Source organism: Cupriavidus sp. L7L (genome assembly GCF_004353535.1).
Classification (GTDB): Bacteria; Pseudomonadota; Gammaproteobacteria; order Burkholderiales; family Burkholderiaceae; genus Cupriavidus; species Cupriavidus oxalaticus_A.
The window spans coordinates 1-40,570 of sequence record NZ_SMNY01000013.1 but is presented as its reverse complement, the minus strand read 5'-3'; the positions used below and the strand labels follow the sequence as shown (position 1 = coordinate 40,570).

Below are 40,570 nucleotides of genomic sequence, written 5' to 3'. Positions count from 1 at the left end.
CCAGTACGCGAGCGCGGAGTATCAGGCCTTGCTGGCACGCCATCAGATTGTTTGCAGCATGAGTCGAAAAGGCAATTGCTGGGATAACTCGGTGATGGAACGGTTCTTCCTGAACCTGAAGATGGAGCGCGTGTGGCAGCGTCAGTATGCCAACCACGCCGAGGCACGGCGCGACATCACCCAGTACATCGTTGGCTTTTATAACCCGGTGCGCTTGCACTCAACCCTCGGGTATCTGTCGCCCACTGCCTACGAGGTGAAATCGACAGTGAAACAACCTATCTGCCTGTCCGAAATTACTTGACCACTACAACGATCGCAGGTTCCCAGCGTGCATCCGAAGGGGGCCGGCCATCTCCAGCCGTTCGCCCTCAACGTCACCACGACACTCAAGGGGGCGGCCCCGGCTAGACAATGGCCCTTCGTACATCACACTCGTCGCGTCATTCGCTGTTTCAGCCGATTCGTACGCATTCATACCGTCATGCTTGTGCCCTCTGTGGATTGAACCTGCCAAGAGTAAACTCTCCCAGAACGTGCTCTGCGTTAGCCGAATAGAAAGATACGCGTCGATGTGGACGCCAATCCAAGGGACCGAGGCAATGGCCTTGCAGGTGAAAGGCCACCCAATGCAAGGAGGGCGAAATCATGAGCCGGTTATTTGCTGCGATGGGGTCACTTGCGGGCGTCGCCGACGCCCAACTTAACCTCAAGTCCACCGTCCTCAGCCTAATTGCGGCTTTCATGCTTGTCTTGCAAGGGTGCGCGACCGCGCCGGCACGCCTGCCGGCAGTTCCCCCCGACCTAACAACAAAGGCTGAAATACCCGGCATGCCCGGGGTACGCTACGTCGCAGGGATCGATTCTCCACAACTCACCGAAGCAGCTTTTGAGTCACTTAGGCGGGAACAGGCTTACCGCGCCCGGGAGGGGCACAAAGGGCCTATGCCTGCGGCGGTGTACGCCGCGATTTCGGGTGGCGGTGACAACGGTGCGTTTGCTGCCGGCCTTCTGAATGCATGGACGGAGACTGGGACACGACCGGTGTTCAAACTCGTCACCGGCATAAGCACTGGTGCGCTGATCGCGCCCTTCGCTTTTCTTGGGCCGAAGTACGATGCGACGCTGAAGGAGGTCTATACGACCCTTTCCCCAAAAGACGTTATGAAACCGCGCAGCTTTCTTGGGGGCGTGTTAAGCGACGGGATGGCCGACAACGCGCCACTGCTAAGGCTGACGCGAAAATCGGTGACCGAGGATCTGCTCAAGGAGATTGCCACGGAGTACGCTAAAGGCCGCATGCTTTTGGTGGCCACTGCTGACCTCGATGCGCGCCGCGGAATTATCTGGGACATGGGCAAGATCGCAAGCTATGGCGGGCCCAACGCATTGGACCTGTTTGTGAAAGTTATGGTCGCCTCCGCCTCGATTCCAGGTGGCTTTCCGCCGATGATGATTGACGTGGAAGTCGACGGCAAGCACTACCAGGAGATGCACGTCGACGGCGGTATCGTCGCGCAGGTATTTGCCTACCCGGCGGTGATCCGCGTCAAGGAGGACGCGGCTTCTGTTGGCGTTAGCCGCGAGCGCAAGCTCTATGTGATTCGCAACGCCCGACTCGACACGGAATGGGCGCAAGTCGAGCGCTCCACGATGAGCATTGCCGCTCGTGCGGTCACCTCGCTGATCCAAAGCCAGGGCATTGGGGACCTTTATCGTATCTATGCCACGGCGCAGCGCGATGGCGTTGATTTCAACCTTGGCTTCATCCCAGCGAGTTTCAACGCACCACACAAGGAGGAGTTCGACAACGAATACATGCGTGCCCTCTATGACACCGGTTATCAAATGGCGCTGAAGGGCTACCCGTGGGTTAAGGCACCCCCTGGATTTACATTGCCGAGCGCCGTGGCAGCGGAAAAATAGCGCGTGCAGCAAGCGCTGAACTTTCTTCTTGTCATCCTGAAAGACCTAACCGATGAGACATCCACCCCGCCTGAAGCTGCTTTGAATGGCGGACAGGAGGCGGCAAGCATCACGCGCCTTGCCGTGGAAGACAGCCGAGGCGACACGAATGTCCGTGAATCGGTGCCGTAAGGGTCCCTTGCCGCGATCCTACCGAATGGCAGAAACGGCTACAGCCTTCCAAGCGAGGACGGCGATCGTCGCTTCCTTGTCTACGGGGTCAGACACCCCGGCAATGTATCGCGCGCTCAGTCGCGCGCTTGGCGCTGGGCTGGGGTCACATGACGTGGGTCAATCCGAACGCCCATAGGGCAGCTAGTTTTATATCTATTGATTGGCCAATCGCCTTTACTTGATTCAGAAGGAAGGTGGGATGACCTCGGAAGGGCGCGCGGCCTGGGACAGGTCGCGTGGCACGCAAGGGCATCGCGGAAGGAGAGGCGCCGTGGGCAGAAACGTTTCTAAGGCCAACGTCTCCGACATGGAACGCCACCCGGACAACCAGCCGGTTGCGGGCGCGCGATGTTTGCGACCCTCGTCGACGAGCTGGGGGCCGCCGGCATCGCGCCGCGCCTTGGCGGCCGACCTACCGTGGCCGATGCAGTTGACGAATTCCAGCACGGGCCCGGCATTGCCGCCAGCCCGATGCCGGCAAAACGGCAATAAGGAAGGATGCACCATGGCCAAGGCAGACAAGACCCTTCGCAACGGCGAAAGCGCCCCCGCATCCGCCTACCTGACCGCCGACGAGCGTGCCGCCCGGGGCCGGGCCCTGCGCGACACGGTGCCGCGCTCTTCTCAATCTGGCTGGACGCCAGCCCCAGACCGTCGCGACCCGGTGACGATGCTGGAAGAGTCGAACGCCGGCCGGATGATGGAGCTGGTCCCCATCCGCTTCGGCCGCATGTCGGCCTCGCCTTTCGCCTTCTATCGGGGCGCGGCCGCAATCATGGCGGCCGACCTGGCAACCGCCCCGACCAGCGGCATCCGCGTACAGAGTTGCGGCGATGCGCACCTGATGAACTTCGGCGGCTTCGCCACGCCGGAGCGTAATGTCATCTTCGATATTAACGACCTCGATGAAACCCTTCCAGCTCCCTTCGAGTGGGACCTGAAGCGACTGGCGGCGAGCATCGTCATCGCGGCCGACCATTTGGCGCTACCCAGGAGCGATGCGGCACGCGTGGCGACTGACTCCGTACGCGAGTACCGGGAGCGGATGTATAACTACGCGGAGATGCGCGCACTTGATGTCTGGTACGACCGGATCGACCTGCAAAAGTACGAGGACCGTTCTGGCGATCCCAAAGTCGTCGAGGCGGCGCGCAAGCGGCTGGCTGAACGCATCGCGGCGGAACGGCGCAAGTCGACGCCCGACCATCTCTATCCCAAATTCGTCGCAGAGGAAGGCTTGCATCCGAGGATCAAAGACGAGCCGCCGCTGATCTTCCATCCCTCTGAAGAGCAGGCGCCCGGTCTGTCATCGGGCTACGAGGAGGCTATCGCACGGTACCGCGAGAGCCTGGCCGACCATACCCGGGTGCTGTTCGACCGCTTCCACTTTTTCGACATGGCCATCAAGGTGGTCGGTGTCGGCAGTGTCGGCACGATGTGCGCCGTGTGCCTTTTCATGGCAGCGGACAACGACCCCTTGTTCGTGCAGGTGAAGGAGGCCCGCGCGTCGGTGCTAGAGCCCTATGCTGGCAAGAGCGTGTACGACAATCACGGCCAGCGCATCATCGTCGGCCAGCGGCTGATGCAGTCCGCCAGCGATGTATTCCTGGGCTGGACCCGCGGCAAGAACGGGCGCGACTTCTACATCCGTCAGATGCGCGACATGAAGTTGTCTGCCCTCATCGAGGACTGGGATGCCGGCCTGCTGAGGCAGTACGGCCGGATGTGCGCCCACGCGCTGGCCCGTGCGCATGCAAGGGCGGGCGATGCCGCGATGATGGCGGGGTATATGGGCTCCGGCCAGACCTTTGACGACGCAATCTGCGAGTTCGCCACCGAATACGCGTCCCAGAACCGGAGCGATTTCCGGGCCTTCCTCGCGGCAATTCGGGAAGGACGTATCGAGGTGAAAATCGAGGAGAGCTAGGCGTCCGGCGGCGGCTTCAACGGTCCAGCCACTGGTACTGAAGCGCCAGCGTGATTGCCTTGTGGTCGCCCCCTGCGCGAGTTATCAGTCCCCTCGACGCCCCCAGCTTGGCAGACCAGCCATGGACGATCGGTACCGATAGCGTGATGCCGTAACGTGAGTTTTCCTGCCGATCGGCATTAGTCAGGCCGTTCACCGAGGTATTGCCGCCGGTATAGAAGCCAGCGTCGGCGGCAATCCAAAAGCCAGGCCGGATCTGGTAGCCGCCATGCAACTGTAGTACGCCGAGGGGAGATTGTGCTCGCCGGTTGCTGCCCAGGAAAGCCGTGTTGTCTCCGAACACCCACACACCCGCGGAGACTTCTGCAAACCAATTGCCAATGGGCCGCGACAGCCCGATTTCCGATTTCACAGCCCAGCGATGGGCACCAATATTGATCAAGCGGTTTGCATTGTATTGGCCCGTTGGGACAATGACGGTAACACTCCCGCCAAGCATGCCAGTCGGTGCCCGCTTTGCGAAATCGGCGGGACTCAGTGCTGGACCGCCGACGAAATTGACGGCCAGCCGCATTCGGACATCGCCAATTCCCGCGCGGTGAACGGAGTGCGGTGCGTCGAACACGTTTTCACTGACATCGCCAGTCGCGAAAGGTATGGCTACGCCGATCGAAGCCGTTCGCCCGGCAAGGTCGAATGCGCGCACATAGCCGACCCCATAGATGTTTATCCTGGCGTACACATCCGTGATGGGCAGTGATGGGTCGGTCAGGACGTCGCCGGTCAGCAACGTATAGGTAGCAGCGAGAAAGTTCGCGCCGACCGGTAAGGCGGAATAAGCACGAGGTTCCAGTTCCTGTGCGTGGGCAACCGTCAGGCCCGAGAGAGCGAGCCATACCCACCAGGTGACAATGGCCCGGCCAAATGCTGGCATGACGACGCCTTCGATCAATTTGCCCATGTAAGCGCATTATGGACGACGGTGGGCGGGGTAGTTCCCTGACGTACCAGAACTCAGAAGGGAAAATTTCGTCGGCTGGGCTGTTTCCATTCTGAAGCCCGGCGCGGTTCAGCCTTCCGCATCAAATGAGCAAGAATGGCACCCCCCACGTGGTGCATCGCATGTGAGCAATTCGGAAGGTCGTACAATACTCAGGCTTGACGGGTTCTCCGCGAACAGGGAGCCGACTCGCATGACCCACTCACCGGGGATGATGGCTTTAAGTCGTTTAGTCCTTGGGACGGAATGTGATCGTGATATTGGATGGAGCCTTGCCGCTCTCGTCGCGCGGCAGCGGATCAGATCGCTCGACCGCGCGCAGCACAGCGTTATCCCAGCCCGCGTCGCCACTGGACTTGGAGACGCGTGCCGACAGCAGCGAGCCGTCCGATGCCATCTGCACCGTCACCACGGCGGACGGGTTGCCTTCCACATCGGCGGCAAAAACGATGTTCGGTTGCACGCGGCGACGCACGCGGTCAGCGTAGCCAGCCGACGCTTTGCCGCCGTGTGCACCACCAGTCAGCGCCTGCAGGCGGGCGAGTTCGGAGCGACGATGCGTGCTGGTGGCGTCCGACCGCGTGCAGATGGTTTGCGCGATTTCCTCGCCAACTGTACAGGCTTGAACGCAATGAGGCTGCCTGAAGGCAGACTCTGGAGGCGTGCCAAGATATGGGAAGTCCGCTATCACAGGGGAAGACGGCCACATGGCGATCCGCGGTGGGAGCACGGATCTGTAGCGCGCTACCCAACCCGGTAAAACTCTTTACTCTGCCCCGCGTTGACCGCCCGCCGCAGCCAGTCGGGCATGTCGCCCTGCCCGTCCCAACTCTGCCCCGCGGCATTGCGGTAGCAGACCACCGGTGGTGGCGATGGTGCGGGCAGCGGTGACAAAAACCGCTAGGAGCCAGTCAGACCGCCCCCCGGCTCAAATGTCGCAGGTGTCGCGCCTGGCCGCGCTAGGCGTTCGACGTCCAATCGTCGTCGGTCGGCGCTAGGGCAATTTGATTGGCCGTCAGATAGGGGCCCAATTCGGGAAAGTCGAACAGCGGAGTTGGGGTACTTGCTGGCACCAGTTGTGCACGGTCATCGAAGATCGCGACGCTGGGCTCGCCCGCCAGGCGCGACTGAAAATACAAGCCATCGATCCGAGGAAATGCCGCATGCAAAGCCGAACTCCACAGGTTCGGGCCAAGGTAGTCGGTGACCGAAAACACTCGAGCGTCCATGCCAAGGGCGGTCAGCACACCGGTAAGATCCGCGAGCACGAGGCCGAGGATCGGCCAAGGTGAGCCTGCAAACACATCTCCTGCTCAGTTCATGCTCATCGAGCATTAACGGCAGACGTTGTCCCTGGAAGCGCTCCCGAATGACTGCTTCGGCCATGCACGCGGTAAAGCTCGGAGCCGCATAGACCGAACTCGCCGCCTGCCGCATCGAACCGGTAGTGGGTTACGCCCGGCGCGCGGCGATTGTAGTGAATAGGGTGCAGATGCGCGCGATGGATCCGCCAGAGCGCTATCTTCTCGAGATCGAGTGTTTTTGTAGCAAGCCGTCGCTCAGCCAGGTCGGCCGGCGGCAGCGGGCAACCCAATTCTTCTGCGCTAAAGGTCATGCGGCGCCCTGCTCGTCGCGGTACCGCGCCTCGACGAGCCGCACAACGACGTCTATCGGGACCACTGCGTCGGCGATCCAATCCGCCGGTGTGCGCCCCTCTAGGCTTTCTTGCGGGCGATGCAGAAAGTTATGGATGACCCAACTGCTCGCTCCCGCCGCCACGAACGGTGCAAGCACAGCGGCCAGCCGCTCGGAATCGACGTGGAACTGCCACGACGGATAGCGAAACCCTCGCTCGCGCCCCGGCAGCACGAGTGCGTAGAGCCGCCCCCCCTGGCGATCCTGATTGATAGCGCGGTCCGAACGTCCCGCATAAAGCGCGGCGTCCTTAAGGGACAGGTTCTCCGGCTGCTCCCACTCATGTGCGGCTGCCAGTCGACCACGTTCACGCGCCGCCTGCAGCGGATCGGAATGTGCCGCCTCCCCCGCATGTGCCACAGGCTCTCCGGCAGCAATAGAACGACGGTCGCGGAAAGGACGATTCGGCTTCGCAAAGATCCGAACAATCCTGCCCAGTGCGGCATCCAATTCGTGCTGGACCTCGACGGACAATGCGACTTCACGCGACGCGTCGTTGACGAGAGCTACAGCGGTCTCAACTAGCTCACGGGGCGTGGCGTGTTGCGACTCGCGTGCTGCCGCGGAGGATGTCGCCCGCCGAGCGCGGGCCCGGCTAATCGGAACCTGGGCAGATTCGAATCTGACAGGGGCGGCGGCGAAACGCGCGCGAAGTGAAATACGGCGGGGTATGGTCATGAACCTATTTTAGTTCATGAAGTTCATGACGACAACCTCTCTGGAGCCGGAGTGTGAGTCGGCTACTTAAAGTCGTGTCTAATGGCGCACAAATGTCGTTCACCCGGCGCACGCCCAGCGCGATGACCTTCCCTGTCGGCTTGGAGAGGGCTTGCCGCAGATCAGGCGTGGGACAGTGAGTCCTGCGCGAGGCTGCGCTCGTAGGCGACGATGATCTGGCGAGGCGGCAGCCTCGGCAACGTCGCGCATGCACTCAAGCGTGGTCGGCGATCAGGGTCAGGCCATCATCGCCGAGGCTCCTCTGAATCTCGGGGAACAGCAATCCGTCGCGGGACGCTTTGGTGAGTATGTCGGTCTCCTAGGCCGAATGCACCCCTTCACCGCCGGTTGGCCGGCGGCTTGTTGCCCCGCTTGTCCTTGTGGCTGAACAGGCGCGGTATGTCCGGCTGCTCGTCCTTGATGGAACCGGACATCACCGAGCCGTGCAATGGTTGCTCGACCCCGAAGGCGTCGCGATGCAGATCGACAAAGGCCTTCAGGACTTCAAACGGCGGTCGAGCTCCGCCTGGGCGAAAAACGCGCTTGCCAACTTCAGGATCTCGTTGGCGCGGCGCAGCTCCTTTACCTCGCGCTCCAGCGCCTTGAGGCGTTCACGCTCCGACGTGGTCACGCCATCGCGATCGCCGCTCTCCACCTGCTCTTGTTTGACCCACCCCAACAGTGTCTGGCTCGTGCAACCGATCATCGGTGCGATGGATTCGACTGCCGCCCACAGCGATGGATGCTCGCTGCGCTGCTCTCGAACCAGACGTACAGCTCGCTCTCGGACCTCGGGGGAAAACTTGGTCTGCTTGCTCATGGGCTCCATTCTCTCAAGAATTGGAGCCTCCACTAAACCCGGGGCGGTTCACTTAGCCCCGCTGCTCTCAGGCAGCGACGACGATGGCATCGTCCAGATGAAGGTCTTGACTCAGGCGCGGACCAAGAATCCGGCCTTGCCAAAGAGCTAAACAGCTCGTGCGATTCGAGACAAGGACTCAGATCGCATCCTGTTGACGGTCATTGACGGACCGTCGACGCTTCAAGCCCACCGATATCCTTCCGTCCTACCGCCGCCGTTGGGAAATCAAAACGAGCTCTGCGCTGATACAGGGTGAACTGATCTGGGCAGCCGCCATGGCCCCAGGCAAGCTGCCGGCAGCGCATGCGCGCCAAATTTCAGTTGGCGATCGTACAAAAACGACGGGGGCGTATTTGCCCCCGTGTGGTCAAAGCCCTGCCTAAGCTCTACACCGTCCGGTACCTCAGAAAGGACTTAACTGAACGGCATTACTTTTCAAGCGGGCACTTCGCCCTTTAGGGTGACCCGGTTCAAAAGGCGCTCGTGGTTGCCGTAGTCGTGGACCGCATAGTGCATGGTGCACCGGTTATCCCACATCAGCGCATCGCCGACGCGCCACATGTGGCGGTAGATGTTGTCCGGCTGCGTGCTGTGCTCATATAGGAAGTTCAGCAAGGGCCGGGCTTCGGCCTCCGTCATGCCCTCAATGCCCAGCACATTGTCCGGATGCCCGATGTAGAGCGCCTTGCGGCCGGTCTCCGGATGCGTGCGCACCATCGGATGCACGGCGGAGGGCACATCCGACTCGCACACGCCTTGGGAGCGGGCCAGCCGCACTGCGCGGAAATGGACGCGCAAGCCTTGCAGCATGCGTTGCATGACGGGAGTCAGCCTATCGTAGGCGAGATATTGGTTGCACCACATCGTGTCGCCACCCACCGGCACCACCTGCGCGCTGAGCATGGTGATCTTGGGCGGCACGGGCGTGTGCGGCGCATCGTAGTGCCAGGCCTCGGTCGAAATCAGCTCCTTCGGCGCCGTTCGGATCTGGACCACTTCGGGATACTCATCGAGCCGCAGCTTGGACAGCAAGGCCGGAACGACCGGCTCGCCCCAGTGACGGATGAAATCCAGCTGAGCCGCGGGCTTGAGCGGCTGCTCGCGGAACACCAGCACGCAGTGCTGCAGGAATGCCTTGCTCAGTTGCTCGAACCGTTCGTCGGTCAAGGGCTCCGAGAGCGAAACGCCTTCGACCGAGGCACCGATCGAGCCGGTGAGTGGTGTGATCCTTATGGTCATGCAAGCTCCTTCGTCGCAGTCTGCGACATGGTGATTGGCGCGGCGGCCGCCATCACACTCTTGTGGACGGCCAGGACGATTTTTCCGAAGTGCTGGTTGGTTGCCATGTAGGCGTGGGCCTGTGCGATGTCGTCGAGTGCGAACAGGCGGTCGACCGGCATCTTGAGGCGATTCTCGCGCAGCAGCGGCAGCACATCACGCGCGCACGCTTCGATCAAGGCGAGCCGTTCTTCCTCGGTACGGGTGCGGAAGGTGGTCCCGACAAGCTTCAGCCGATTGACCCACATATGCTTGATGTCGACCTGGGCGGTATCGACGCCGCTCATCCGCGCGATGATGACTAGCCGGCCGCGCACGGCCAGGCATTTCAGGTTGGTGTCGAACACCGCGCCGCCCAGCGAGTCGATGATCACGTCCACGCCGCGGCCGTCGGTGGCGTCCTTCACGGCCTGCACGGTGTCCGACTGCGAGGCATCGATGGTGTGGGTCGCGCCGTATTCACGCAGCCGCGCCAGCTTGGCCGCCGAACGCGAGGTGGCGATGACCTGGCTGGCGCCGAGTTGGGCGGCGAGTTGGACGGCGGCCAGTCCCATGCCGCCGGTGGCGGCATTTACCAGCACGGATTGGCCGGAATGGAACTCGCCGTTGGTGACGAGCGCGTCGTGCGCGCTGATGAACACGTTGGGGAATGCGGCCGCCTCGACCCAGGACAGCGTGGCCGGGATCGGGATCAGCGCGCGCGCCTCGGCCAGCACATACTCGGACTGGCCGCCCCAGCCGTGGCCGGTGACGCGGTCGCCTTCACGCACGCTGTGCACATCGGGTCCGACCTCGCTGACCATGCCGGCGAACTCGATGCCGGCCAGTATCGGGCCGCCGTTCTTCGCTTCCCCTACCCGGATCAGTTCGCCCCGGTTCAGGCCCGAGGCCATCACCTGCACCACCACTTGGCCGGGACCCGGCGTCGGGCGGGGAATCTCGCGGATTTCCAGGTGGCCGCCTTGCGGGCCCGGAATAATCATGGCTGCTTTCATCGCTGGATCATTTCCATCAAGGTTTTGTCAGGTCTTACTGCTTCAGGGTCAACTTGCGGTTCAGCGCGTCGAAGTGGTCGTAGTCCGACTGCAGGCGCTGCGCGAATTGCTGCGGCGATTCGGGCATGATTGGCTCGAATCTCAGCTTGGCGACCTGGTCGCGGAACGGCGCCAGACCCGCGATGCGGCGCGTGACGGCGTAGAGCTTTTCGACAACGGCTGTTGGCACCTTGGGAGATACCGCGATGCCCTGCCAGCTGCTGAAATCATTGAACTCCTGAAAACCCTGTTCAGCGAAGGTCGGAACCTGCGGCATGCCGGGATAGCGGGTGGTGCCCGCGATGGCCAGCGCTTTGATTTTGCCGCTCTGCAGATGCGGTCCCGAGGTCACGACGCTGTCCAGAGCCATCGTGACCTGATTGGACATCACCGCGAGCAGCGCGGGCGGAGTACCCGAATATGGCACGTGCTGCATGTTCACGCCGAGTTTGAGATTGAGCATCTCACCACCGCGCTGCGCGATCGTGCCGGGACTCGGGGAAGCAAAGCTGCTCTTGTCCGGCGCAGCCTTGAGTTGCCGCGCCATGCCGGCCAGGTCATTTGCGGGGTAGTCCTGCGCAACGACCAGCACGTAACGGTACTGGGTGAGCGCCGCCACCGGCCGCACGTCCCTCATCGGGTCATAGGGGGGCTTCATGACGTGCGGTATTTCGGTGAGCACGTTCGAGCTGGTGTACAGGATGACATGGCCGTCGGCAGGCGCGTTCAGCATCGCCTGCACGCCGATTGAGCCTCCGGCGCCCGCCTTGTTTTCAACGATGACAGGTTGGCCAACTTCCTTGGACAAATAGCTGGCAAAGAGGCGAGCCGGTGCGTCCATGTTTCCGCCGGCAGGCGCGGGGACGATGATCTTGATGGCCCGCTCGGGCCAGGCCTGGGCCAGCGATGAGCAGGCCAGCAACAACGCGCCGAGCGCGAAACGACAAGACGCAAGGCTAGCATTCATGGATATCTCCTCGGTTTTTTTCACACGACGCGGTGAACTGCGGACGATCTAACTCCAGGCATCGACGCGTGCAGCGCCAGCTCGCCGACCAGTGCGTTCGCTGCAGGCTGGCCAGTGGCCCGGTGCCTCGTGGCGCAGACCGGGAACCGGCAGCAGTGTCGGCGCTGCGGACCGTCGTGCGTCGCTTATCGCGCCACCTTGCGTTCGGCCAGCGCCGGCCTGACCGGACGGCGAGCGGTGGGATAACGCAACTCGGCGAGCGTCTGCTCGGTCGTCTGGTACTGCGTGCCGATCTTGAAGATGGCGCGTGCCTCCTGGGCCGACGCCACGCCCCGTCCCAGTTCGTGCGAGATGCGCACCAGTTGCTCGATCTGCTTCACGCTGGACATCGGCTCGCCGGTGGGGCCCCAGATCGTGTCCTCGATGCCGCAGCGCACGTGCAGGCCCATGGCGATCGCCATGGTGTTGACCGGCAGGGTGGCGCGCATCAGCGATTCCAGTGTGAGCGTCGACCCATCGGGGAGAAGGCGAATGAACTCCATCATGCTGTAGGGGTCCGGGTTGTCGAAGCCGCCGCTGAGCGCGACCCAATTCACATTGAGCGGCCCCTTGTAGAGGCCACGCCGGATCAGGCGCTCGAGGGTGACCAGGCCCGACTTCATAGTGATCTGAAAGTGCGGCTGGATGCCGTTGGCCGCCAGCTGGGCGAGGTGTTCGCGCAACCAGGCCGGCCCGGCCGGAACGATCATCTCTTCGTAGGCGTCATAGACCGCCTTGCGCTCGAACGAGGTGCCCGCGCAGTCCTCAGCGGTCATGATCTCAACCGTGTTCATCTGGCCGGTGTTGACTGCCACCGTGACCTGCTCGGGCGTCGGCTTCAGGCGCGCCAGCATGTGACGCGTCTCGTCACTCAGCCACTCGGCGGGCGCGCCCTCCTCGACCGGTGCGAACGAGATCGAGCCGCCGACCTGGATGATCATGTCGGGCACCGCCTGCTTCAGGCGCGACAGCAACTCGTTGAAGCGGTCGAGGTTCTTGCAGCCAGAACCATCGTCCTCGCGGGCATGGAAATGGAGCACGGTGGCACCGGCGTTGTAGCAGTCCACCGCCTTCTGCACCTGTTCCTCGATCGTGACCGGGATGTCGGAGGGAAAGTCGCCCGGCTCCCATTGCGGGCCATAAGGCGCGGCGGTGATGACAAGTTTTTCCTGATTTTCGGGCAGCAGGGCCCCGTCGAGGAAGTGCATGGTGTTCTCCTTGGTAGGCTGCGGTGTCTGCGAAGGCAGGCCGTGCGCGCTGGTAGCTATGATGCGGGTCGCCGCCTCGACAGAATTGATCCGTTGTCGCGTAGAATTGATTAGATGTAACGGGTCAAAAACTTTGGAAAATGTCCACCGACCAGCCCCACCTCATTCGAAGTGCCAGCCTGACGGGCTTCGCCGATCTGGCGCAGTCGGCTGGACTCGACCCCTTGGCGATGATGCGCAAGGCGGGCCTGCCACGCCGGTGTCTCGACGATAGCGAGACCCTGATCGTGGCGAGCATGACAGCGGCGTCGTTGAGGAGATCGACGGACGCACGGTGATCATTGATCGGGCGCCCCTGTACGAAGGCAATGTGCGCGTCGGCGCTTTCTTGACGCTCCATCAGCCTACACGCGTCGAGAAAGCCGTTAACAGGCTCCGAACGCATCGGTACACGCACTCGCAAACAGCAAGGTACAAGCTAGAAAGCGCCTTCACGGGCGCGCGGCGCAACGGCAAGGCCGGCCTGTTTGAAGCTGCCAACGAGGGAACCGGGTTGCTCGACGAGGTGGCGGAGATGCCGCCGATCTTGCAAACGCGATTGCTGCGGGTCTTGCAGGAGGGAGAGGTAACGCGAGTCGGGGGTACCGACACCTTGCAGGTCAATGTTCGCATCGTTGCCGCCACGCACCGGAACCATTGGGAGCGCGTGCGCGAGGGCGCCTTCCGGCAAGATCTTTTCTATCGCCTCAGTGTGCTTCGCCTGCAGGTGCCGCCACTGCGAGTGCGTCCTGAGGACCGCGACATCCTGACCACTGCGCTGATAAGCGCCGATGCGGCGCGTGCACCTTGCCGACTTGGTTAAGACGTCCTGCACGCCGCCCCTGCCCTGCCGGCAAGGCAGCTTGCGGCGTTTCTCAATTGCGGTCACGATCCCAACGGCCAACCTGCCGACACTCCAAAGGCGCCTGACACCACGCTTGCTGGGAGAGCGGTGGCCCTCTTCTCCGGCGATGGACGGATACCAGCGTTCAACGTAAGACCGGAGCTGGTTATTGAGCACCGCGGTCCGGATTTGCAGTAGGTTGTGCGCGTGCCGAGTACGGTTTCCCCGCCGTCCGACAGAAAGGTCACCGGCTGACTGGGTTGCACACCCTCACGAAGAAGGAAATTCCACATACGATCGGCCGGTCGGCGCTCCAGCTTGTGCACGTACGCAAAACTATGCCCGCCATCCTGATCGCGCAGGGACTTCCCGACGATCACTTCAAACCAGCATCCTGGCGGCGCCGGTGTCCGGCCCGTCGAAGGAAGCCGCCGTCAATGCCAACCGCGCGGACCGGACTGGGCTCGGGGATCTCGGGCGAGCGGACGCTCGCGGCCACCTCCGCTTGCTGCCGCGCGTCGGTGGCCTGCTCCGCTTCCAGCCGGCGACCGAGCGTGGTGACCTGACGCCGGATCGAGCTGGCTGCCAGTACATGATCGAGCGGCAATACCTCTTGCAGGACGTTGACGGTCAGACCATACGACATCAACGCCGCAAACTTGACCTCGAGATACTGCAGTTCTGGACTGTTCCGCTCAGGCAAGCAATTAGCGACCGGACTGAATGTGGGGGCGTCGCCCTGGCATTGCCGGCAGGGGTACAGCCGCGGACTGTCAATCGACAGCCGCCCGAACGCGCTACGGAAAACCAACTGATGGTGGCCCCGCACGTGGGACAAACGCTGGCCCTGGCAACTGCCTCGGCAACCTGCGCCGCGACCATCGTGCGCTGCAGCCGACCCAGCAGTGATTTTGCCTCCTGCAGATGCAGCCCCAGCGAGCCCACATCAAGGGCATCTCTCTCGAACTGGGCTATCTCGGTGACGGTGGCTGGCGCGCCTCCATCGTCCTGCACGACGAGTTGCAAGCTGATACGCATGGCCGCCCTCCTTCCTTGGAAGCTGCGGCGACCAGTCTACCCCTCGAGCTCTCGCAACCGATCATTGACGATCCGACGATCAAAGCGACGATCCAGCCAAATCAGCCACCTATCGACCTCCTCGCGCAGGTCTTCCAGCACGATTGGCCCTTCGCGCAGCGACTCGATCCAATCGACGAACTCATATTCACTGTGTTCGTCCCCGGCCTCCAGATACCTCTCGATTCCGCCAATGTCCTCGGGCGGGCACGGCCCGCAACCCGCCACGCAACGGGGCAACTGGCCAGGCTGTTGCCGCAGCATACGCCGCTCCATGCGTATCTCGTGGCGCCACCACGCGTTGAAGTCATACACATAAACGAAGCCTTCGTGTTCTCGGAGATGAAACGCGGTCAACGGAAGTTCGCTGGCGACTGTGCAGAACTGCAAGACGCCCTCCTGAGCTTCGCCGTAACGCCTGCCACGAATGCTGAACGTGTGCGGATGCTCGTCGGCCCAGCCCATGACGACCTGGATGACAGGGTGCAATTGTCCGAGCGTCAAGTGCTCGGGAACGAGGACGCGCCGCCAAACCGACGGGCTCAGGCCGCGCAGAGCAATTCGAAGTTGAAGGACGGAGATCGCCGGCCCAGGATCGGAAGCCATGCGCGCATTGTAGGTGCCTCATTGGCCTCTCAGTAGCTGTCCGGTCGTCAGCCCCCGCTTTGGTGCGGTCTCCCGCAAGGGCTTTCACATGAAGCTACAATGCCGCAGCCAGGTCGCGGTGGTGCGCGGTCAGCATGCAACTTACGGGACCGAAGCTGGCCGGCTACAAGGGGCCTGGAAGCATCGCGGATTCGTCCGGCGTTGGGCCGACAAGTTATTTCTTTCTTGGATCCTCCGCGGGATTCAAGTAGCTGATGCCCCAGGGACCGGTGCCATGAATCTGAATGATGGTTTCTTTGCTGGTGGTGTAGGCGAACATAGGCATTCCCGCGGGCATCATCGTGACGCCGCCAGCCGGATAAGCCCTGGCCTTGGCGCGATCGAACGTCTCGCCGATACCCAAATGGAGCGTCCCGGACAACACTGTGACTCGCTCAAACACGGGATGAGTGTGGGCTGGGATCTTGAAGTTGGGAGGAAGCTTGATTCGCATGGTGAACGGCGCGGCTTGCTTGAGATCACCTTCCAATACCGCCAGTTTGGCGCCAGGTCCGATAGATGGGGCCTCGGTCCACTTGACTTCGGACGGGACGATCGAAATGTGGCCTTCCATAGCGGGTTCCGCTGCCAGAGCGGGGGCCATAATGAGCGCACCCAGCGCGCATGCCGTCGAGGCTCCAATCATTCTTAAGTTGCGCATTCTCTACTCCTCTGCGCTCGCATTTCCCCGGTCAACCCAGCCACCGGTGCCGGCAGTCACCGGCCGGCCTGAGATCGCGCTAACCGGTTCGCGTAAGCGGTGAGATGCGCCGCCTGCCTGGAACCCAGCCTGAGCGCGGGCTGAGGCAAAGGACGGGTGTAACCCCACGGCAGCAATTTCAGCCTAGCGTGCCGGATAGCGGGAAGCAAGCAGCGCGGGTCCTGATTCGATGAAGATTCGGTCGCCCTTCCATTAGCAAGCCAAACGGGCAATCTTCATAGGACAGTGAATGCCGGCCGTAGTCGTGAAGGGGGCGATCTCGAGCGCCTACCAAGTGACGGGAAGGGTACGAATCCGGCACGCTGTGGTGGAACCTGAACACCGTCTACGGGTACCTGAGGAACAACGCGCGCACGCTGGTCAACTACGGCGCTCGGCATCGCAAGGGCCTCGGGGAACTCTCGCCCCGCCGCACCGCTTAGCGCCTCAGAGCGGACGCGCCTCATTGCGACGCCTGACTAACGGCTTCAGCCTGACATTGTTGACGGGACATGCCACAACGCTCCGCGGGTCTGAAGGATGCGCCGGAACTGGTTGCTGAACCAGAACAGCCGTGACCTGACGCTAGACGGCAACTGCAGTCTCGATGGCAAGACCGGCCGCCTTCCATTCGGGGAAGCCGTCTTCGAGACGCGCCGCCTTGAAGCCCTTGGCACGCAGCGCGGCGACAGCCTCGAAGGCCAGCACGCAGTAGGGCCCCCGGCAGTACGCGACAATCTGGGTGTTGACCGGCAACTCGCTCAGGCGATGTTCCAACTCGGCCAGCGGGATATTGCGTGCACTAGGCAGATGGCCCTCGGCAAATTCATCCTGTGGCCGGACATCCAATACAGTGACTCGGCCATCGGCAAGACGCCGAGCCAACTCTTCTCGAGATACTGCCTCCATCGAATCGCGAGAATGGAAGTAGTCGTTCAGCGTCCGGTTGACCTCTGCAACATTTCGCTCGCCGATCCGGCCTAGGGACTTCATCAAACTGACAATCTCATTGTCGCCAGCAAGGCGATATACGATGTGCTTGCCTCGTCTCTCAGTATCTACCAAGCGTACTCGCCGAAGGATTTGAAGATGGCGCGAGGTGTTGGCGAAGCTCATACCCGACAGCGCGGTCAGATCCTCAACGGACCGCTCGCGCTGGGCGAGGTGCTCCAATAACTCAAGACGGCCTGGATGGCCAAATGCCTGCGCTATTTCTGCGAGGCGCTCAAAGATCGCTTGCTTCGGTCCCACGCTTGACACTCCACCTTCGTTTGGTCAATCATTCGCGATATTGATTGAATGTTATCACCGCCCCTCGGTAAGGAGCAATGTGATGATCCTACGGCAATACCTCCATTCCAATCCCGTGGGGATTTCATACCTCCTTGGCTGCGGCGGCAAGGCGACAAGCGTTGTGATCGATCCGGTCGCCGAGCCCAGCTTGTATCTGCAAGCGGCTGAGGCCACGGGGATGAAAATCAACTACGTGATCGACACTCATGTGCACGCTGACCATGTGTCTACCGGCCGGGCCCTTGCGGACGCGGCAGGCGCTGTATATGTGCTTTCGGCGAATGCCGACATCGTAGTGCCCTTCAAGCGGGTTAAGGACGGCGACGAGATCCAACTCGGCAATGTAGTCCTCAAGGTGCTCGACACACCCGGTCATACACCCGAGCATATCTGTCTGCTTGTGACAGACCGCACGCGCGCTGATGAGCCATGGCTGCTCGTGACTGGTCACACGCTCATGATCGGCGACCTAGGCCGAACCGAACTCGCCGTGAGCGCGGTACAGGGTGCGAAGGACCTTTTCCGCAGCGTGCAAAGGCTCAGGGCGCTTCCTGATTACCTGGAGATCCTTCCCGGCGCCTACGCCGGCTCGGCCTGCGGGCGCAGCCTCAGCGCTAACCCGACCTCGACACTGGGCTTCGAAAAGCGGTACAACCGGGCGTTCCGCATCGAGAGCGAGGAGGAGTTCGTCCGCTTCATGCTCGACGATGTACCGCCGCCGCCGCCCGAAGCAGCCCGCATACGAGCAGTCAATTCCGGCCGCCGCGCACTTGGAGCGTAGCTGATGGGAGAGGCAGTAGTTGCGTCCGCTCGGCCTTCAATTCGACTAGGGCTCAAGGAAAACTGGCGGCAGTTTTCACTGCTTGTACTGATCAATGCCTTTGTGGGTGGTATGGTCGGCATTGAGCGGACGGTCGTGCCTCTGATTGGCGCAAAAGAATTCCACATCGAGTCCACGACGCTCATTACCTCCTTCATCATCAGCTTCGGGGTGATCAAGGCCCTCGCCAACCTTGTTTCGGGACAGCTCGCGGACACGTGGGGCCGCAAGCGTGTGTTAGTCGTCGGATGGCTGCTTGCGCTGCCAGTGCCTTTCATGATCATTGGCGCACCGCACTGGGAATGGGTGATCGCTGCCAATGTCCTGCTTGGCGCCAGCCAGGGCTTTGCATGGTCCATGACCGTGATCATGAAGGTAGACCTGATCGGCCCGAAAGGGCGAGGTCTGGCGGTGGGTCTTAACGAGTTTGCTGGCTATTTCGCGGTGGGCCTAACCGCGTTTCTCACTGGCTATCTGGCGAGCCGGTACGGTCTTCGGCCGATTCCAATCTACCTCGGCATCTTTTATGCGGCAGCCGGGCTAATTCTGTCGATCCTCGTGGTGCGTGATACACGCGAGTTTGTTCGTCTGGAAGCTGCTGGCAGATCTACGGAAGCATCATCTCTCTCTTTCCGCGATGTGTTTCTGCTGACCTCCATCAAGGACCGCAACCTGTTCGCAGCGTCGCAGGCCGGGCTGATCAATAACCTCAACGATGGCATGAGCTGGGGTATTTTCCCGCTGTTTTTCACGGGACTCGGACTCAGTGTCGAACGGATAGGGATTCTCAAGGCCGTTTATCCGATCGTATGGGGAGTTTGTCAGGTAGTCACCGGCCCATTGAGCGATAGGTGGGGTCGCAAGGGCCTCATCGTCCTCGGCATGTGGGTCCAGGCAGCCGGCCTCTTTCTGACAGCGTTCACCGCACAGTTTGAATGGTGGTTGTTTGCGAGCGTCCTGCTCGGAATAGGCACTGCAATGGTCTACCCAACCCTGATTGCGTCAGTATCGGACGCTTCGGAGCCGAGCTGGCGGGCTCGATCCCTGAGCGTGTATCGGTTCTGGCGAGACCTCGGTTACGCAATTGGCGCACTCTCGGCGGGCCTCATTGCTGATCGCTTTGGCTTTGCCTATGCCATTCTGGCAATCGCCGTCGTCACGTTCATTTCGGGGGGCATCGTCGCGATCGCCATGCGAGAACATCGTTGAAATACTCTGCGGCTCGTACACGCAGATGCCGCGTGAGGGCAGAAATAAGTATTCTCGACGGGAGCGGCTGATGACCGTTCCAGGTAGCATTTCAGTCATTCAAATAAGCCGATCCAGTGGCTCAGAAGGGTCGATCAGCGACCACTGGCGGAAGCGCAGACTGGTTTCCCTTCATTTGAAAGGAGACCGTCGTGGAAAACACCCCTCTCGACCAAACGCGTCACGTCCCATGGAACAAAGGGAGGCTGACGGGCCAGAAGCCTCCACTGAAGTTGAATGAGATATGGGCGATACGAACTCGGCTTCAGCTTACGACGAATGTTCGCGAATTGGCGATGTTCAACCTTGCCATCGACAGCAAGCTCCGAGCGTGCGACCTGACCCGTCTGCGCGTGCAGGACATCTGCATTGGCAGCCAGGTTGGCGCCCGGGCAACAGTCATGCAGCAGAAAACTCAGTGGCCAGTGCAGTTCGAGATCACGGAACAAACTCGCCAAAGCGTTCAGTGTTGGATTCATGCTCGTGGACTCAAGCTGGGCGACTATCTCTTTCCGAGTCGTTTACACGCCTCACCGCACCTGTCAACGCACACCAAGAATGTCGGCGGCGTCCTGCAACACGATGCCGCCTGATCGGATGTGCCAGGCACCTTCCTTCACAATCTCCGCCTTGATTGCCACTTCGGATAGATCCATGAAATCAAGCTGCGCATAAGTGCTGCTCGTATTGCCGATAGACATCATGGGCCTTGGTGCTGAGTATCGTTATTCGGCCCGGATGCTGCCTTGCTTGATGACCTTGGCCCATTTCGCGGTCTCGCCCTCGACGAACTTGCGGAAGTCCTCGGGCCGCGAGCCGGCCGGTTCGGCGCCGATGGCGGCGAGCCGCTTAGAAACCTCTGGAGAGTTGAGCACTTCGCGCGTCAGCGCGCTGAGCCGGTCGACAATCGCCTGTGGCGTACCGGCCGGGGCAAAGAGCCCGTTCCATTCGTAGACCTGATAGCCCGGCAAGCCGGATTCGGCAATCGTGGGCGTGTCCGGCAACGCGGCAGACCGCTTCGTTCCCGTCGTGGCCAGCACCTTGAGCTTCTTGCCCGCGACTAACGGGTATGACGCCGCCATATTGCTGAACATCATGTCGACCTGGCCACCCATCAGGTCGCTTAGCGCAGGCGCGCCGCCCTTATAGGGAACGTGCAGCAGATTCAGTCCCGACTGCTGCCGGAACAACTCCGCTGCCAGGTGCTGTGCCGTGCCCGGCCCCGCTGAAGCATAGGTCAGCTTGCCCGGCTTCGCCTTAGCGGCATTAACAATGTCCTTCGGCGACGTGAATGGAGAATTGGGCGGCACCACTAGCAGGTTCGGCACCAGCACCACCAGCGAGATGGGGGCGAAGTCCTTAACGGTGTCGTATGGCAAGCGCGCCTGCAAGCTTGGATTGACCGAATGCGCGGTGGCATCGAGCAGCAGCGTGTAACCATCGGGCGCGGCCTTTGCCACCGCGCCCGCGCCAATCACGCCGCTTGCACCGGGACGGTTGTCGACCACGATGGTCTGGCCTAGCTTGGCACCAAGCGGCGCGGCAAGAGTGCGCGCAACCGTGTCGGCGGCACCGCCCGCGGGATAGGGCACAACCAGCCGGATGGGCCGGTCCGGATAGGCTGCAGGTGCGGCGTGGGAGGCGTTCGGCGAAATGCCGAGGCCAAGCAATGCGAGCGAAAGCAGCCGGGCAGTGATGGGCTTGAACATGTCTCTACTCCAGATTCTTATGTGATGAAAAATCAAACGGTAGCGATGGGAGTTGCCGGGGATCCGACCGCGCCGGGCAAGCGCAGGGGCGGTGCGGTCAACAGGAAGCGGCTGCGCCGATGTGCCCGCAGCCACCGCGCCAACGGCGTCAGGTGCCACAGTTCGCCCAGATGAATGCCATTCTTGAACAGGCAATGCTCGTGCAGCGGCAGCCGGGGCCCACGGATCGGCGATGGCGTCAACGGCTTGGGCACGACAAGCTCTACGGCCGGGTTGTCTGCCAGCAGGCAGGCGAGCCGCACGTCGGTGATCCAGTTGAGCAGCTTCTTGTCGTGTCCGTCCAGCCCGGTCCCGGTTTCATGCAGCACGCGCAGGTCGGGCATCTTGTTCATCGACAGCAGCGTGTCCGCGAAGCCGGTATGCAGGCACACCATGTCGCCTGGTTCGACCGCTATCTTGTCGGCCTCGAGTATGCGCATCAGCGCGTCATAACCGACGGCGTTGCGCTTGCGGCCGATGTGGTGCTCGAGGTCAATCATGACGCCTCGCCCTTGCGCCCCATGCTCGGCCAGCACCGCAATGCTCAGCGCGCGAGCTTCGGGATTCTCGTAGCGCGCCCACGGTTCAGTGGCCTGCATTTCAGTGCCCGCGATGACATCCTCGCCGCCCCGGTAGCCGTTATAGAACACCGGCTCTTCCTTGCCATCGCCATCCGCGTCGAAATGGCTGCCGACATGCGCAAGACTGTCCCATTGCGTCGAGTACTGCAGACTCATCAACACCACGTCGTCGTTGACGACATCGGTCAGGTCGGGGTCTTCCGACTGATATGACCAGCAGAAGCCTTGCTGCCCGGCGCTCTTGCCGTCGCGCAGCACGGCAAAGCGGCGCGGTGGCTGACGGCGAACGTTCATCGTTTGCCCGCCCGGATAGTCGAGCGGCAGCGACAGGCAGAACGTGACGCCCTCGCGAACTTCCGCCACACCCTGCAGCACCTTAGCGCGGTCGACCAGGTTCATCCGGCCGCGTTGGTCATCCGGGCCGAATTCGCCCCAATGACTGCCTTCGGGCTGCCGCTTCCAGCGAAGTTGAGTTGACGCCATGCCCCGCTCCTTAGTGTTGCCCGCCGAGCACCGCCAGCGCGTTCGTCGCGGCCGCTACGCCCATGTTGACGTAGGCGTCGCTGGTCACGCCGCCGATATGGGGGCTCAGCACGAACTTCTGATGACGGAAGAACGGATGGTCCGGAGCAGGAGGCTCCTGTGCCAGCGAATCCAGGCCGGCTGCTGCAACCTTGCCGCTCTCCACCGCCGCAAGCAGTGCCGCCTCGTCGATCAGGCCGCCACGCGCGGTATTAACCACGATGACACCGTCCTTGCAAGCCGACAATGCGTCTGCACCCAGCAAGCCCTTGTTGTCGGCGGTAAGCGGGCAATGGAACGACACGACATCGGACTCGCGCCAGATCGTATCCAGGCTGACCGCACGGATATCGTCGGGTACCTCTGTAGCGAAGGGGTCATAACCCAGCACGTTCATGTCCATGGCGGTTGCCATGCGGGCAAAGCGGCGGCCGATCGCACCCAGGCCGATGAGGCCAAGCGTACGCCCCTTCAATTCGAGGCTCTGGTGCGTCGCCTTGTCCCAATGCCCCGTGCGCGTGCGCTGGTCCAGGTGCACCACGGATTTCGCACAGGCAAGCAGCAGCGCCATGGCTTGCTCGGCCACGGCCGCAGCATTGGCACCGGCGGCCGCCACCACCTTCACGCCACGCGCCTGCGCGGCTTTTTGGTCGATGTTGTCGATGCCGCTGCCGTGCTTGGACAACACGCGGATGGACGGCGCCGCGTCGAGCGCCATGGCACCCACCTTGCTGGTGCGCACGATGATCGCCACCGGTGCATGGCGGCGACACAGGTCGGCCGTTTCCTCTTCGCTGGCGGCCTTGCCGGCATAGATCAGTTCGTAATCGGATAGCAAGGCGACGGCTTGCGGGGCGAGATTTGCCGCAGTCACCACAATGACAGGCTTGCTGGCGGCGCTCACAGTGCCTCTCCCGCCTTCAGCACGCCCGCTGCGCGCAGCGCGTCATCCAGCCAGGCCGGACGCAAAGCCTTGCCCGATTTGATTCCGTCGATGCGCTTGCGCTCGCCGGCTACTTTCTCGGCCGCGGCGGCGATCAGCGAAGCCGCCTTATCGCGTTCGATGACCACGACCCCGTCGGCGTCCCCGATCACCAGGTCGCCCGGGCATACGCTGACGCCACCGCATTGGATCGGGTGGTTGACCCGGCCCGGCACGAACTTGGTCGGGCCATTGGGGTTGGTGCCAACGGAATACATCGGGAAGCCCGCATCCCGGATTTCATCGGCGTCCCGCGACGCGGCATCGAGCACGACGGCGGTCACGCCCAGCGCGATGCACTGCTGGACCATGATGATGCCCATCAGCGCGCTGTTCTGGTCGCCTTTGCCATCGACCACGATGACGTCGCCCGGGCGGGCCAGCGCCATGGCCGCATGGATCATCAGGTTGTCACCCGGTCGCACTTCCACCGTCAGCGCAGTGCCACAGAAGCGGCTGGTGGGGCTGAGCGGCGCAATGCGGCCGTGCATGCCGCCGCGGCGTCCGGCCACGTCAGCAAAAATGGATGAAGCGAACTCCGAAGCCTGCCGGACGATCTCGGCCGGTACTCGTTCAAAATCACGGATGACATCAGGGAGGGTCGGTTGCGCGGACATGGTTGCTCCTGAAAAAGTGCGAATGCATCCCACCGCCCGCCTGGTTACCCACGGCGGGAGGTTCTGCAGTGATGCGAAATAGTTGGGAAGTGCTTGGTGACGGAAGCGCGTCGGCGCTCAGTCGATGGTGGCGCCGGAGTCCTTGACCACCACGCGCCAGCGGGCCAGGTCTTTCTGCATCAACGATGCGAATTCCGTGCTGCTGCCGCCGAGGACACGACCGCCTTCGGCTTCGATCTTGTTTTTGACGTCAGGCGTCTTCAGGGCCCGGTTCAGTTCGGCATTGAGCTTTTCCAGGATCGGCGCAGGCGTGCCGGCGGGCGCGAGCAGGCCGAACCAGGTATCGGCTTCAAACTGCTTCACACCGGCCTCCGTGACGGTAGGCGTCGACGGAAGCTGGGCGGAGCGGTGGGTCGAGGTCACCGCCAGGCCGCGCAGCTTGCCGTTCTTGATCTGCCCCATGACGGTCGGCACGGAACCGATATAGATGGCAACCTGCCCGCTCAGCACGTCAGTCAGCGCCTGCGACGCGCCCTTGTAAGGGATATGCTGCAGCTTTACGCCGGCCTGCTTTTGCAACAGTTCCATGGCGAGATGAGCCACGGTGCCGTTGCCTGGCGTGCCAAAGGTGACGGTGCCCGGTTTTGCCCTGGCTGCTGCCAGCACTTCGCCGAGGTTGCGGTATGGGGAGTTGTCCGCCACCACGAGCGCCAGTGGCGCGGAGGCGATCAGCCCGATCGGAGCCAGGTCCTTGCCCGGGTCGTACGGGAGTTTCTTGTACAGCGAGGGATTGATGGCCAGGTTGCTGGTCTGGCCGAACACCAGCGTATAACCGTCTGGCGCCGCCTTCGCAGCGGCTTCAATGCCCAGATTGCCCCCGGCGCCGGGCTTGTTTTCGATGACTACCGTCCACTTAAGGTCGCGGCTCATCTGATTGCCGATGGCGCGCGAGAAAGCATCCGGCGCTCCGCCCGGCGGGAACGGCACAATCAGGCGAATAGGCTTGGTGGGATAGGTCTCGGCCACTGCGGACAGCGGCAGTAGGCCGAAAATGGCGCAGGCGGCCAGAATGCGGGTAGTCCGTTTCAAGGTTGTCTCCAGGTTTAGCCTTGTTCTATGCGCTAACTATAGGGAGTCGTTGCGAGGTGTACAATCGCGTTGTCTACTACGGAACGCATGCCATGGACCGGAACACTTCGCCCGCTTTGGAAGATGCCAAAGAAAGTGTCGATAAAGACACCATCATCGCAGTAACGCGGGCATTACAGATCCTGGAAGCGTTTTCGGCCGACGACACTGCGCTAACGCTCGCTGAACTCAGCCGTCGCGTCGGCATGGGCAAATCAACCGTCTTGCGCACCGCGAGGACGCTCGCTCAGTCCGAATATCTGGTGCAAAGGGACGATGGCCAATGGCGACTCGGCGCTGCGGCGGGATGGCTCGGCGCACGCTATCAGGCCGCCTTTCGCGTTAGCGAAACGGTCGAACCCGTGTTGCGACGCATCTCGTACGAGACTCGGGAGAGTGCCGCGTTTTACGTCAGGGAGGGCGACACGCGGGCCTGCCTGGTGCGTGTGGAAGGGCCCGGCGCGGTGCGACACCACGTGCGCGTAGGTGAAAGGCTGCCGTTGATTGGCGCCCCCGGCCGTGTTTTGCGGGCCTTTGCCGGTGAAATGGGCGAGCCCTACGAAACGATCCGCAAAGACGGCTATTTCATCTCTATGGGGGAACGCGAGCCAGAAGTTTCCAGCATTGCAGTTCCCGTGTTTGGCATTAACTGGACGCTAGCAGGCTCGCTTTGCATCTCTGGCCCGATCAGCCGCCTGACCCGCGACAAGCTGAGCGAATACGCCGAACTGATGCTGGCTGCGGGCCGCGAAATGTCGTATCTGATCTCCGGCTCCCGCGGGCAGACCGCGAAGCCATCCACTTGGCATCCTTGAGACAATTGTTCGGGAAAACTTCACTGATTTGCACAGTCGAGTGGGAATCGTCTTCATTGAAACCCATGTCGGCCATCGCAAAGCTGCCACTGGAACTAAACCCGCCTCAGTGGCAGAGACGGGTCGGTAGGCGCCCTTGATTCTCTCAACAACTTGGCGCTAGCCGCCGTATCCCCAACTTGGAACGGTTGAAGTAGACATTAAGGCCGCGCCCCGGGCCCTCACCTCTACTCGGCCCGCTGCGCGCTCTTGGGCATCTGCAGTCCAGGTCAGTCGGCGCTTGGTACTCCGCGGCATCGCTAAGACCAACGTTTCAATCGGCTAGGTGACCTTCTTCTTTGGGCGGCGCGTGCGAACTGCCGGCTTCATAGGATCTGTTTTCCCAGGGGGCGGTCCAGGCGGGCTTATCACTGTGATGACGGCGTCCAGAAGAGCATCGATGCGGCTCGGCGTGAATCGTTCCGGCTCAATGGGAAGCATCATCATCCAGCCGTCGCCCATCGCGCTAAGTTGATCGGCGAGCAGTTCTGCAGGGACATCGCTGCGGACTAGACCTTCTTCCTGCCCTTTCTCCAGTAGCGCCACACGCTTACTACGGTACTGGGAATTGCGCCGCTGAAAGACGGCAGCGAGCGCCGGATCGCATTTCGCCTGGGCTAGTAGTTGAAATTGCACGAGCCACCACTGTCCCGGATCCTCGGCGTTGGTCCAGGTCACGAAGCGCTTGAACGTCGCCTTAATATCGGTCGGGTCATGGACAGGCGCCATGAAGGATTCGAACTTGTCAAAGTGGCTTTCAACAAGAGCCTTGATCATCGCTTCCTTATTCTCGAAATAGTGGAGCAAGGAACCTGTGGTGCAGCCCGCCTCCTCCGCCACCTTTCGCAAGGAAGCTCCGGCATAGCCCTCGCGCGCGACCACAGCGGTTGCGGCTGCAAGAAAGCTCGCGCGCCTGGCTTCATGATCCCCGACCTTTGGCCCGGGTCGCCGCCTCCGCGTATTGGTCTCGGCTTTGGCGGTCGCGGAATCACGACTATCTGGCGTCTCCAAGTTATTGGCTGGTGTCATGGAAGAGAGCTAGCAATTTAAGAGAACTACCAACTTCCGAACGACGCGATCGGCTCGGGAATATGGCGCAAAAAGTGAAGACGTCATCTTGTGGCACGGTCAGGGGTCGAGCATTGGCCGAACTTTCACCTAGCAATCCCATCCTGCGGTTCCAGGGAGTCAATTGTGCACTCCCAACCTGAAGACGCTGCGCAGCAACGACTAATGTAACCGGTCATGCACCTAACCGGGAAGGCGTTACCGCGTCCCCAGCGACACCCGTTCCCATACGCGTAATCCCTGACGTCGCGACAATTGTAATTGTATAACGCTCGTTATAGCATTCCTCCGTCAGCAGACAACAACAGCAACGTTGTGCGTGCCGCCCCAATGAGGCGGCATGACTTCACGCCCTGCGACCGCACCCTATTCCCAGAAGGAGACCGCATGCTTTCCCATTCACCTGCCAGCCCTCTTGACCATGATCTGCCCGGCATGCTGGCCCCCGAGGGGGCGTGGCGTCATTGCTTTTCGCATCACCCGTTCGATGTGGAACTCGCCTACGCAGAACGCGTGTATTTGTACGACACCGAGGGCAAGCGATACATCGATGCGTCTGGCGGCCCGATGTCCGTCAACATTGGCCACGGCGACCCACGGATGAAGGCGGCGCTGAGTGAACAGTTCGATCGTTATGCGTATGTCCACCCCACGTTTGCCAACCGCAGACGCGCAGAGCTCTGCGAGGCTCTGGCGGCCATCGCCTCGCCATCACTGAACGCGGTGTATCTCTGCAGCGGCGGCAGCGAAGCGGTCGATTCCGCGCTAAAGCTTGCCAGGCAGTATCACGTACTGACCGGGGCCACCGGAAAATACAAGGTGGTGAGCTACTTCGAGTCCTATCACGGCATGACGCTGGCAACCATGTCGCTGGCAGGCAATCCTGGATACAGAAAGACCTTCGATCCAGTCATGTCACCGTGGCTTCACATGGCCCAATACAGCGAAGTTCACATGCCACCGGGCATGGGTCGCGACGCCTGGGGCGTGCAGTGTGCGCAGGAGTTGGAGCGAGTGCTGTACTTCAATAATCCTGATACTGTGGCCGCCTTCATTGCCACGCCGCATGGCGTTGGCGCGGACTACGGTCTTGTTCCCCCCGCAAGCTATTGGCGAGAAATCCGCCGCATCTGCGACGAGCACAACGTACTCCTCATCGCGGATGAAGTGGTAACAGGGTTCGGCCGGACGGGCCGGTGGTTCGCAATGGAACACTTCGATGTCGAGCCGGATTTGATGACACTGGCCAAAGGCATCTCGGGTTCAAATCTGCCGCTCGCCGCTGTGCTGGTGAGCGATAAGGTGAACGAGCCTTTCCGCAAGGACGGCGCATATTTCCTGCACGGCTTCACGTACCAAGGCCATCCCATGGCCTGTGCGGCAGGATTGGCAACACTGCAGATCCTGAAGGAAGACAAGCTGGTCGAGCAAACCACTGCAATGAGCCCTCACTTGTTCGAGCACACCAAGAGGCTGAAGGAACATCCCACGGTGGCTGACGTCCGCGGCTGGGGGCTGTTCATGGCGATCGAACTGGTTGAGTCGAAAGAGCGACGGGAATACTTCGACGCCGACAAAGGGGCGGAGCGACTCTTCCAGGCCTATGCTCTCAAAAACGGCCTGGCGATCTATGGGACCTTGTATGGCCCCCGTCGCAGCGCGGCGCTACGCCGCGGTTTGCCAATTATGATCTCTCCCCCCTTGTGCATTCAGCCCGACGAGATCGACGACATGATGGATCGGCTGGACACCTCTCTCAGCGAGTGGGAACAGCGCCTGCTTGGCTGAATTAGACCGCGCACTCCCCAGCAGTTGAACAATCCTGGCGGACTTTGCCGCCTGGGTCTCGGCCCGGGCGCGGCCCGCCTATGCAAACTCATTGCCACGAAAGGTTGAACTCGATGGAAACCACGAGGGACCGAATCATCCGTGCAAACTCGAAGCCGAACATGCTTCCCCTGAAGGTAGATTCCAGTGGGGCGGCATCACCGCGCTCAAACTCGATCACCCTGGAAGGCCTGGGCAAATCCTATGGCAGCACGACGGTGCTGCACGAGATCAACCTGCACGTTAAGCCGGGTGAGCTCTTCACCATCCTGGGTCCCAGCGGATCTGGAAAAACGACGTTGCTATCCCTGATAGCGGGGATGGCGGCACCCAGTCGCGGCCGGCTCTTGATTGGCGACCGTGACGTCACTACCCTTGAGCCGGCGCAGCGAGGCATTGGCGTGGTGTTTCAGAACTACGCGCTCTTTCCCAATCTCTCGGTTTTCGACAACGTAGCCTTTCCGCTCTCGATCAGGCGCCGCCCACGACACGAGATCGCCGAGAAGGTCAACGAGATGCTGGAAAGAGTTCAGCTCACGGCAGTCCGGGACCGGCGGCCTTCGCAACTTTCAGGCGGGCAGCAGCAGCGGGTCGCGCTTGCGCGTGCACTGGTATTTCGACCATCGATCGTGCTGCTGGACGAGCCCCTGGGCGCGCTGGACCGGCAATTGCGCGAACGCCTGCAAGTTGAATTGAAGGAGCTGCAGCGTTCTCTGGGCGTAACCATGATTCTGGTCACACACGACCAGGAGGAAGCGCTGTCTCTTTCCGACCGCCTCGCGATCATCGATAAAGGGCGACTGCAACAAGTAGCGCCTCCGAACGAGGCCTATCTGAGGCCAGCCAATCCATTCGTCGCGACCTTTCTCGGCATGGCGAATTTCGTCGAAACACCCGATGGCGGGCAAGCCGTCGTGCGCCCTGAGCGGCTCAGGATTAACCGGGAACAAGACGGCTTCGGTGTGTCGGGCCAAGTGCGTCACACCGTCTATCTGGGGCCATCCATACGCCAGCACATCACTTTAGACGGCGGTGGCGAGATGGTGGCCAATATCCCGGCCACCGCCCCTGCCTCGAGCATTTCCCCCGGGGAGCGCGTCCACGCTTCCTGGCGTGCCGAAGACGCCTGGCCTTGCACCTGAATCGGCGATATCACGAAGCGTCCGCCGCATCGGGCTCCTCCCGCTTCCAACGGCCTCGACACACATCCCAACCCTGGAGAACGTTCCATGAACCGTCGCGACTTCTTGCTGTCCGCACCCGCAGCCTCCCTGATGGTAGCCTGTCCCAAGGTATTTGCGGCAGCACCCACGAGCATTCGCCTGATCGACTCTGGCGGGACCACTGGTGAATCCATCGCCGCCGCCTACATTCCACCCTTTACCGAGAAGTACGGAGTGCGGGTGGTTCGCGAGGCGCCCTCGTCCCTGGGCAAGCTGCGTGCGATGGTGGAAAGCGGCCGTATCAATGCGGCGCTGTTCGAGCTTGGCTCGTCAACCCTGGCGCAAGCACGCGAACTCAACTTGCTGGAGAAGCTGGACTGGACGGCAATTCATCCCGACCCGATGTTCCCTGAAGCCCGCGATGACTACGGCATGGGCTATCAGTATTTCTCCACAGTCATGGCGTGGCGCGATGGCAACCCAGCGCCAAAGACATGGGCGAATTTCTTCGATGTCCAACACTTTCCGGGCAAGCGATGTATGTCTGCCTATCCGCATTACACACTGCCATTTGCCTTGCTGGCAGACGGAGTGGACCCGGCGAGCCTGTTCCCTCTTGATGTCGATCGTGCCATGCGAAAGCTCGAACGCATCAAGAGCCATGTCTCGGTCTGGTGGAAAACGGGAACACAACCTCTGCAACTGCTCAAGGACAACGAAGTCCAGTATGCAGTGACCTGGTCGGCCGGTATCGAAAGGGAGCCGGGAATTCGCTCAACCTTCAATCAAGGCATGTACGACATTGCCTGGCTTGTCGTACCGCGCGGACAGCCTGCCGCCACCAAAGACCTGGCCATGAAGTTTCTACATGAGGTGACCGTTGCCAAAAATCAGATGGTCGCGGCAAGGGTGTTGCCTCTGAGTGGCAACAGCCCGCAACTGGAAGGCCTCCTGGGCGCCAAGGCGTTCCAGTCCTTCCCCACCGCAAAGGCCAATCTGCAGGCCCAGTTCAAACAGAACGCCCAATGGTGGCAGAAGAACGGGACGGAAGTGAACAAGGTCTGGTCAAACTTCCTCCTGAACACCTGAACGCCCCAAGGTCGCACCATGACTACTATGTACTCCTCGCGTTGGCATCGAATCATGCCCGACGCAAACGGCTGGCGCGCTCTGCCGCTGCTGGCCCTCTTCCTGATCGTCTTTGATTACTCATTGGGCGGCCTGCTGGCGAAGTCGGTGCACGGTGGTACTGGTCTCACCCTCCATTACTTCAAAGAAGCGTGGACGACGAAGGCATATCTTCGTGTTTTCGTGGACACCTTGCGCGTGAGCCTGATCGCTACCGTCGTGTGCGTTCTTCTTGGATATCCACTGGCGTACTGGATGCGCGGGCTCGACGAGCGCCGCCGCGCTGTGGTCATGACTCTGGTGTTGATGACATTCTGGGTGAGCATCCTGGTGCGCACCTATGCGTGGATTGTTGTCCTGGGAAACGCGGGCCTGGTGAATCGGGCCCTATTGGCCACGGGCTTGATCCGTGAGCCGTTGACGCTTTTGTACTCAGAAGTCGGCGTCACGATTGGCATGGCCAATGTACTGCTGCCTTTTCTGGTGTTGCCTCTCCTTACTGCCATGTTGCGGATCGATGATCGACTGCTGCAGGCGGCGGCATCACTAGGCGCATCCAGGCGGCAGATCTTCTGGCGCGTCTTCTTCCCCTTGTCATTGCCCGCGCTGGGTGTGTGCGTCCTATTGTTGTTTATGTTGAGCCTTGGCTTCTATATCACCCCGGCCATTCTCGGAGGGGGCAAGGTGCCACTTCTGGGCAACCTTCTTGACACGCTGATCAATGAGACGTCGGAGTGGGCGCTCGCGGCCGCAATATCAACGGCGTTGCTCGCGTTTGCACTCGGCGTCTTTGCGGTCTTCCTTCGCCTGAATCGAATGACGGAGACAAAATCATGAACGCGCCACACACAATGTCTGCGCTTTGGCTCCGCGCCTGGGCCTTGTTGACCCTCGCCTTCCTGTTGATTCCGGTGGCCATCGTGCTACCCATGTCATTTTCTTCAGCAAACGCCCTCACCTTTCCCCCACCGGGATGGTCCCTTCGATGGTTTCAGGTTCTATTGTCGGATGCTGACTGGATTGATGCTTTTTCCAACAGCGCATTGATCGCGACGCTGACCGCCAGCGCGGCGGTCATACTCGGTAGCCTGGCGAGCTATGGCCTGGGTCGCGGGCAACCAAGATGGCGCGCGATGGCCGAAGCCAATCTGATGCTGCCACTGATCGTGCCGGGCGTCATTATCGCGATCGCGCTGTATTTTTTCTACGCGCGCTGGAATCTGCTCGGCACGATCGCGGGCCTGGTTCTCGCGCACACCCTGCTCGCTATTCCGTTCGTGGTCATGGTGCTCAACACGTCGATCCGAGGCTTCGATATCCGCATGGAACAGGTGGCATGGAGCCTGGGGGCGAGCTGGTCGCAGACCATGCGAAGGGTGGTGTTGCCGACGCTGGCGCCCAATCTGGCAGCGGCCTGGATCTTTGCCTTCGTCATCAGCTTTGACGAGGTCATCGTGAGCGTTTTTCTCGCGGGCACGATTAACACCGTACCGAAGAAGATGTACAACGACCTGATGCTGGAGATCACACCGACCATCACCGCAGTGGCGACCGTTCTCATTACGGCGACGGCGCTAGTCCTGCTTCTTGTACGTTGGCTGACGCAACGGAAGTCATGACAACTCAACGGGCATCGGCAGGCCTCGGCTGACTCCAGCCATTCGCCGCGGAAGCATCGCCCGGTCACCCATGGCCGGCTGGGTCTGCTCGCCCTCGTAGCGCGTGAGGTCACTCAGGCTGATCGCTGACAGCACGCTGTTGTGGTGCGTCGGCAGGCACTCACCGCCGCGGTGATACCGCTTGCACGGACCTTCCGGCGTAGTGCATCGACCGCGGGCCCGTGCGGCTCTTGCCCTCTTAGTAGTAGTTCCGTCAAGGCCGCCCCTTTTTGACACGAAAAGGGACGAATGGATCAACGCGTCCATAGGGGCGCCCCTCATGCCAGAAGGTTTGACCACGAAAGGGAGACAAAAATGAAATCGACGTATGGGATCAAATGCCGCAGTGCCGCGCTGACGCTGGGTGCGTGGCTTGCCTGTGGCGCAGCGCAGGCTCAATCCGGTGTGTTGCTGTATGGAGGGGTCGACGCAAACCTCGAGTATGTCAATCACTTCTCGACCGTGACGCCGTCCGCTGAAAACGGATTCAGCACGGGTCCTGGTACGAGCGTCTACCGCCTGAACTCGGGTGGCTTGTCGGGCTCGCGCTTTGGCATGCGGGGAACCGAAGAGCTTGGTGGCGGCCTGAACGCAATCTTTGTGCTGGAAGGCGGCTTCGGCCTGGACAATGGCATGATGCAGCAAGGGGGGCGCCTGTTTGGCCGCCAGGCATTTGTCGGCTTCGATGACAAGGGGATTGGTACCTTCACCTTTGGTCGCCAGTACATAAGCTGGTTCGACGCGCTGGCGAACTTCTCGCCGACAGCCTTCTCAACGCAGTATGAACCGATCGTGGCACAGATTGGCATGGACTTCCGCTCTGACAACACATTGAAGTACACCGGGGTATTCGGTCCCCTGACTGCAAGCGCCAACTGGTCGTTTGGCAACGGGGTCCTCGGCAATGGTGAAGTCCCGGGCCAGTTTCGTCGCGACACCGGCTATGGCGCCGCATTGACGTACGATTCTGGCCCCTTTTCCGCAACCGTGGGATACAACCAGTACAACCCTACGCTGACCACGGCGGGCGACACTGGTAGCTTTAAGAAAGCCGCCTTCGCTGCGAGCTACAGCTTCGATGGGCGCGCCAAGCTGATGGCTGGCTACCGTTGGGGTCAGAGCAGGGGTGCCGATGGCTCAACGGTTTTGCGTGATGACTTCTACTGGGCGGGTGCCAACTACAACCTCACTCAGGGAATTGAGTTGACCCTGGGCTACTACTACGACGACATCAAAAAGTTTGGCGATAGAAGTATGAAGAACCCATGGCAGCTCTCATTCATTGCCGACTACCGTCTTTCCAAGCGGACTGACGTCTATCTGACGACCGCATATTCGAAGAATGCAGGCCTGAACTTCGACACGTCCGCAATCAGCTTTATCAACGGATACTTCCTCGGCACGGGACAGAGTTCGATGTTCGGCGCCGCTGTCGGCATCCGCCATAATTTCTGAGTGCGCCGGGAGACCGGCAAGGAGTAGGTGGTGAAAGTCCACTACGATGAAGGAATAGCGAACCACATCGGCCCCGAGCCGTGCGCAGGCTACCGTGAGGTGGTCGGCGAAGCGTCGGTAGGGGAACGTACGGGCCAGCCATTGAGCCGCGATAGTTGTGTAATTCCGGGTGCCGACGCGGTTCAGAACGCGGAAGGCAACATGGAGGGGTGCGCGAGCGCGAGCGCCCCGACGGCCCGGCGTGGTCGAAGAACCTGGCACGTACGGACGCTCTTTGCGCGGGAACCGGGAGATCTCTCGTCTGGCCAGTCGCAGCATGGGCTGGTCCGCATCGGGAAGGCGAGGAGCCGTAGCCGATGATGAACGGACGGGAGAAGTCAGACTCCGCCGTAATAGCGAAGAAGCCTGCGAACAACGCCGGGAGACCGGCTGCGGAGTGGGTGGAGCGAAGCGCGGGGACCAAGGGGAACACGGGTCAGTCCAACACGTGCCGGGCACAGAACCGGGTAAGCGTGCCACAGGGATTGGAACGTGTACGTCAAGCTGCAAGGCAGCGGAAGAGTGTATCTGCACTACGTGTTTGATCTCTGGGCCAACCAGTGGCGACGGCGAGAAGCTAAAGGCAACGTCATTATCCTGCGGTACGCGGATGATGTTGTTGGTTTCGAGCACGAAGCTGACGCGCGGCGCTTCTGGGACGCGATGCGAAAAAGGCTGGAGGAGTTCTCGCTGGTGCTTCACCCGGACAAGACGAGCCTACTGGAATTTGGTCGCAACGCCGCGGCTAAGCGCCAGAGCCGGGGTCTTGGCCGGCCGGAGACCTTCGCCTTCCTGGGCTTCATCTTTATCTGCGGACGATCGCGTCGTGGTGCCTTCCAGTTGCAGAGGAAGACCCGAGGTGATCGCATGCGGGCGAAGCTCAGGCAGATCAAAGCGGACCTGCGGCGGCGCATGCACGAACCGATACCCGCGCAAGGAAACTGGCTCAGGCAGGTGGTGCGCGGATACTTCGCGTACCACGCAGTACCGACGAACTGGCGAGCGCTCGGCGCTTTCCGCTACCACGTTGTCGACCTCTGGCGGCGTGCGCTCCGGCGCCGCAGCCAAAAGGATCACATGACGTGGACGCGGGTCGAGCGGATAGCGGATGCCTGGCTCCCACAGCCTCGAATCCTTCATCCATGGCCCGACCGGCGCTTTGACGTAAAACACCCAAGGTAGGAGCCGTATGCCCGAATTGGGCTCGTACGGATCTGTGCGGGGGGTGCTCAGTAATGGGCATTCCTACCGCGATTAGAGATGCTCTTTTGTCCCCGCTGTCTCCGAGCGGCGGGGACGTTTTTTGTCATGTTGCGTCTGCGGCAGCGAGCCGCGCTCTTTACCGACCGGCTCTTGTCGGCCAGTCTGAGTCATTCAAGGACGCACCGTCGGATGACTGAGGAGGCCGATTTGCTGCCGTTCGACCGAGGGAAGGCGTTGGCCGTAGTCGGGCCAGGAGCGGCCCTTCATGCATTTTCCATTGTGACCACTCGGGCGGCCGCCGTTGCAGGCCTATTCGAGGCAACCAGTTGGCGCGGAGCGAGCGAACTGCGAAAAGCTGGGGCAGCTCGCTCCGCGCCTGCTGGCCCAGCCTTCGATGGGGGGAGGTCCCGACCCGTCGGGTACCAAAGTGGAGCGGTGGCTCTGCGATGTCGCCAGCGGCCGACCGCTCCGAGAGAAGTTCGCCGGCGCTGCGGCGAATCAATGCCTGCCCTGCATGCATGGCACCGCGTTCTCGAAGGCTGACGTCGACATGTAGCGGCCTGCCGGGTAATAGTCGCCCATCACCTGGCGCTCATCGCCCGGCTTTGAGATGGCCTGTACCGCATGGGGAAAGTCCGTCGTCCCAAGCATGTGCCGCAGTTGCACCACCGAGACATCGGCGTCGCCAGCGCCATCCCCGTCATCTGCCATTGGCAGCCAGGCAATGCCGCATTGTGCGATTGCATTGCTCGGACGGTCTTCCTTGCGGCTCACTACGATAGTGTAGAAGCCATCCGGACCAACCGGCACCTGCTCATCATAGACGCAGCCATTTACCCGTGTATTGGCAAAGCCCTGGTTCGAGCACATGGACCAGTACCTGAGTTCGCCCGTGCCCATCACCGCATCCCCGTTGGCGGTGCGCGGCGTGGTTGGCGCCTTGCCGCGAATGACGAACACCTTGCCCAGCTTGCGGTTGACGATGGTGCGGATGTACTGGTTGTCGAGGTTCGGATAGAAGCCGCCAGTACTCTTCTTTGGGCTGGCCAGCGGTTTCCCGGTGTACAGGCTGTAGAGATACTCTCGGTCGTACTGGATATACCAGGTGGGCGGGTTGGTTGCCGGATACGCAGGCTGATTCTTCTCCCTGCCTACCTCCCGGGCGATGGCAACAAGTTCGCGGTATTTCTCCCTCGGGACCGCGAGCGCTGCCGGATCGATCTGCATCGGCTGCTGGGCGCGCAAGACAGGACACGCCGCATCACCCCTCAGCACCCGGCCGTCCGCGAGTGTCAGCACGGGAATGGGCAGTCCGACGCCTCCAGTCTCGTCCATTTGCTTGTCTCGCGCATAGATGCGATAGAGGAGGTGCTGTTGACCGGATCCGTACTTCGGGGCGTGCAATGTTGTGCGCTGCTGCCCGAGCAGGTTCATGCCCACAGGCTGGTCGGCCGGAGGCGCTGCGTCAACTACCGTCAGCGAATAGCCTCGTGCTTCAGCATTGCGATTTGCCCCGGGCAGGAAGGGATTCACCGCACCCGCTGCGGGCCTGATCAGATAGTCGGCAACCGATTCGACAGGAACGCCGGCGCCGTCATAGCTGATCAGCGACATATACCGCGAGTGCGGAAAGTTGCCTTCAATGGAAAGCCTGGCGCCCTCGGGAATTGAGAACGTCGCGCTCCAGTAAAACGTGGCGGCATCAGGGTATGCGATATTAATGTACGGATCGGCACTGACCGGGCCACGCGACCAGAAGCAACTGCGCGGGCCAGGAGCCACATTTTTGGCAACATCCGCGACCGCAGCCCCGTCAGACCTCGACGGCCGCGATTGCGCGGCTACCGTGCCAACTGCGCCGCAGGCAGCGGCAAACGCCAGTGCCATGGCGATTCGGCGGCGGACTTGATGGCATGCGGCCGAATTGACCGATCTCGAACCAGAATGCTGTTTCACGACTCGTCTCCTTGCTGTTGTCAAGCGTTCCGGCCAGCATGGCCAGACTGGAGGGCATGCTACATTTGAAGGGCCCTGCCACTTGTCGCCCAGGCGACAACTCATCTCGTTTCTTGTCCATGCCCGCCCCTGGTGACTTCACTGATCAAGAACTCCGACGCATCCTTGTAAGCAATGCGTGGTTTGCGAATTTGCCCACAGCCTTGCAGGACAAGCTCATTTCCCGCGGGACAGTGCGCACCTTCACCAAGAGGGCGGTGATTTCCGCGCAGGGAAGTACGCCTAAGGCGATGGGCGCTGTGCTGGAGGGCCACGTCCGCGTTACGCGCGTGCTGGTTGGCGGCGAGGAGAACCTCTATCACGTAGGGGATCCCGGCTTCTGGTTTGGCCCATTGGCACTGATTACCGATGCGAAGACCACCGTGGCAGTGATAGCTGACACGGACGTCCGGATATTCTTGCTTTCCAAGGCGCAATTCGAGCGAATCGCAATGGAAGATCCGATCTTCTACCGCTACCTCGCGCTGTTCATTGCGCAGCGCTATGCCAGCATGCTGCGCCACATCTCGGATTCAAAGCTGATTTCACCGGAAGAGCGTGTTTGTTCAAAGCTGGCGGAATTGCTGCAGCTACAGAGCCCGGGCAATGGACAACTTGGTCCTGTCACCGTCAAGGTGTCCCAAGCGGACCTGGCTGCAATAGTCGGCGTGTCGCGCCAAACGTTGAACGAGCTTTTGAAGAAACTAGAGAGGCGCGGGTTGATCGAGATTGCGTTTCGAAGCATCCGGGTGGTGAATCCGGTGCTGTTGCGGGGCAACGATGACTACTGGTAATCATACCGTCCACATTCCGGATTGCGCCTTGCCGCCGCGGTCGAAGCTGACCGCCTCATTGGGATGCACAGAGACGCTGACGGGCCCCAAACCGGTCGGTGAAGCAGCCTACTCGACTGTCGCAAAATCGGCCGACTCGGACGTTCCACCTGACATTGTCCAACGGCGGAGGTGGGTCGGGTACGGCCAACGACCTTTCCGAATCGGATGACGTTAATCGGCCATCACTGCCCTCCATACCTGCCAGTCAATGGCCCAAGCGGGTCGAGATATCCCGCTTTCATATCAAAGAGACGAGATAGGCCGGACTGACGAGTGCCTATTCGGCCGCCTCAGCAGGCAGGGATACTTGACCGTGATCATGCGAGATCTCGTTCGGCATCGCTACACTTCACCTGTCGTAGTCCGCCACGCAATCCGACTCACCTGCCCAGGCAGATCCCCAGGGCCCCCACCATGACGCCTGCAAGCCCCCGCCACACCGCCCTCGAGAACTTGCAGGCATTGTTGATAGGCACATTGCTAGTTGCGCTGGCGCTAGCAATGTTCAAGCAGTCCGGATTGCTGTCCGGCGGCACGGCTGGTCTCGCATTGCTTGCCCACTATATCGGTGGCCTGCCGTTCAGCCTGGCTTTTTTCGTCCTCAACCTGCCCTTCTACTGGCTGGCATGGAAGTATATGGGCAGGACGTTCACGTTCCGGACGTTTGTTGCCGTGTTTCTGGTTTCCGTCGAAAGCGATCTGCTACCACGCTGGCTTAGTTTCGCCACCCTCGATCCGCGGCTCGCTGCAGTACTTGGAGGTGCACTGCTGGGAAACGGATTCCTGATTCTGTTCCGGCACAGAGCAAGCCTCGGCGGTGCGGGCATCCTTGCGCTAGTGCTTCAGGAGCGTCTCAACTGGCGTGCCGGTCATGTACAGATGGCAGTGGATGCGGCGATCGTCGCAGCCGCGCTGGTGACCGTTCCATGGCCGCGAGTCGCGCTATCCATTCTCAGTGCAGTCGTGCTCAATTTCGTACTGGCGACCAACCACCGCCCGGGACGCTACGTGGTTCAGTGACCACCGACAGTGGATTTGCCCAGTCACCCGCATGTGGGGGAAAACTTCCCCCGCATACGCGTTGTCTTCACGCTGATTCTTTCCGCAAAGCTATCGACGAGATCATTTCTGCGGAGGCCGACCTGCTTTCATTCGACTGAAAGAGTGCGATGGCCGTGCCAGGCCAATAGCGGCCGCCCGTGGCAGCGTCCTCGGGCTTTTATGGTCGAACGTCCGAGTTCAGTCGATCAGCGACCACTGGCAGAGGCGCAGACTGGTTTCCCCTTCATCTGAAAGGAGACCATCATGGAAGACACCTCTCTCGACCACACGCGTCACGTTCCATGGAACAAAGGGAGGCTGACGGGCCAGAAGCCTCCACTGAAGTTGAACGAAATATGGGCAATCCGAACTCGGCTTCAGCTTACGATGAATGTTCGCGAACTGGCGATGTTCAACCTTGCCATTGACAGCAAGCTCCGAGCGTGCGACCTGACCCGCCTGCGCGTGCAGGACATCCGCATTGGCAGCCAGGTTGGCGCCCGGGCAACGGTTATGCAGCAGAAGACTCAGCGGCCAGTGCAGTTCGAGATCACCGAGCAAACTCACCAAAGCGTTCAGTGTTGGATTCATGCTCGTGGACTCAAGTTGGGCGACTATCTCTTTCCGAGTCGTTTGCACGCATCACCGCACCTGTCAACGCGACAGTATGCGAGGATCGTTCATCGCTGGGTCGCCTCCATTGGTCTTGACGATTCAGCTTACGGAACACATTCCATCCGGCGCACCAAAGCAGCTCTGATCTACCGGCGTACGAGGAATCTGCGAGCTGTTCAACTGCTTCTTGGACATACCAAGCTGGAAAGCACAGTACGCTACCTTGGCATCGAAGTGGACGACGCGCTCGAGATGGCTGAGCAGACCGAAGTGTAGTTACGAGACTTGGCCGGCCTGCGGTCGCTTGCCGGCCATGAAGGGACACTTGTCCGATGCGTCATCGAGCCATTTGCGTATTTCGGCGAACGTGACCGCCGATTTCGGGAACGTGACCGATTTGGCGAGATAGGCGTTGCGCGGTGTCGATTGTAGGGTTTCGTATCAGTTCTGGTCGAGTTCGGGCTCCAGGATGTTGGGTTTTGGTGATGCTTTTCTGAGCGATTCGCCAGTGAGCGTGATCCGGTGATGGCGCTGCATGAGACGGTCGAGCATCGCATCGGCGATGGTTTCGTCGCCGA

Annotated in this window: 38 protein-coding genes, 5 pseudogenes and 1 other annotated feature; of the genes and pseudogenes, 19 read left to right on the top strand and 24 right to left on the bottom strand. The window is 61.2% G+C overall.

Annotated elements, in window-relative coordinates; genetic code table 11:
- The 4 genes from E1J61_RS15605 to E1J61_RS15595 all read left to right on the top strand — a co-directional run.
- Positions 1-304: integrase core domain-containing protein (locus E1J61_RS15605; protein WP_165971483.1), on the top strand; the 304-nt coding region annotated here is incomplete at its 5' end.
- 344 nt (positions 305-648) lie between these two features.
- Positions 649-1,926, top strand: coding sequence for a patatin-like phospholipase family protein (locus E1J61_RS15600; protein ID WP_243736882.1), 1,278 nt, complete (start codon positions 649-651; stop codon positions 1,924-1,926).
- 3 nt (positions 1,927-1,929) lie between these two features.
- Complete coding sequence (locus E1J61_RS37415) at positions 1,930-2,097, top strand: hypothetical protein (protein ID WP_165971482.1); 168 nt, start codon at positions 1,930-1,932, stop codon at positions 2,095-2,097.
- 547 nt (positions 2,098-2,644) lie between these two features.
- A complete protein-coding gene (locus E1J61_RS15595; protein ID WP_133094961.1) occupies positions 2,645-4,066 on the top strand; it encodes a DUF2252 domain-containing protein in 1,422 nt (473 codons plus the stop codon).
- 16 nt (positions 4,067-4,082) lie between these two features.
- On the opposite strand, the gene E1J61_RS15590 is transcribed toward E1J61_RS15595, so the two are convergent.
- The 11 genes and pseudogenes from E1J61_RS15590 to E1J61_RS15545 form a co-directional block, all read right to left on the bottom strand.
- Positions 4,083-5,027: a transporter gene (locus E1J61_RS15590; RefSeq protein ID WP_243736881.1), complete on the bottom strand. Its 945-nt coding sequence runs from the start codon at positions 5,025-5,027 to the stop codon at positions 4,083-4,085.
- 268 nt (positions 5,028-5,295) lie between these two features.
- Positions 5,296-5,646, bottom strand: a pseudogene (gene tolA, locus E1J61_RS15585) (cell envelope integrity protein TolA); the annotation flags it as partial.
- A gap of 164 nt (positions 5,647-5,810) precedes the next feature.
- Positions 5,811-5,954 (bottom strand): annotated as a pseudogene (locus tag E1J61_RS15580) (H-NS family nucleoid-associated regulatory protein); the annotation flags it as partial.
- A gap of 71 nt (positions 5,955-6,025) precedes the next feature.
- Positions 6,026-6,370 carry a hypothetical protein gene (locus E1J61_RS38255; protein ID WP_243736880.1) on the bottom strand — a complete coding sequence of 115 codons (345 nt, stop codon included), beginning with the start codon at positions 6,368-6,370 and terminating at the stop codon, positions 6,026-6,028.
- Positions 6,371-6,390: 20 nt separating this feature from the next.
- A complete protein-coding gene (locus E1J61_RS38250; protein ID WP_243736879.1) occupies positions 6,391-6,681 on the bottom strand; it encodes a hypothetical protein in 291 nt (96 codons plus the stop codon).
- On the bottom strand, positions 6,678-7,235 hold the full coding sequence (locus E1J61_RS15570) for an integrase (protein ID WP_133094959.1): 558 nt from the start codon (positions 7,233-7,235) through the stop codon (positions 6,678-6,680). The genes E1J61_RS38250 and E1J61_RS15570 overlap by 4 nt, the downstream gene beginning before the upstream one ends.
- A gap of 670 nt (positions 7,236-7,905) precedes the next feature.
- Positions 7,906-8,020: a sequence feature (AL1L pseudoknot), on the bottom strand.
- Positions 7,934-8,298 (bottom strand): annotated as a pseudogene (locus E1J61_RS15565) (transposase); the annotation flags it as partial. Its footprint overlaps the feature before it by 87 nt.
- Positions 8,299-8,775: 477 nt before the next feature.
- Complete coding sequence (locus tag E1J61_RS15560; protein WP_133094958.1) at positions 8,776-9,579, bottom strand: TauD/TfdA family dioxygenase; 804 nt, start codon at positions 9,577-9,579, stop codon at positions 8,776-8,778.
- The gene (locus E1J61_RS15555) at positions 9,576-10,601 is read right to left on the bottom strand and encodes a zinc-binding dehydrogenase (protein WP_331251594.1); all 1,026 of its coding nucleotides are present in this window, start codon (positions 10,599-10,601) and stop codon (positions 9,576-9,578) included. The genes E1J61_RS15560 and E1J61_RS15555 overlap by 4 nt, the downstream gene beginning before the upstream one ends.
- A gap of 46 nt (positions 10,602-10,647) precedes the next feature.
- The gene (locus E1J61_RS15550) at positions 10,648-11,619 is read right to left on the bottom strand and encodes a tripartite tricarboxylate transporter substrate binding protein (RefSeq protein WP_133094957.1); all 972 of its coding nucleotides are present in this window, start codon (positions 11,617-11,619) and stop codon (positions 10,648-10,650) included.
- A 185-nt stretch (positions 11,620-11,804) separates the two neighbouring features.
- Complete coding sequence (locus E1J61_RS15545; protein ID WP_133094956.1) at positions 11,805-12,866, bottom strand: 3-keto-5-aminohexanoate cleavage protein; 1,062 nt, start codon at positions 12,864-12,866, stop codon at positions 11,805-11,807.
- A 334-nt stretch (positions 12,867-13,200) separates the two neighbouring features.
- Here E1J61_RS15545 and E1J61_RS38830 point away from each other — a divergent pair, with 334 nt between their 5' ends.
- Positions 13,201-13,728 (top strand): sigma 54-interacting transcriptional regulator, encoded by a 528-nt coding sequence (locus E1J61_RS38830; protein WP_371704199.1) that lies wholly within the window; start codon positions 13,201-13,203, stop codon positions 13,726-13,728.
- Positions 13,729-13,925: 197 nt separating this feature from the next.
- Here E1J61_RS38830 and E1J61_RS38240 read toward each other — a convergent pair.
- The 4 genes and pseudogenes from E1J61_RS38240 to E1J61_RS15515 all read right to left on the bottom strand — a co-directional run.
- A pseudogene (locus E1J61_RS38240) lies at positions 13,926-14,787 on the bottom strand (ISKra4 family transposase); the annotation flags it as partial.
- A 36-nt stretch (positions 14,788-14,823) separates the two neighbouring features.
- Positions 14,824-15,432 carry a plasmid pRiA4b ORF-3 family protein gene (locus E1J61_RS15525; protein WP_133094952.1) on the bottom strand — a complete coding sequence of 203 codons (609 nt, stop codon included), beginning with the start codon at positions 15,430-15,432 and terminating at the stop codon, positions 14,824-14,826.
- Between the two features lie 214 nt (positions 15,433-15,646).
- Positions 15,647-16,045, bottom strand: a complete 399-nt coding sequence (locus tag E1J61_RS15520; RefSeq protein ID WP_243736878.1) for a cupin domain-containing protein — start codon at positions 16,043-16,045, stop codon at positions 15,647-15,649.
- A 711-nt stretch (positions 16,046-16,756) separates the two neighbouring features.
- On the bottom strand, positions 16,757-17,431 hold the full coding sequence (locus E1J61_RS15515; RefSeq protein WP_133094951.1) for a metalloregulator ArsR/SmtB family transcription factor: 675 nt from the start codon (positions 17,429-17,431) through the stop codon (positions 16,757-16,759).
- A gap of 73 nt (positions 17,432-17,504) precedes the next feature.
- On the opposite strand from E1J61_RS15515, the gene E1J61_RS15510 reads away from it, so the two are divergent.
- The 3 genes and pseudogenes from E1J61_RS15510 to E1J61_RS38235 all read left to right on the top strand — a co-directional run.
- Positions 17,505-18,245, top strand: coding sequence for an MBL fold metallo-hydrolase (locus E1J61_RS15510; RefSeq protein WP_133094950.1), 741 nt, complete (start codon positions 17,505-17,507; stop codon positions 18,243-18,245).
- Between the two features lie 3 nt (positions 18,246-18,248).
- The gene (locus E1J61_RS15505; protein ID WP_133094949.1) at positions 18,249-19,493 is read left to right on the top strand and encodes an MFS transporter; all 1,245 of its coding nucleotides are present in this window, start codon (positions 18,249-18,251) and stop codon (positions 19,491-19,493) included.
- 191 nt (positions 19,494-19,684) lie between these two features.
- A pseudogene (locus tag E1J61_RS38235) lies at positions 19,685-20,080 on the top strand (integrase); the annotation flags it as partial.
- Here the strand turns inward: E1J61_RS38235 and E1J61_RS37410 are convergent.
- The 6 genes from E1J61_RS37410 to E1J61_RS15475 all read right to left on the bottom strand — a co-directional run bounded on the left by E1J61_RS37410 (position 20,075) and on the right by E1J61_RS15475 (position 25,071).
- Complete coding sequence (locus E1J61_RS37410) at positions 20,075-20,236, bottom strand: hypothetical protein (protein WP_165971479.1); 162 nt, start codon at positions 20,234-20,236, stop codon at positions 20,075-20,077. The pseudogene E1J61_RS38235 and the gene E1J61_RS37410 sit on opposite strands and share 6 nt — an antisense overlap.
- Positions 20,237-20,257: 21 nt before the next feature.
- Positions 20,258-21,241, bottom strand: a complete 984-nt coding sequence (locus tag E1J61_RS15495; protein ID WP_133094964.1) for a tripartite tricarboxylate transporter substrate binding protein — start codon at positions 21,239-21,241, stop codon at positions 20,258-20,260.
- A gap of 32 nt (positions 21,242-21,273) precedes the next feature.
- Positions 21,274-22,344: a cyclase family protein gene (locus tag E1J61_RS15490; RefSeq protein ID WP_018008385.1), complete on the bottom strand. Its 1,071-nt coding sequence runs from the start codon at positions 22,342-22,344 to the stop codon at positions 21,274-21,276.
- A gap of 10 nt (positions 22,345-22,354) precedes the next feature.
- The gene (locus E1J61_RS15485; protein ID WP_133094948.1) at positions 22,355-23,287 is read right to left on the bottom strand and encodes an NAD(P)-dependent oxidoreductase; all 933 of its coding nucleotides are present in this window, start codon (positions 23,285-23,287) and stop codon (positions 22,355-22,357) included.
- Positions 23,284-23,982, bottom strand: a complete 699-nt coding sequence (locus E1J61_RS15480; protein ID WP_018008383.1) for an RraA family protein — start codon at positions 23,980-23,982, stop codon at positions 23,284-23,286. Before E1J61_RS15480 ends, E1J61_RS15485 begins: the two co-directional genes overlap by 4 nt.
- Positions 23,983-24,099: 117 nt before the next feature.
- The gene (locus tag E1J61_RS15475; protein ID WP_133094947.1) at positions 24,100-25,071 is read right to left on the bottom strand and encodes a tripartite tricarboxylate transporter substrate binding protein; all 972 of its coding nucleotides are present in this window, start codon (positions 25,069-25,071) and stop codon (positions 24,100-24,102) included.
- 92 nt (positions 25,072-25,163) lie between these two features.
- On the opposite strand from E1J61_RS15475, the gene E1J61_RS15470 reads away from it, so the two are divergent.
- Positions 25,164-25,925 carry an IclR family transcriptional regulator gene (locus E1J61_RS15470; RefSeq protein ID WP_133094946.1) on the top strand — a complete coding sequence of 254 codons (762 nt, stop codon included), beginning with the start codon at positions 25,164-25,166 and terminating at the stop codon, positions 25,923-25,925.
- Positions 25,926-26,246: 321 nt separating this feature from the next.
- Here E1J61_RS15470 and E1J61_RS15465 read toward each other — a convergent pair whose 3' ends face one another.
- Positions 26,247-26,993, bottom strand: coding sequence for a TetR/AcrR family transcriptional regulator (locus tag E1J61_RS15465; protein ID WP_133094945.1), 747 nt, complete (start codon positions 26,991-26,993; stop codon positions 26,247-26,249).
- 426 nt (positions 26,994-27,419) lie between these two features.
- On the opposite strand from E1J61_RS15465, the gene E1J61_RS15460 reads away from it, so the two are divergent.
- From E1J61_RS15460 to E1J61_RS15425, 7 genes are all read left to right on the top strand, one after another.
- A complete protein-coding gene (locus E1J61_RS15460) occupies positions 27,420-28,820 on the top strand; it encodes an aspartate aminotransferase family protein (protein WP_165971481.1) in 1,401 nt (466 codons plus the stop codon).
- 161 nt (positions 28,821-28,981) lie between these two features.
- Positions 28,982-30,001 carry an ABC transporter ATP-binding protein gene (locus tag E1J61_RS15455; protein ID WP_133094943.1) on the top strand — a complete coding sequence of 340 codons (1,020 nt, stop codon included), beginning with the start codon at positions 28,982-28,984 and terminating at the stop codon, positions 29,999-30,001.
- A gap of 87 nt (positions 30,002-30,088) precedes the next feature.
- Positions 30,089-31,111 carry an extracellular solute-binding protein gene (locus E1J61_RS15450; RefSeq protein WP_133094942.1) on the top strand — a complete coding sequence of 341 codons (1,023 nt, stop codon included), beginning with the start codon at positions 30,089-30,091 and terminating at the stop codon, positions 31,109-31,111.
- Positions 31,112-31,165: 54 nt separating this feature from the next.
- Complete coding sequence (locus tag E1J61_RS15445; RefSeq protein ID WP_165971480.1) at positions 31,166-31,987, top strand: ABC transporter permease; 822 nt, start codon at positions 31,166-31,168, stop codon at positions 31,985-31,987.
- The gene (locus E1J61_RS15440; RefSeq protein WP_133094940.1) at positions 31,984-32,769 is read left to right on the top strand and encodes an ABC transporter permease; all 786 of its coding nucleotides are present in this window, start codon (positions 31,984-31,986) and stop codon (positions 32,767-32,769) included. Before E1J61_RS15445 ends, E1J61_RS15440 begins: the two co-directional genes overlap by 4 nt.
- Positions 32,770-33,123: 354 nt before the next feature.
- The gene (locus E1J61_RS15435; RefSeq protein WP_133094939.1) at positions 33,124-34,263 is read left to right on the top strand and encodes a porin; all 1,140 of its coding nucleotides are present in this window, start codon (positions 33,124-33,126) and stop codon (positions 34,261-34,263) included.
- 531 nt (positions 34,264-34,794) lie between these two features.
- Complete coding sequence (locus E1J61_RS15425; protein WP_368671150.1) at positions 34,795-35,484, top strand: hypothetical protein; 690 nt, start codon at positions 34,795-34,797, stop codon at positions 35,482-35,484.
- Between the two features lie 519 nt (positions 35,485-36,003).
- Here E1J61_RS15425 and E1J61_RS15420 read toward each other — a convergent pair.
- Positions 36,004-37,461, bottom strand: a complete 1,458-nt coding sequence (locus E1J61_RS15420; RefSeq protein WP_243736876.1) for a hypothetical protein — start codon at positions 37,459-37,461, stop codon at positions 36,004-36,006.
- Positions 37,462-37,664: 203 nt separating this feature from the next.
- Between E1J61_RS15420 and E1J61_RS15415 the strand changes: the two genes are divergently transcribed.
- From E1J61_RS15415 to E1J61_RS15405, 3 genes are all read left to right on the top strand, one after another.
- Positions 37,665-38,294, top strand: coding sequence for a Crp/Fnr family transcriptional regulator (locus tag E1J61_RS15415; protein WP_243736875.1), 630 nt, complete (start codon positions 37,665-37,667; stop codon positions 38,292-38,294).
- Between the two features lie 456 nt (positions 38,295-38,750).
- Positions 38,751-39,356 (top strand): YitT family protein, encoded by a 606-nt coding sequence (locus E1J61_RS15410; RefSeq protein WP_133094937.1) that lies wholly within the window; start codon positions 38,751-38,753, stop codon positions 39,354-39,356.
- Between the two features lie 285 nt (positions 39,357-39,641).
- Positions 39,642-40,268, top strand: coding sequence for a tyrosine-type recombinase/integrase (locus E1J61_RS15405; RefSeq protein ID WP_133094936.1), 627 nt, complete (start codon positions 39,642-39,644; stop codon positions 40,266-40,268).
- Between the two features lie 165 nt (positions 40,269-40,433).
- On the opposite strand, the gene E1J61_RS38230 is transcribed toward E1J61_RS15405, so the two are convergent.
- Positions 40,434-40,570 (bottom strand): ATP-binding protein (locus E1J61_RS38230; protein WP_243736883.1); only part of this gene is annotated, 137 nt, incomplete at its 5' end.

Excerpts from the sequence above, each read along its gene's own strand:
- E1J61_RS15600 (WP_243736882.1), top strand. The coding sequence starts at position 649 with ATGAGCCGGTTATTTGCTGCGATGGGGTCACTTGCGGGCGTCGCCGAC.
- E1J61_RS15595 (WP_133094961.1), top strand. The coding sequence starts at position 2,645 with ATGGCCAAGGCAGACAAGACCCTTCGCAACGGCGAAAGCGCCCCCGCA.
- E1J61_RS15590 (WP_243736881.1), bottom strand. The coding sequence starts at position 5,027 with ATGGGCAAATTGATCGAAGGCGTCGTCATGCCAGCATTTGGCCGGGCC.
- E1J61_RS38250 (WP_243736879.1), bottom strand. The coding sequence starts at position 6,681 with ATGACCTTTAGCGCAGAAGAATTGGGTTGCCCGCTGCCGCCGGCCGAC.
- E1J61_RS15560 (WP_133094958.1), bottom strand. The coding sequence starts at position 9,579 with ATGACCATAAGGATCACACCACTCACCGGCTCGATCGGTGCCTCGGTC.
- E1J61_RS15555 (WP_331251594.1), bottom strand. The coding sequence starts at position 10,601 with ATGATTATTCCGGGCCCGCAAGGCGGCCACCTGGAAATCCGCGAGATT.
- E1J61_RS15550 (WP_133094957.1), bottom strand. The coding sequence starts at position 11,619 with ATGAATGCTAGCCTTGCGTCTTGTCGTTTCGCGCTCGGCGCGTTGTTG.
- E1J61_RS15545 (WP_133094956.1), bottom strand. The coding sequence starts at position 12,866 with ATGCACTTCCTCGACGGGGCCCTGCTGCCCGAAAATCAGGAAAAACTT.
- E1J61_RS15525 (WP_133094952.1), bottom strand. The coding sequence starts at position 15,432 with ATGGCTTCCGATCCTGGGCCGGCGATCTCCGTCCTTCAACTTCGAATT.
- E1J61_RS15520 (WP_243736878.1), bottom strand. The coding sequence starts at position 16,045 with ATGGAAGGCCACATTTCGATCGTCCCGTCCGAAGTCAAGTGGACCGAG.
- E1J61_RS15510 (WP_133094950.1), top strand. The coding sequence starts at position 17,505 with ATGATCCTACGGCAATACCTCCATTCCAATCCCGTGGGGATTTCATAC.
- E1J61_RS15505 (WP_133094949.1), top strand. The coding sequence starts at position 18,249 with ATGGGAGAGGCAGTAGTTGCGTCCGCTCGGCCTTCAATTCGACTAGGG.
- E1J61_RS37410 (WP_165971479.1), bottom strand. The coding sequence starts at position 20,236 with ATGATGTCTATCGGCAATACGAGCAGCACTTATGCGCAGCTTGATTTC.
- E1J61_RS15495 (WP_133094964.1), bottom strand. The coding sequence starts at position 21,241 with ATGTTCAAGCCCATCACTGCCCGGCTGCTTTCGCTCGCATTGCTTGGC.
- E1J61_RS15490 (WP_018008385.1), bottom strand. The coding sequence starts at position 22,344 with ATGGCGTCAACTCAACTTCGCTGGAAGCGGCAGCCCGAAGGCAGTCAT.
- E1J61_RS15480 (WP_018008383.1), bottom strand. The coding sequence starts at position 23,982 with ATGTCCGCGCAACCGACCCTCCCTGATGTCATCCGTGATTTTGAACGA.
- E1J61_RS15470 (WP_133094946.1), top strand. The coding sequence starts at position 25,164 with ATGGACCGGAACACTTCGCCCGCTTTGGAAGATGCCAAAGAAAGTGTC.
- E1J61_RS15465 (WP_133094945.1), bottom strand. The coding sequence starts at position 26,993 with ATGACACCAGCCAATAACTTGGAGACGCCAGATAGTCGTGATTCCGCG.
- E1J61_RS15460 (WP_165971481.1), top strand. The coding sequence starts at position 27,420 with ATGCTTTCCCATTCACCTGCCAGCCCTCTTGACCATGATCTGCCCGGC.
- E1J61_RS15455 (WP_133094943.1), top strand. The coding sequence starts at position 28,982 with ATGCTTCCCCTGAAGGTAGATTCCAGTGGGGCGGCATCACCGCGCTCA.
- E1J61_RS15450 (WP_133094942.1), top strand. The coding sequence starts at position 30,089 with ATGAACCGTCGCGACTTCTTGCTGTCCGCACCCGCAGCCTCCCTGATG.
- E1J61_RS15445 (WP_165971480.1), top strand. The coding sequence starts at position 31,166 with ATGCCCGACGCAAACGGCTGGCGCGCTCTGCCGCTGCTGGCCCTCTTC.
- E1J61_RS15440 (WP_133094940.1), top strand. The coding sequence starts at position 31,984 with ATGAACGCGCCACACACAATGTCTGCGCTTTGGCTCCGCGCCTGGGCC.
- E1J61_RS15435 (WP_133094939.1), top strand. The coding sequence starts at position 33,124 with ATGAAATCGACGTATGGGATCAAATGCCGCAGTGCCGCGCTGACGCTG.
- E1J61_RS15410 (WP_133094937.1), top strand. The coding sequence starts at position 38,751 with ATGACGCCTGCAAGCCCCCGCCACACCGCCCTCGAGAACTTGCAGGCA.
- E1J61_RS15405 (WP_133094936.1), top strand. The coding sequence starts at position 39,642 with ATGGAAGACACCTCTCTCGACCACACGCGTCACGTTCCATGGAACAAA.